This is a genomic window from Streptomyces sp. NPDC037290 (genome assembly GCF_055603245.1).
The window spans coordinates 108,918-151,315 of sequence record NZ_JBVJVZ010000015.1; the positions used below are offsets into that span (position 1 = coordinate 108,918).

General features: G+C 72.3%; 35 protein-coding genes and 3 pseudogenes (1 of these 38 only partly in view). 26 read left to right on the forward strand and 12 right to left on the reverse strand.

Going from position 1 to position 42,398, the window contains the following annotated elements; all coding sequences use genetic code 11:
- Positions 1-110, forward strand: partial view of an RNA polymerase sigma factor gene (locus tag ACZ7HQ_RS35050; protein ID WP_470998951.1) — the end only. It extends 1,123 nt beyond the left edge of the window; 110 of the gene's 1,233 nt are visible here — the last part of the coding sequence; its start codon lies beyond the left edge, outside the window; its stop codon occupies positions 108-110.
- Here ACZ7HQ_RS35050 and ACZ7HQ_RS35055 read toward each other — a convergent pair.
- On the reverse strand, positions 107-1,270 hold the full coding sequence (locus ACZ7HQ_RS35055) for a THUMP-like domain-containing protein (protein WP_470998887.1): 1,164 nt from the start codon (positions 1,268-1,270) through the stop codon (positions 107-109). The two genes, ACZ7HQ_RS35050 and ACZ7HQ_RS35055, sit on opposite strands and share 4 nt — an antisense overlap.
- 90 nt (positions 1,271-1,360) lie before the next feature.
- Between ACZ7HQ_RS35055 and ACZ7HQ_RS35060 the strand changes: the two genes are divergently transcribed.
- The 3 genes from ACZ7HQ_RS35060 to ACZ7HQ_RS35070 all read left to right on the forward strand — a co-directional run bounded on the left by ACZ7HQ_RS35060 (position 1,361) and on the right by ACZ7HQ_RS35070 (position 3,739).
- The gene (locus ACZ7HQ_RS35060; protein ID WP_470998889.1) at positions 1,361-2,272 is read left to right on the forward strand and encodes a polysaccharide deacetylase family protein; all 912 of its coding nucleotides are present in this window, start codon (positions 1,361-1,363) and stop codon (positions 2,270-2,272) included.
- Positions 2,273-2,352: 80 nt separating this feature from the next.
- The gene (locus tag ACZ7HQ_RS35065) at positions 2,353-3,210 is read left to right on the forward strand and encodes a polysaccharide deacetylase family protein (RefSeq protein ID WP_470998891.1); all 858 of its coding nucleotides are present in this window, start codon (positions 2,353-2,355) and stop codon (positions 3,208-3,210) included.
- A 163-nt stretch (positions 3,211-3,373) separates the two neighbouring features.
- The gene (locus ACZ7HQ_RS35070; protein ID WP_470998953.1) at positions 3,374-3,739 is read left to right on the forward strand and encodes an ATP-binding cassette domain-containing protein; all 366 of its coding nucleotides are present in this window, start codon (positions 3,374-3,376) and stop codon (positions 3,737-3,739) included.
- Here the strand turns inward: ACZ7HQ_RS35070 and ACZ7HQ_RS35075 are convergent.
- The gene (locus tag ACZ7HQ_RS35075) at positions 3,637-3,897 is read right to left on the reverse strand and encodes a hypothetical protein (RefSeq protein WP_470998957.1); all 261 of its coding nucleotides are present in this window, start codon (positions 3,895-3,897) and stop codon (positions 3,637-3,639) included. The genes ACZ7HQ_RS35070 and ACZ7HQ_RS35075 overlap by 103 nt on opposite strands.
- A gap of 26 nt (positions 3,898-3,923) precedes the next feature.
- On the opposite strand from ACZ7HQ_RS35075, the gene ACZ7HQ_RS35080 reads away from it, so the two are divergent.
- The 3 genes from ACZ7HQ_RS35080 to groL all read left to right on the forward strand — a co-directional run bounded on the left by ACZ7HQ_RS35080 (position 3,924) and on the right by groL (position 6,449).
- Entirely contained in the window at positions 3,924-4,193 is a 270-nt protein-coding gene (locus ACZ7HQ_RS35080) for a hypothetical protein (RefSeq protein WP_470998893.1), read from the forward strand.
- Between the two features lie 197 nt (positions 4,194-4,390).
- On the forward strand, positions 4,391-4,699 hold the full coding sequence (groES, locus tag ACZ7HQ_RS35085) for a co-chaperone GroES (RefSeq protein WP_020132158.1): 309 nt from the start codon (positions 4,391-4,393) through the stop codon (positions 4,697-4,699).
- A gap of 124 nt (positions 4,700-4,823) precedes the next feature.
- Positions 4,824-6,449 carry a chaperonin GroEL gene (gene groL / locus ACZ7HQ_RS35090; RefSeq protein ID WP_470998895.1) on the forward strand — a complete coding sequence of 542 codons (1,626 nt, stop codon included), beginning with the start codon at positions 4,824-4,826 and terminating at the stop codon, positions 6,447-6,449.
- Between the two features lie 62 nt (positions 6,450-6,511).
- Here the strand turns inward: groL and ACZ7HQ_RS35095 are convergent, their stop codons facing one another.
- The 3 genes from ACZ7HQ_RS35095 to ACZ7HQ_RS35105 form a co-directional block, all read right to left on the reverse strand.
- The gene (locus tag ACZ7HQ_RS35095) at positions 6,512-7,219 is read right to left on the reverse strand and encodes an ester cyclase (protein WP_470998897.1); all 708 of its coding nucleotides are present in this window, start codon (positions 7,217-7,219) and stop codon (positions 6,512-6,514) included.
- 76 nt (positions 7,220-7,295) lie between these two features.
- The gene (locus ACZ7HQ_RS35100) at positions 7,296-8,069 is read right to left on the reverse strand and encodes an SDR family NAD(P)-dependent oxidoreductase (protein ID WP_470998899.1); all 774 of its coding nucleotides are present in this window, start codon (positions 8,067-8,069) and stop codon (positions 7,296-7,298) included.
- 74 nt (positions 8,070-8,143) lie between these two features.
- The gene (locus ACZ7HQ_RS35105; protein ID WP_470998901.1) at positions 8,144-8,812 is read right to left on the reverse strand and encodes an MOSC domain-containing protein; all 669 of its coding nucleotides are present in this window, start codon (positions 8,810-8,812) and stop codon (positions 8,144-8,146) included.
- An 80-nt stretch (positions 8,813-8,892) separates the two neighbouring features.
- On the opposite strand from ACZ7HQ_RS35105, the gene ACZ7HQ_RS35110 reads away from it, so the two are divergent.
- Positions 8,893-9,792 carry a LysR family transcriptional regulator gene (locus ACZ7HQ_RS35110; protein ID WP_470998903.1) on the forward strand — a complete coding sequence of 300 codons (900 nt, stop codon included), beginning with the start codon at positions 8,893-8,895 and terminating at the stop codon, positions 9,790-9,792.
- A 149-nt stretch (positions 9,793-9,941) separates the two neighbouring features.
- Here ACZ7HQ_RS35110 and ACZ7HQ_RS35115 read toward each other — a convergent pair whose 3' ends face one another.
- Positions 9,942-10,271, reverse strand: coding sequence for a WhiB family transcriptional regulator (locus tag ACZ7HQ_RS35115; protein ID WP_351210476.1), 330 nt, complete (start codon positions 10,269-10,271; stop codon positions 9,942-9,944).
- Positions 10,272-10,651: 380 nt separating this feature from the next.
- Between ACZ7HQ_RS35115 and ACZ7HQ_RS35120 the strand changes: the two genes are divergently transcribed.
- The 4 genes from ACZ7HQ_RS35120 to ACZ7HQ_RS35135 all read left to right on the forward strand — a co-directional run bounded on the left by ACZ7HQ_RS35120 (position 10,652) and on the right by ACZ7HQ_RS35135 (position 15,647).
- Complete coding sequence (locus ACZ7HQ_RS35120) at positions 10,652-11,263, forward strand: response regulator transcription factor (protein WP_003948568.1); 612 nt, start codon at positions 10,652-10,654, stop codon at positions 11,261-11,263.
- Positions 11,264-12,143: 880 nt separating this feature from the next.
- Entirely contained in the window at positions 12,144-12,731 is a 588-nt protein-coding gene (locus tag ACZ7HQ_RS35125) for a sigma-70 family RNA polymerase sigma factor (RefSeq protein ID WP_066995815.1), read from the forward strand.
- Positions 12,732-12,893: 162 nt separating this feature from the next.
- Positions 12,894-14,399 carry an IMP dehydrogenase gene (gene guaB, locus ACZ7HQ_RS35130; RefSeq protein WP_470998905.1) on the forward strand — a complete coding sequence of 502 codons (1,506 nt, stop codon included), beginning with the start codon at positions 12,894-12,896 and terminating at the stop codon, positions 14,397-14,399.
- Between the two features lie 123 nt (positions 14,400-14,522).
- Positions 14,523-15,647, forward strand: coding sequence for a GuaB3 family IMP dehydrogenase-related protein (locus ACZ7HQ_RS35135; protein WP_470998907.1), 1,125 nt, complete (start codon positions 14,523-14,525; stop codon positions 15,645-15,647).
- Between the two features lie 91 nt (positions 15,648-15,738).
- Here ACZ7HQ_RS35135 and ACZ7HQ_RS35140 read toward each other — a convergent pair whose 3' ends face one another.
- Positions 15,739-16,293: a hypothetical protein gene (locus ACZ7HQ_RS35140; protein WP_470998909.1), complete on the reverse strand. Its 555-nt coding sequence runs from the start codon at positions 16,291-16,293 to the stop codon at positions 15,739-15,741.
- Positions 16,294-16,431: 138 nt separating this feature from the next.
- Complete coding sequence (locus ACZ7HQ_RS35145; RefSeq protein WP_470998911.1) at positions 16,432-17,640, reverse strand: nucleotide sugar dehydrogenase; 1,209 nt, start codon at positions 17,638-17,640, stop codon at positions 16,432-16,434.
- A 279-nt stretch (positions 17,641-17,919) separates the two neighbouring features.
- On the opposite strand from ACZ7HQ_RS35145, the gene ACZ7HQ_RS35150 reads away from it, so the two are divergent.
- The 6 genes and pseudogenes from ACZ7HQ_RS35150 (at position 17,920) to ACZ7HQ_RS35175 (ending at position 30,160) form a co-directional block, all read left to right on the forward strand.
- The gene (locus tag ACZ7HQ_RS35150) at positions 17,920-19,629 is read left to right on the forward strand and encodes a glycerol-3-phosphate dehydrogenase/oxidase (protein ID WP_470998913.1); all 1,710 of its coding nucleotides are present in this window, start codon (positions 17,920-17,922) and stop codon (positions 19,627-19,629) included.
- A 208-nt stretch (positions 19,630-19,837) separates the two neighbouring features.
- The gene (locus ACZ7HQ_RS35155) at positions 19,838-21,916 is read left to right on the forward strand and encodes a serine/threonine-protein kinase (RefSeq protein WP_470998915.1); all 2,079 of its coding nucleotides are present in this window, start codon (positions 19,838-19,840) and stop codon (positions 21,914-21,916) included.
- 163 nt (positions 21,917-22,079) lie between these two features.
- Positions 22,080-24,803, forward strand: a complete 2,724-nt coding sequence (locus ACZ7HQ_RS35160; protein ID WP_470998917.1) for a protein kinase — start codon at positions 22,080-22,082, stop codon at positions 24,801-24,803.
- A gap of 127 nt (positions 24,804-24,930) precedes the next feature.
- Complete coding sequence (locus ACZ7HQ_RS35165; RefSeq protein WP_470998919.1) at positions 24,931-26,637, forward strand: serine/threonine-protein kinase; 1,707 nt, start codon at positions 24,931-24,933, stop codon at positions 26,635-26,637.
- A 108-nt stretch (positions 26,638-26,745) separates the two neighbouring features.
- Entirely contained in the window at positions 26,746-28,500 is a 1,755-nt protein-coding gene (locus tag ACZ7HQ_RS35170) for a serine/threonine-protein kinase (RefSeq protein WP_470998921.1), read from the forward strand.
- Between the two features lie 81 nt (positions 28,501-28,581).
- Positions 28,582-30,160, forward strand: a pseudogene (locus ACZ7HQ_RS35175) (serine/threonine-protein kinase).
- A gap of 15 nt (positions 30,161-30,175) precedes the next feature.
- Here ACZ7HQ_RS35175 and ACZ7HQ_RS35180 read toward each other — a convergent pair.
- A pseudogene (locus ACZ7HQ_RS35180) lies at positions 30,176-30,256 on the reverse strand (helix-turn-helix domain-containing protein); the annotation flags it as partial.
- Here ACZ7HQ_RS35180 and ACZ7HQ_RS35185 point away from each other — a divergent pair.
- From ACZ7HQ_RS35185 to ACZ7HQ_RS35200, 4 genes and pseudogenes are all read left to right on the forward strand, one after another.
- Positions 30,242-30,529 (forward strand): annotated as a pseudogene (locus tag ACZ7HQ_RS35185) (MBL fold metallo-hydrolase); the annotation flags it as partial. The pseudogenes ACZ7HQ_RS35180 and ACZ7HQ_RS35185 sit on opposite strands and share 15 nt — an antisense overlap.
- Positions 30,530-30,573: 44 nt before the next feature.
- Positions 30,574-31,449 carry a serine/threonine-protein kinase gene (locus ACZ7HQ_RS35190; protein ID WP_470998923.1) on the forward strand — a complete coding sequence of 292 codons (876 nt, stop codon included), beginning with the start codon at positions 30,574-30,576 and terminating at the stop codon, positions 31,447-31,449.
- 136 nt (positions 31,450-31,585) lie between these two features.
- Positions 31,586-33,199, forward strand: a complete 1,614-nt coding sequence (locus tag ACZ7HQ_RS35195; protein WP_470998925.1) for a succinic semialdehyde dehydrogenase — start codon at positions 31,586-31,588, stop codon at positions 33,197-33,199.
- 72 nt (positions 33,200-33,271) lie between these two features.
- Positions 33,272-35,050, forward strand: a complete 1,779-nt coding sequence (locus ACZ7HQ_RS35200; RefSeq protein WP_470998927.1) for a GMC family oxidoreductase N-terminal domain-containing protein — start codon at positions 33,272-33,274, stop codon at positions 35,048-35,050.
- 609 nt (positions 35,051-35,659) lie between these two features.
- On the opposite strand, the gene ACZ7HQ_RS35205 is transcribed toward ACZ7HQ_RS35200, so the two are convergent.
- Positions 35,660-35,935, reverse strand: coding sequence for a chorismate mutase (locus ACZ7HQ_RS35205; protein WP_470998929.1), 276 nt, complete (start codon positions 35,933-35,935; stop codon positions 35,660-35,662).
- 285 nt (positions 35,936-36,220) lie between these two features.
- Here ACZ7HQ_RS35205 and guaA point away from each other — a divergent pair, with 285 nt between their 5' ends.
- A complete protein-coding gene (gene guaA / locus ACZ7HQ_RS35210; protein WP_470998931.1) occupies positions 36,221-37,801 on the forward strand; it encodes a glutamine-hydrolyzing GMP synthase in 1,581 nt (526 codons plus the stop codon).
- Between the two features lie 18 nt (positions 37,802-37,819).
- Here guaA and ACZ7HQ_RS35215 read toward each other — a convergent pair whose 3' ends face one another.
- Positions 37,820-38,284, reverse strand: a complete 465-nt coding sequence (locus ACZ7HQ_RS35215) for a pyridoxamine 5'-phosphate oxidase family protein (RefSeq protein WP_470998955.1) — start codon at positions 38,282-38,284, stop codon at positions 37,820-37,822.
- A 149-nt stretch (positions 38,285-38,433) separates the two neighbouring features.
- Here ACZ7HQ_RS35215 and ACZ7HQ_RS35220 point away from each other — a divergent pair, with 149 nt between their 5' ends.
- Positions 38,434-39,228 (forward strand): class II aldolase/adducin family protein, encoded by a 795-nt coding sequence (locus ACZ7HQ_RS35220; protein ID WP_470998933.1) that lies wholly within the window; start codon positions 38,434-38,436, stop codon positions 39,226-39,228.
- Here ACZ7HQ_RS35220 and ACZ7HQ_RS35225 read toward each other — a convergent pair.
- Positions 39,221-40,108: a DUF4429 domain-containing protein gene (locus ACZ7HQ_RS35225; protein WP_470998935.1), complete on the reverse strand. Its 888-nt coding sequence runs from the start codon at positions 40,106-40,108 to the stop codon at positions 39,221-39,223. The genes ACZ7HQ_RS35220 and ACZ7HQ_RS35225 overlap by 8 nt on opposite strands.
- A 192-nt stretch (positions 40,109-40,300) precedes the next feature.
- Here ACZ7HQ_RS35225 and ACZ7HQ_RS35230 point away from each other — a divergent pair, with 192 nt between their 5' ends.
- Together ACZ7HQ_RS35230 and ACZ7HQ_RS35235 are read left to right on the forward strand one after the other, a co-directional pair.
- The gene (locus ACZ7HQ_RS35230; protein WP_470998937.1) at positions 40,301-41,581 is read left to right on the forward strand and encodes a hypothetical protein; all 1,281 of its coding nucleotides are present in this window, start codon (positions 40,301-40,303) and stop codon (positions 41,579-41,581) included.
- Between the two features lie 195 nt (positions 41,582-41,776).
- Entirely contained in the window at positions 41,777-42,307 is a 531-nt protein-coding gene (locus ACZ7HQ_RS35235) for a DoxX family protein (protein ID WP_470998939.1), read from the forward strand.
- Positions 42,308-42,398: the final 91 nt, after the last annotated feature.

Here is a 42,398-nt window from a genome sequence, read left to right on the forward strand (position 1 = left end):
TCGGGCGTGCGGCTGAGGCCCGCGCGGAGTTCGAGCGGGCGGCCGGCCTGGCGCGCAACGCGAGGGAACGGGCACTGCTGCTGCGCCGGGCCGACGAGGTGCACTCCTAGGCGGGACGGCCCACGAGCATCGTGGGCGCCCCGGCGACCCGGGTGAGGAAGACCGTCGCCGCGTTCGGGCCCTGCGGCTTGACCTTCTTGCGCAGCTCCTCCGGCTCGACGGCCGAGCCGCGCTTCTTCACGGTCAGCGTGCCGACCTCGCGTTCGCGCAGCAGGGCCTTCAACTTCTTGACGTTGAAGGGAAGTTGGTCGGTGATCTCGTAGGCGGAGGCGTACGGTGTGGGCCGCTGCTCGTCGGCGGTGACGTAGGCGATCGTCGGGTCGATCAGCCCGCCGTCCAGGTGCTCGGCCACCTCCGCGACCAGATGGGCGCGGATCACGGCGCCGTCCGGCTCGTACAGGTACCGGCCCACCGGGCGCACCCCGGGATCGGGCAGGCCCCGGCCGAGCAGTGTGCGCGGGCCGGGCAGCAGGGTGGCGCGCACCGCGCCCGGCGCGCCCGTCCCGAACCACAGCACCGCCTCCTTCACATCGCCGCCGTCGGAGATCCACTCCGCCTCGGCCTCGGCGGGGACGGCCTCGTGGGGGATGCCCGGGGCGATCTTCAGCGCGGCCGTACCGGCGGCCGAGGCGGCTGACACCGCCCAGGACAGCGGCGGCGAGTACGCCTCCGGGTCGAAGATCCTGCCGCGTCCGCCCCGGCGGGCGGGATCGACGAAGACCGCGTCGTACCCGGCGGTGTCCACCTCGGTGACGTCCGCCTCGCGCACCTCGATCAGCTCGCCCAGCCCCAGTGCCCCGGCGTTGGCCCGCGCCACGGCGGCCGTCACCGGATCCCGGTCCACGGCGAGCACCCGGATCCCCGCCCGGGCGAGCGCGATCGCGTCCCCGCCGATCCCGCAGCACAGGTCGGCCACGGACGTCACACCGAGGCGTACGAGTCGCTCGGCGCGGTAGGCGGCGACGCTCGCCCGCGTCGACTGCTCGACCCCGTTCGGCGTGAAGAACATCCGTCCCGCGTCCGCCGCCCCGAACTTCACCGCCGCCCGCTGCCGCAGCCGGGCCTGGCCGAGCGCGGCCGACACCAGCTCGGCGGGGTGGTCGCGGCGCAGCCGGGTGGCGACGGCGAGTTCGTCCGCCGGGGCGGTGTCGCGGACCTCGTCGAGGAGGGCACGGCCTTCGGGGGTGAGGAGCAGAGCGAGGTCGTTCACCGGGTCATTGTGGGCCAGTCGGTGGATCGTTCGCCTCCGGCGGCGGTGTCGGCCCGGGATCCGGGGCCTGGCCTGGGAGGATCCGACGCCATGCGAGTAATCGTACAAAACGATAAAAATCAGACTTGGGTCGGGCGGCCGGTCCTCGCCCGCGGAGCCGCCGCGCTGGTCTGCGCCGCCCTGCTCGCCGGCTGCACCGGCCCCGAGGCCACCCGCCCCGCACCCGGCCGGGGCGCCCCCGCCCAGGCCCTGAGCCCCCAGGCCCGCCAGGCCGCCGAACACGCCCGCCTGGTCGCCGCCGCCCGGCGCTGGGGCCTGGACGAGGTCCCGCTGACGCCGCCACCCCCGCCGGCGAAGAAGCCGCACATCACCGCCCGGGCCGGCTTCGAGGTGGACCACCAGGAGGACTGGTGGCTGCCACCGGTCTTCACCACGATCCCCACCCAGCAGAAGATCGTCTTCCTCACGATCGACGACGGTTCGGAGAAGGACCCGGACTTCCTGCGGATGATGCGGGACCTGAAGATCCCGTACACCGCCTTTCTCAGCGACTACCTGGTCAAGGACGACTACGGGTACTTCCGCAGGATGCAGTCCGACGGCCACACCCTCAACAACCACACCCTGCACCACCCCTACCTGCCGGCCCTGTCCTACGAGGAGCAGCGGGACGAGATCTGCGGCATGCAGGACATCATGGAGAAGCAGTTCGGCAAGCGCCCGACCGTCTTCCGGCCGCCCTACGGCGACTACAACCAGGACACCCTGCGCGCCGCCAAGACCTGCGGCATCCGCTACGCGCCGATCTGGAACGAGGAGGTCTTCGTCGACCACTGGGAGTACCGCGAGGACGACCAGAAGATGCGCCGCGGCGACATCGTCCTCACCCACTTCCGCGGCCGCTCCGACTGGAACGGCACGATGGTCGACGACATGCGCCGCTTCCTGAACAAGGTCACCCGCGAGGGCTACGCCGTGGCCCGCCTGGAGGACTACCTGTGAGGTACGGGGGCAACGGCGGGGCCCTCCGGACGGCGCGCAGGGGGGCGGGGGGTGCGGGGGCGGGCGCCGCCGGCTCGCGGATGGGGCAGGCAGGGGGCCCAGGGGCACGTCCCGGGTGGCGCCTCGGACGGCGGGCGGGCGCGCTGCTCGTCTCGGCTCTCCTCCTCGCCGGCTGTGCCCAGTCCGTCGACCCCATCGAACGCCTCGGGAAGAAGGCCGCCGAGGGCGTGCACCCGCCCGGCCCCGCCCCCGACCGCGGCTACCGCCGCTGGGGCCTCACCGAGGCCCTCGCCCGCCCGCCGCACCCCGCCGCCCACGCGCTCGCCCTCACCCCGCACACCGCGGGCCACGCCCTGCCCCGCGTCGTCGACCACGTGCCCACCCACGACCGGGTCGTCTTCCTCACCTACGACGACGGCGCCGACAAGGACCCCCGTTTCGTCGACATGGTGCGCGACCTCCGGCTGCCCGTCAGCATGTTCCTCACCGACAGCGCCGCCGGCCCCGGCTACGGCCACTTCGCCCGCCTGCACCGGCTGGGCGCCGGCATCGAGAACCACACCCTCGACCACCGCGCGCTGTCCGGACTGCCGTACGCCGGCCAGCGCACGGAGATCTGCGGCCAGCAGGACAGGCTCAGCTCCCGGCTCGGCCTGCGCCCCCGCCTCTTCCGCCCGCCGTACGGCTCGTACGACACCACCACCCTGCGCGCGGCCTCCGACTGCGGCATCTCCGCACTCGTCCTGTGGCGCGCCGCCATGACCCCGACCGACCTCGTCTACACCCACGGCGCTCACCACCTGCGCCCCGGCGACATCGTCCTGATCGGACCGGACGAGACAACGGGGCCGGACCTGCGCGAACGCACCACGCGGGCCCTGCGCCGGGTCCAGCAGAGAGGGCTGACGGTGGGGAGCCTCGAGGACTACCTGAACTGAACGCAAATATCGAATTTTGGCATCGGCGCGTCGGCCGGCCCATTTCCAGGTAATTCCGATCGCATTTCCTGGAGGGTTCCCTTGCGTGAACGATCTCGACCGCACGGCCATATGTGCGCGGGGAATGGCGAAGCGGTTCGGTGACAGCGGCGCTGTGGACGGCATGGATCTCGATGTCGGAGCGGGTGAGTTCTTCGGCGTCCTCGGTCCCAACGGTGCCGGAAAGTCGACGACGATGCGTATGCTGAGCTGTAAAAACGGGTCCAGGGGACGGTCGGGGAAAACGTCAGTACCTATGCCAGGTGCTTCCGCATGCCGCGCCCCGGGCCCGGAAAAGGCGATGGAAATGCTCGCCTCGGTCCAGCTCGACGACCGTGCCGACAGCCGGGTCGAAACACTGTCCGGCGAGATGCAGCGCAGGCGGCCTCACGGCGACTCCACCAGGGTCCGGCCGGGCAGGTGCAGTAAGGCTTCCTCCAGGGATGCCCGGCGAATCAGCGAGCGCTCAAGCAGAACGGCACCACCCTGATCCTCACCACGCACTACATGGACGAGGCGGAGCAGCTCTGTGACGCGCAGCTCCAGCACCTCGGTGACGCCGGCGTGTTCCTTGAGCAGCGCCTGCGCAGAACACTCGGCGACGATGCGGCCGCGGTCCATCACCACCAGCTGGTGCTGCAACGCCATCTGCGCCTGCACCGCAGGCTGCGAGCATGGGCCTGAGCGTCGGCGGGCTGGTGCGGTACGTCGACGGCCATCTGCGTGCCAAGGGGCTCGGGGCACCTGCTCACGTCCGACGGCGCGGAGCCGCTCCCGCCGCCGGGCACCATGAGCGCGGCGCCCTGCACTCGGCCATCTGCCTCGGCGTCCTCGACGAACCGGAGCGTCTGGCCGCCGACCGCTTCCAGGACCGGTGCACCTGGCCGGGAAGGCAACTGGCGGCACCGGCCGGCTCTCCGACTGCCACCGGCGCGCGTCGCTGATCCTGGCCGACGCGCCACACGGCATTGGCACTCCGCTTGACCGAGTGCTAATCACAGTCATAGTCTCGGCTCTGGCACTCCCCCCTGGAGAGTGCCAACTACGCGACGGGCAGGTCCGGCACCCGCGACGACGGATCGACCTGGTCGCCACCTCAGACAGTTAACCCCGTGAGATCTCCGAAGGGGGAGGTCGGATCGTGACGACCACCAGCTCCAAGGTTGCCATCAAGCCGCTCGAGGACCGCATCGTGGTCCAGCCGCTCGACGCCGAGCAGACCACCGCCTCTGGCCTGGTCATTCCGGACACCGCGAAGGAGAAGCCCCAGGAGGGCGCCGTCCTCGCCGTGGGTCCGGGCCGCTTCGAGAACGGCGAGCGCCTTCCGCTCGACGTCAAGGTCGGCGATGTCGTCCTGTACAGCAAGTACGGCGGCACCGAGGTGAAGTACAACGGCGAGGAGTACCTCGTCCTCTCGGCCCGCGACGTGCTCGCGATCATCGAGAAGTAATCCCACCTCGAGCAATTCTTTGCTTGTGAGCTGCGCCCCTGGCCCCCGCGACCGATAACGAAGCCGGGCGCCCGGGGCGCAGTTGTCTTTACTCCCACAGATTTCCGAGAGGGCTTCCGCTGTCATGGCGAAGATTCTGAAGTTCGACGAGGACGCCCGTCGCGCCCTTGAGCGCGGCGTCAACAAGCTGGCCGACACGGTGAAGGTGACGATCGGTCCCCGCGGCCGCAACGTCGTCATCGACAAGAAGTTCGGTGCCCCCACCATCACCAATGACGGTGTCACGATCGCCCGCGAGGTCGAGATCGAGGACCCGTACGAGAACCTCGGCGCGCAGCTGGTGAAGGAGGTGGCGACCAAGACCAACGACATCGCGGGTGACGGCACCACCACCGCCACCGTGCTCGCCCAGGCGCTGGTGCGCGAGGGCCTGAAGAACGTCGCCGCCGGCGCCTCCCCGGCCGCCCTGAAGAAGGGCATCGACGCCGCGGTCAAGGCCGTCTCCGACGACCTGCTCGCCTCGGCCCGCCCGATCGACGAGAAGTCCGACATCGCCGCCGTCGCCGCGCTGTCCGCCCAGGACCAGCAGGTCGGCGAGCTCATCGCCGAGGCGATGGACAAGGTCGGCAAGGACGGTGTCATCACCGTCGAGGAGTCCAACACCTTCGGTCTGGAGCTGGACTTCACCGAGGGCATGGCCTTCGACAAGGGCTACCTGTCGCCGTACTTCGTGACGGACCAGGAGCGCATGGAGGCCGTCCTCGACGACCCGTACATCCTCATCAACCAGGGCAAGATCAGCTCCATCCAGGACCTGCTGCCGCTGCTGGAGAAGGTCATCCAGGCCGGCGCCTCCAAGCCGCTGCTGATCATCGCCGAGGACGTCGAGGGCGAGGCCCTGTCGACCCTGGTCGTCAACAAGATCCGCGGCACCTTCAACGCCGTCGCGGTGAAGGCCCCCGGCTTCGGCGACCGCCGCAAGGCGATGCTGCAGGACATGGCGATCCTCACCGGTGCCACCGTCATCTCCGAGGAGGTCGGCCTCAAGCTCGACCAGGTCGGCCTGGACGTGCTCGGCTCCGCCCGCCGCGTGACCGTCACCAAGGACGACACCACGATCGTCGAGGGTGCCGGCAAGCAGGAGGACCTGACAGGCCGCGTCGCGCAGATCAAGGCCGAGATCGAGAACACCGACTCCGACTGGGACCGCGAGAAGCTCCAGGAGCGCCTCGCGAAGCTGGCCGGCGGCGTGTGCGTGATCAAGGTCGGCGCCGCCACCGAGGTGGAGCTGAAGGAGAAGAAGCACCGTCTGGAGGACGCCATCTCCGCGACCCGCGCCGCGGTCGAGGAGGGCATCGTCTCCGGTGGTGGCTCCGCCCTGGTCCACTCCTCCAAGGTCCTCGAGGGCAACCTCGACAAGACCGGCGACGAGGCCACCGGTGTCGCGGTCGTCCGCAACGCCGTGGTCGAGCCGCTGCGCTGGATCGGCGAGAACGCCGGCCAGGAGGGCTACGTCATCGTCTCCAAGGTCAAGGACCTGGAGAAGGGGCAGGGCTACAACGCCGCCACCGGCGAGTACGGCGACCTGGTCAAGGCCGGCGTCATCGACCCGGTGAAGGTGACCCGCTCCGCCCTGGAGAACGCCGCCTCCATCGCCTCCCTGCTGCTCACGACCGAGACCCTGGTCGTCGAGAAGAAGGAAGAGGAGGAGCCGGCCGCCGCTGGTCACAGCCACGGCCACGCCCACTGAGCGACACGCTCCTGAGTGAAGGCCCGGCACCCCGTGGGGTGCCGGGCCTTCGCCCTGTCCGGCTACTGCTCCAACTCGTCCAGCGCGCCGAGCTGTTGCATCAGCCCCAGCTGGTCGTGCTGCCACCAGGTCTCGGCGATCTTGCCGTCGTCACGGAACCGGAACAGCGTCATCCCGGTCATGGTGACCTGCCGGCCGGTGGCCGGGATGCCCAGGAAGTCGCCCGTGTGCCTGGCGTTCCACGTCCACCGCGCGCAGGCCTGCCCGCCCTGCGTGAGCACGTCCTCGACCGTGAACGCGAAGTCGAAGCCTCCGCGCCACATCCGGTACTCGGCGCGGGCGTTGTCCAGCCCGAAGGTGTCCTGGGGGTTCACCGGATCGTGGCTGTGGATGTCCTCGTCCAGCAGGTCGTTGAGCGGCGGCAACTCGCCCGGGGTGGCCAGCGCCGCGAAGAACCGCCGTACGGTGTCCTCGGCCAGCCGCTCGTCGCGCACGACGTCCAGATCGGTGAACGTCGGCATCTCGTCGCACAGGGCGACCATCTCGCGGAAGATCTTGTCGGTCTCCGGCAGGTTCGAGTTCCGCATCGCCTCCTCGTACGACGGGAACTCCACCACTTCGACGATGTGCGAGGCGTCCGAGCGGTCCTTGCCGACCAGCGCGTGCGTCGCCGTCCGCTTCCCCTTGGTCTGCGTGACCCAGTCGTCCAGGAGCCGGTTCATCTCGTCGAACCGGTTCGTCCTGCACTCGATGAGCTGTACGAAGGTCATGACGCCGCCTCCCGGCCCCCCTGGCCCGGTTCCGTCATGCTCATTTTCGCACCGGGACGGCAGCGCCACCCGTCCGCTACCGGGGGCCGTACCTCCGACCGGTCCGGGAGGAGATCCCGCCCATCAGCCCGCGCGGTGTGACCTTCACCAGACCCATCAGCGCCTTGTAGCGCGGGTCGGGGATCGACAGCGACTTGCCGCGGGCCAGGTCGGCCAGGGCCGCCGCGACCAGCTTGTCGGCGTCCAGCCACATCCAGCCCGGGATGTTGTCCGTGCCCATCCCGGCCCGCTGGTGGAACTCGGTGCGCACGAAGCCGGGGCACAGGGCCATCAGACGCACGCCGCTGCCGGCCAGGTCCTTGGCCGCGCCCTGCGTGAACTGCACGACCCACGCCTTGGAGGCGCCGTAGGTGCCCCGCGGCACGAAGGCGGCCACGGAGGCGACGTTGACGATCCCGCCCCGCCCCCGCTCGCGCATCGCCTCGGCCGCCGCCGACGTCAGGCGCAGCACCGCCTCGCAGTGCACCTTGAGCATCCTCAGCTCGTCGGCCATGGGCACTTCGAGATAGCGGCCCTTGTTGCCGAAGCCGGCGTTGTTGACCAGCAGGTCGACCGGGTTCTTGCGGTCGGCGAGACGGTCGGCCACCGACTCGATGCCCTTGTCCTCGGCGAGGTCGGCGGTCAGCACCTCCACCTCGATGCCGTGCCGGTCGTGCAGTTCGGTCGCCTGTTCGCGCAGCCGTCCGGTGTCCCGGGCCACCAGGACGAGGTCGTGCCCGTCAGCCGCCAGCCGCCGCGCGAACGCGGCGCCGATCCCCGCGGTCGATCCCGTAATCAGAGCCGTTGTCATGGCCCAAGCGTAGTGACCCGGAGCGAGCGCGTCCGCCGGGCACGAGGCCGGAGCGGCGGCCGGCCGACGGCCCCTCAGCCCTGCCGCAGCGCCACGAACCTGCGTGCCGCGGCCAGTGTCTCCGGGTGCAGCGCCTCGCCCGCCGCGAGCACGCGCGGCAGCAGTTCCCGCTCGGTGGTGACCGCGCGGAACTCCATCGTGACCGTCACCCCGTGGTCCGGCCGGCGCACGATCTCGATGGGATCGCCCGCCCGTATCTCGCCCGGTTCGATCACCCGGAGGTAGGCACCCGTTGCGCCCTTCCGTGTGAACCGCTTGACCCAGCCGCGCTCGCCCAGGTGGCCCTGGAACGTGCGGCACGGGATCCGGCCCGAGGTCACCTCCAGGACCAGCCCGGCACCGATCCGCCAGCGCTCGCCGATCAGCGCCCCGGAGACGTCCAGGCCGTCCGTCGTCAGGTTCTCCCCGAAGGACCCGTTGACCAGCGACCGGCCGAGCTCGCGCTCCCAGGCGTCGAGGTCCTCGCGCGCGAAGGCGTACACCGCCTGGTCGTCCCCGCCGTGATGGCGCAGATCGCACACCGCGTCCCCGGCCAGCCCGCTCCCGCCGACCCCCTTGGGCCCGGGCGCCGTCACCCGCACCGGCCCGTCGGCCGGCTTCTTGTCGATGCCCGTCACCCCGTCCGGCTGATCCGTGTACGGCACCGGCTGCGGGCGGCCCAGATTGACCGTGAGAACCCTCATGCACGCACGGTACGGGACCCCACCTCAAAGCGTCGAGCGAATATCGTGCGCCGCCCCCAAGTAGGCCTTATGCTCGAAGGGTGATCGAGGCCCGTCATCTCCGCGTCCTGCGCGCTGTCGCCACCACCGGTTCCTTCTCGGCGGCGGGGCGCGAACTGGGCTGTACCCAGCCCGCCGTCAGCCAGCAGATGAAGGCCCTGGAGACCTCGGTCGGCACCCCGCTGCTGGTCCGCAACGGCCGTGAGATGCGGCTGACCCAGGCCGGTGAGGCCCTGGTCAGGCACGCCTCCGGCATCCTCGCGGGGCTCACGGCGGCCGAGGAGGAGGTCGCCGCCATCGCCGGCCTGCGCGCCGGCCGGGTCCGGCTGGTCTCGTTCCCGAGCGGCACGTCCACCCTGGTCCCCACCGCCCTCGCCGCCCTGCGCGCCGCCCACCCCGGCACCCGGGTCTCGCTGGAGGAGGCCGAGCCCCCGAAGTCCGCCGAGCTGCTGCGCGAGGGCGACTGCGACCTCGCCCTGGCCTTCCGTTACGAGGGCGCCGCGGTCGTCGAGGAGTGGGACGACCTGGTCGTACGGCCCCTGCTGACCGACCGCCTGGTCGCCCTGGTGCCGGAACGGCACCGCCTGGCACGCGCGGAGTCCGTCGCCATCGGCGAGCTGGCCCAGGAGCCCTGGATCGCGGGCTGCCCGCGCTGCCGCGGCCAGCTGGTCGAGGTCTGCGAGGGGGCGGGTTTCACCCCGCGCATCGACTTCGCCACGGACGACTACCCGGCGGTGGTCGGCCTGGTCGGCGCGGGCCTGGGCGTGGCCGTACTGCCCCAGCTGGCGGTGGAGTCCGTGCGGCCGAGGGGAGTGCGCACCGTACGGCTGGAACCGGCGGTGCGGCGCGAGATCGTCGCCCTCACCCTGCCCGACCTGGCCCAGGTGCCGGCCGTGGCGGCGACGCTCGACCAACTGGCCCGGGCCGCAGGGCGCGGCTAGGGAGAGCTGGGGACGGCAGGGGCGGCAGGGGCGGCCACGAAATAGGCGGGGGCGGCTGGGGGCGGCCACGAAATAAAGGGCACGCGCGGGGCGTGCCCTGGTGGAAGGGAAGAGCGCACCGGGGAGGACCCGGGTGCAGAAACGTTCCTTCAGTGGTTCGGGGCCGTGTCCGCGCCTGCGGCCGAGGCCGTCACCAGGCGGTTGCGCGCGCGCCCCATCAACTCCTCACGCTCGTCCTCGGTCAGGCCGCCCCATACGCCGTACGGCTCGCGTACCGCCAGCGCGTGAGCCGCGCACTCCGCGCGGACAGGGCACCTCATGCAGACCTCCTTGGCCGAGTTCTCGCGAGCGCTCCGAGCCGCCCCGCGCTCGCCCTCGGGGTGGAAGAAGAGCGAGCTGTCCACGCCGCGGCAGGCAGCCAGCAGCTGCCAGTCCCATAGGTCCGCGTTCGGTCCGGGAAGGCGGGAGAAATCTGCCATTACGTGACCCCTTGTAGCCGTTCTGAGCGGATACGGTGCCAACGACCGTACATCTCCGGTCTAAGGAGATGAAAATATGACTCATTGCGAATCTAGCCTCGGACACCACGAAACGGGAAGAAAAGCGGCCAAATGGGGCATAGTTGTGATGAAAAGTTGAGGGTCTGTTGTCCATGTCTGCTCTGTGTCGGGCCCCTCACGTAGAGTGCCGAAGACGGCACGCAGCCCCGTAACTCTTTCGAGTGACCGTCGTTGAGAGTGCGGAGGCGGTTGAAAAAACAAGCGCTCGGGCAGGCGTCCGAGACGGTCGACCGCACAGGTGACGATTCCGTACCAGCCTGGAGGCTCAAGGTGACGCGCATCAGCTGCGGAGGGCGGTCATGACATCCGTCCTCGTCTGCGACGACTCCCCGCTTGCCCGAGAAGCGCTCCGTCGCGCGGTCGCGACCGTGCCCGGCGTCGAGCGCGTGACGACGGCGGCCAACGGCGAGGAAGTCCTCCGCCGCTGGGGCGCCGACCGCTCCGACCTCATCCTGATGGATGTGCGCATGCCCGGACTGGGCGGCGTGGAGACCGTGCGCCGGCTGCTGTCCGCCGACCCCGGGGCACGCATCATCATGCTCACCGTCGCCGAGGACCTGGACGGCGTGGCCCTCGCGGTAGCCGCCGGCGCCCGGGGTTACCTGCACAAGGACGCCTCGCGCGCGGAACTGCGCGCCACCGTGACGCAGGCCCTCGCGGACCCGACCTGGCGACTGGCCCCGCGTCGGCTCCGCTCGGCCGAGATGGGCGCCGCGCCCACGCTCACCGCGCGTGAGATCCAGGTGCTCGAAGGCATGAGCCACGGCCGCTCCAACGCCGAGATCGGCCGCGAGCTGTTCCTCTCCGAGGACACCGTCAAGACGCACGCCCGGCGCCTGTTCAAGAAGCTCGGTGCCTCGGACCGGGCCCACGCCGTGGCGCTCGGCTTCCGCTGGGGACTGGTCCGGTAGGCAGTGCCCAGCCCTGCGGGGCAGGCGGAACCGGCCGCCACCGGGCACCACTCCCGGAGCCGGACGCGTATCCGCCTCCCCTGGCAGCATCCGCGCGCCCTGCCGGCGCCGGAACTCCCTGAGGAAGGCAGCCCGACCCGCGCTCCGGGGCGCCCAAGCCCTACGGCGTCCGCGGGGGCGCCGAGCTGCACGCTGACTTCCGGGTCTGCGGGTCATGCGGCTGCTTCGGCGCGTCCAGGCAGTGGGCCGGGGGGAACCAGGCCACGCCGTGCACCTGGAGCCTGTGCGATGTGCGCTGAGGCGTCTCGCGGCTCCGGTGTCGTATCGGGATGCCCTGGCCCTGCGCGTGCCGGGCACGCGTGCGTGCGTGGTGCGGTGGGGCCTGGCGGCGCCTTCCGCCGGGGAGCCCTTGGCCGTACTGCCGCGCCCCGGCCGCCCGCAGGAACGGACGCGGATGCCGCTGCCCCGCCGGTGGCACCCCCGGGCTCGGCGGGTGGACCCGGTCACACCCGCGGAGTCGTGCCGCGGGCCGCGGGCCGGGCGGGCGGTCGTATCGGGAGCGGAGATCCACTCCGGGAACACCCGTGGTCGGCGCCGCTGGAGGGGCCACGCGGCGCACACCGTCGGGCTGTTCGCGCCCCCGGCGTACGACTCCGTGGAACGCCGCGGCGGGCGTGGCGCAAGGCGGCCCGCCGGACGCGCGCTGCTCGTTTCGGCGCGGATGCCGCATCCTTGAGGTGTGGAGTCTCTCGGGGACGAGTCGGTCGAGGTGAAGGGGAGGGCGCAGGGAATGAGTGCCGGCGCACCTGCTCATAACGCTTCGGTGCACAACCACGAGCACGATGCGACGGACCGGACGGCCGCAAGGCACCATGGACCGATGCGCGACGACGATGCGGGCACGGCCCACGGGGCGATCGGTGCGCTCGTGCATCGTGCCGTCGACGGGGACGAGCAGGCCACGCACGATCTGCTCGCCCATGTCCACCCGCTGGCGCTGCGCTACTGCCGTACCCGGCTGTCCCGGCTGCCCGGCGACGCGCGTCACTTCGTCGAGGACCTCGCCCAGGAGGTCTGCGTCGCCGTGCTGCTCGCGCTGCCCCGCTACCGCGACACCGGCCGCCCCTTCGAGGCGTTCGTCTTCGCCATCGCCTCCCACAAGGTCGCCGACCTGCAGCGTGCCGCCATGCGCCACCCGGGTTCGACGGCGGTGCCCTCCGACGAGATGCCGGAACGCCCCGACGACTCCCTCGGCCCCGAGGAGCGCGCCCTGCTCAGCAGCGACGCCGAGTGGGCCAAGAAGCTGCTGGCCAACCTCCCCGAGAACCAGCGTGAGCTGCTTCTGCTGCGGATCGCCGTGGGCTTGACCGCGGAGGAGACGGGGCAGATGTTGGGAATGTCACCCGGCGCGGTCCGCGTGGCCCAGCACAGGGCGCTGAGCCGCCTTCGGGCGCTCGCCGAGCAGTAACGCCCCCTGGGACGACCCCGGTCGTCCCCTCCTGAACAGGCACGCTTCCGTTTCCGTACGAACATACGAAGCCTGAAGCGACCCCGTACCGTGGAATTTGCTAGCGACGCTTCCCGTTAGCATGGACATCCGCACCGATCAAGGCCATTTGGGGAAGGTGTCATGACTGCAAACGTCGACGGAGTGCCCGGTAAATTCGCGACACTCGGGCTGACCTACGACGACGTGCTGCTGCTGCCGGGCGCATCCGAGGTGCTCCCCAACGCGGTCGACACCTCGTCGCGCATCTCCCGCAACGTCCGGGTGAACATCCCGCTGCTGTCGGCGGCGATGGACAAGGTGACCGAGTCCCGCATGGCGATCGCCATGGCCCGGCTGGGCGGTGTCGGTGTGCTGCACCGCAACCTCTCCGTCGAGGACCAGGTCAACCAGGTCGACCTGGTGAAGCGGTCCGAGTCCGGCATGGTCACCGACCCGATCACGGTGCACCCGGAGGCCACGCTCGCCGAGGCGGACGCACTGTGCGCGAAGTTCCGCATCAGTGGTGTCCCGGTCACCGACCCGGCCGGCAAGCTGCTCGGCATCGTGACCAACCGCGACATGGCCTTCGAGAGCGACCGCAGCCGCCGCGTGCACGAGGTGATGACCCCGATGCCGCTGGTCACCGGCAAGGTCGGCATCTCCGGCCCCGAGGCCATGGAGCTGCTGCGCAAGCACAAGATCGAGAAGCTGCCGCTGGTGGACGACGAAGGCGTCCTCAAGGGCCTGATCACGGTCAAGGACTTCGTCAAGGCCGAGAAGTACCCCAACGCCGCGAAGGACGCCGAGGGCCGTCTGCTCGTCGGCGCCGCGGTCGGTGCCAGCCCCGAGGCGCTGGAGCGCGCCCAGGCGCTCGCCGAGGCCGGTGTGGACTTCCTGGTCGTCGACACCTCGCACGGCCACAACAGCAACGCCCTGAGCTGGATGGCGAAGATCAAGTCGAGCGTGGGCGTCGACGTGGTCGGCGGCAACGTCGCCACGCGCGACGGCGCCCAGGCGCTGATCGACGCCGGTGTGGACGGCATCAAGGTGGGCGTGGGCCCGGGCTCCATCTGCACCACCCGTGTGGTCGCCGGCATCGGTGTCCCCCAGGTCACCGCCATCTACGAGGCGTCCCTCGCGGCCCGTCCCGCCGGTATCCCGCTGATCGGCGACGGCGGCCTGCAGTACTCCGGTGACATCGGCAAGGCGCTGGCCGCAGGCGCCGACACGGTGATGCTGGGCAGCCTCCTCGCCGGCTGCGAGGAGTCCCCGGGCGAGCTGCTCTTCATCAACGGCAAGCAGTTCAAGTCGTACCGCGGCATGGGCTCGCTGGGCGCCATGCAGTCCCGCGGCCAGGGCAGGTCGTACTCGAAGGACCGCTACTTCCAGGCCGAGGTGGCGTCCGACGACAAGCTCGTGCCCGAGGGCGTCGAGGGCCAGGTGCCCTATCGCGGTCCGCTGTCCAACGTGCTGCACCAGCTCGTCGGCGGTCTGCGCCAGACCATGGGCTACGTGGGCGCCGCCACCATCGAGGAGATGGAGTCCAAGGGCCGGTTCGTGCGGATCACCTCGGCGGGTCTGAAGGAGAGCCACCCGCACGACATCCAGATGACGGTCGAGGCGCCGAACTACAGCAGCAAGAAGTAGCGCAGGCGTGATCAGGGCGGCCCCGGAGCCTCTGGGGCCGCCCTTGTCGTACCTGCGGAGGGCTTCTGCCGTACCCGTCGGCGATACTGGAAGACGCTGAACGCATCAGGGAAAGGCCTAGACGTGACTGAGATCGAGATCGGGCGCGGCAAGCGCGGCCGCCGGGCGTACGCCTTCGACGACATCGCCGTCGTCCCCAGCCGCCGTACGCGGGACCCGAAGGAGGTCTCGATCGCCTGGCAGATCGACGCCTACCGCTTCGAGCTGCCCTTCCTGGCCGCCCCCATGGACTCGGTCGTCTCCCCGGCCACCGCGATCCGCATCGGCGAGCTGGGCGGCCTGGGCGTGCTCAACCTCGAGGGCCTGTGGACGCGGCACGAGGACCCGCAGCCGCTGCTGGACGAGATCGCCGGGCTGCCCGCCGAGCAGGCGACCCGCCGCCTCCAGGAGATCTACGCGGCGCCCATCAAGGAGGAGCTGATCGGCGCCCGCATCAAGGAGGTGCGCGACTCCGGTGTGGTCACCGCCGCCGCGCTCTCCCCGCAGCGCACCGCCCAGTTCTCCAAGGCGGTCGTGGACGCGGGCGTGGACATCTTCGTCATCCGCGGTACGACGGTCTCCGCGGAGCACGTCTCGTCCTCGCACGAGCCGCTGAACCTCAAGCAGTTCATCTACGAGCTCGACGTCCCGGTGATCGTCGGCGGCTGCGCCACCTACACCGCCGCGCTGCACCTGATGCGCACCGGCGCGGCCGGCGTCCTGGTCGGCTTCGGCGGCGGCGCCGCCCACACCACGCGCAACGTGCTCGGCATCCAGGTTCCGATGGCGACGGCCGTCGCCGACGTGGCCGCGGCCCGCCGTGACTACATGGACGAGTCCGGCGGCCGGTACGTGCACGTGATCGCGGACGGCGGCGTCGGCTGGTCCGGCGACCTGCCCAAGGCGATCGCCTGCGGCGCCGACGCGGTGATGATGGGCTCCCCGCTGGCCCGTGGCACGGACGCGCCGGGCAAGGGCCACCACTGGGGCATGGAGGCGGTCAACGAGGAGCTGCCCCGCGGCCAGAAGGTCGACCTCGGCACGGTCGGCACGATCGAGGAGATCCTCACCGGCCCGTCCCACACCCCGGACGGCTCGATGAACTTCTTCGGTGCCCTGCGCCGCGCGATGGCCACGACCGGCTACAGCGAGCTGAAGGAGTTCCAGCGGGTCGAGGTGACGGTGGCGGACAGCCAGCACCGCCGCTGACCCGCCCACGGGACCCGGACGACGCGAAGGCCCGCCCACCGATGCGGTGGGCGGGCCCTTCCCGTGCGGGCGGGGCGCTCGCGGCGCAGGCCTACTGGGCGGCCTTCTTGGTGCCGGAGAACGCGGCGAACGCGGCGATGGCGAAGAAGACGAAGGTGAGCGGGTCGGCGTCCTTCTTCCAGGCCTCCTGGACCACGTCGAGGTGGTGGAAGAAGACCTCGGAGAAGCCGGCGTGCACGTAGTCCGCGATGAGCATGGCCTCGCCGACGAGCTGGCCGAGGTAGACCGAGCCGAGCGCGAGGACGGCGCTCAGGACGGGGAGGGCCGGGTTGCGGCCGCCCGCCTTGCCGGCCACGAGACCGACGACGAAGCCGACGCCGACCGCGGCCCAGCCGATCTCGTGCTTGGTGGCGCCGATGATGACGCCGTACACGGCGCCCACGACCAGGGCGGCGCCGAGCGCGGCCAGCAGGCCGAGCACCAGGTTGTTCCGGACCGGCGCGGGCGGGCCCGTCGGCGCGGCGAAGGCGCCCGGCTGCGGCGGGTACGGCGCTCCCGGGGCGGGGGCCGGGGCCTGCTGGGCGTACGGGTTGCCGTCCACCGGACCGGGCTGCGGCGGCTGAGGTGGCGGAGCTGACTGGCTCATGACAGAAATCCCCCCGAGGTGGAGCACGACTGAAGAACGGAGACGGAAGACGCCCGCGCACCTGTGAGCGGCGGGTCCGGGGGAGACTAACAGCCGGGAACGACAACGCCCCCGGCCGTTTTCCGTTCGTGACCAGGGTCAGAGCCGGTGCGCCGCTCCCGTGGGCGTGGCGCCACGCGTGTCCAGCAGCAGCTGGGCCTTCACCGAAAGCCCCTGCAGGTCGTACGTGCGGTGGTGCTGGAGCAGGATCGTCAGGTCGGCGTCGGTGGCGGCCTCGTAGAGCGCGTCGGCGCGCGGGACCGGGCGGTCCAGCACGTTCCAGGCGGCCACGAGGGGATCGTGGAAGCTCACGGAGGCGCCCAGCTCCATCAGCCGGATCGCGATCTCCTGGGCCGGTGTGCCCTGCTGGTCGGCGAGGTCGGGCTTGTAGGTGACGCCGAGCAGCAGCACGCGCGCCCCCCGGGCGGACTTGCCGTGTTCGTTGAGCAGGGTGGCCGCGCGCTGGACGACGTACCGCGGCATCCGGCTGTTGACCTGCTGGGCCAGTTCCACCATCCGCAGGGTGCGGGTGGCGTGGCCGGTGAGGTCCTGCGGGACGCCGTGGCCGCCGACGCCGGGTCCGGGCCGGAAGGTCTGGAAGCCGAACGGCTTGGTCTCCGCGCAGCGGATCACGTCCCACAGGTCGACGCCCAGCTCGTGGCAGAGCACGGCCATCTCGTTGACCAGCGCGATGTTGACGTGCCGGAAATTGGTCTCCAGCAGCTGCACGGTCTCGGCCTCGCGCAGCCCACGCGCGCGTACCACCTTGTCGGTTAGCCGGCCGTAGAAGGCGGCCGCCGACTCGGTGCACGCCGGGGTGAGGCCGCCGATGACCTTGGGCGTGTTGGTCGGGGTGTGGTCACGGTTGCCGGGGTCGACCCGGCTGGGGGAGTAGGCGAGGTGGAAGTCGCGGCCGGCGCGCAGTCCGGAGCCCTCCTCCAGCAGGGGCCGCAGGAACTCCTCCGTGGTTCCGGGCACCACGGGCGACTCCAGGATGACCGTGGTGTGCGGGCGGAGCCGTTCGGCGAGCGTGCGGGCGGCCGCCTCCACCTGGCCGAGGTCGAGCCCGCCGTCGGCGCCGCGCGGGGTCGACGCGCAGATCACCGCCGTGCGCACCCGGCCGAGCTGGGCCGGGTCGGTGCCGGGCCGGAAGCCCGCCGCGTGCATCCGGCGCAGCTCGGCGGGGCTGAGCGAGCCCGCCTCGGGGCCGGTGGCATAGCCGAGGGTGGCGACGCCTGCCGCGACGGCGGCCTGGGCGAGCGGCAAGCCGAAGGGGCCGAGTCCGATGACGGCGAGGTCTGCGGGCATGCGTGGGCCGTCCTTCCCAGTAGCCGAAACGGAACAGGTACGCAACCGCTGCCGACAGGATGAGCGAGTGCTCTGTCAGACTAGGTACATATATGACCGTTATGTCTGATTGTGTCCGTGTGTCTTCCAGGGTTGTGTGCAAGTTGTCCACAGGTTGGGAGTCCGTAGTGGCTGAAGTAGGGCAAGCCGGTCAGAATTTGGGCATGAGGAGGGGATGAACCGGGCTTCGCCCACCGGGTGCGGCCGACGCGAGCGAGCGTGCGACAGCGGGAGGCAGCGGTGAGGACAGCGACTCTGGGGCCGGCGCAGCGCGCCGAGGCACTGGCGGCGATGGCGGAGCGTGAGCTGGACGTCCTGGTGATCGGCGCGGGAGTCGTCGGTGCGGGCACCGCGCTGGACGCCGTCACGCGCGGTCTGTCCACCGGTCTGGTCGAGGCCCGCGACTGGGCGTCCGGGACCTCCAGCCGGTCCAGCAAACTCATCCACGGCGGTCTGCGCTATCTGGAGATGCTCGACTTCGCGCTCGTCCGTGAGGCCCTGAAGGAGCGCGGTCTGCTCCTGGAGCGGCTCGCCCCGCACCTGGTCAAACCGGTGCCGTTCCTCTACCCCCTGCAGCACAAGGGCTGGGAGCGGCTGTACGCGGGCTCGGGCGTCGCGCTCTACGACGCGATGTCCATGGCCCGCGGCCACGGCCGGGGCCTGCCCATGCACCGCCATCTGTCCCACCGTCACGCCCTGCGCGTCGCCCCCTGTCTGAAGAAGGACGCCCTGGTCGGCGCCCTGCAGTACTACGACGCCCAGATGGACGACGCCCGCTTCGTGGCCACCCTGGTGCGCACCGCGGCGTCCTACGGCGCGAAGGCGGCCAACCGCGCGCGCGTGACCGGGTTCCTGCGCGAGGGCGAGCGGGTCGTCGGCGCCCGGGTGCAGGACGTGGAGGGCGGCGGGGAGTACGAGATCCGCGCCAAGCAGATCGTCAACGCGACCGGCGTGTGGACCGACGACACACAGGCCATGGTGGGCGAGCGCGGCCAGTTCCACGTCCGTGCCTCCAAGGGCATCCACCTGGTCGTGCCCAAGGACCGCATCCACTCCTCCACCGGCCTGATCCTGCGCACCGAGAAGTCGGTCCTCTTCGTCATCCCGTGGGGCCGGCACTGGATCGTCGGCACCACCGACACCGACTGGGACCTCGACAAGGCCCACCCGGCCGCGTCCAGCGCCGACATCGACTACCTGCTGGAACACGTCAACTCGGTGCTCGCGGTGCCGCTCGGCCGCGACGACGTGCAGGGCGTGTACGCCGGGCTTCGCCCGCTGCTCGCCGGGGAGTCCGACGCCACCAGCAAGCTGTCCAGGGAGCACACGGTCGCCCATCCGGTGCCCGGCCTCGTGGTCGTGGCGGGCGGCAAGTACACCACCTACCGGGTGATGGCGAAGGACGCGGTCGACGAGGCCGTGCACGGCCTGGACATGCGGGTCGCCGACTGCGTCACGGAGGAGACCCCGCTGCTGGGCGCCGAGGGCTACCACGCGCTGTGGAACGCGCGCGCCCGGATCGCCGCCCGCACCGGACTGCACGTGGCCCGCGTGGAACACCTGCTGAACCGGTACGGCTCCCTGACCGAGGAAGTCCTGGACCTCATCGCCGCCGACCCCGGCCTGGGTGAGCCCCTGGCCGCCGCCGACGACTACCTGCGCGCCGAGGTGGTGTACGCCGCCTCGCACGAGGGCGCCCGGCACCTGGACGACGTCCTCACCCGCCGCACCCGCATCTCCATCGAGACCTTCGACCGGGGTGCCCGCAGCGCCCGTGCGGCCGCCGAGCTGATGGCACCGGTCCTCGGCTGGGACAAGGACCAGATCGAGCGCGAGGTCGAGCACTACGAGAAGCGGGTGGAGGCCGAGCGCGAGTCCCAGCTCCAGCCCGACGACCAGACGGCGGACGCGGCGCGGCTGGGAGCGCCGGACATCGTGCCGCTCAGCTGAGGGAGCGGCGCGGCCGGAGCTCCTGCGGACACCGGTCCGCCCCGTCCGCCGGCAGCCGAACGACCGTCACCCGCGCGGGAAAAACACGCACTTCGCCCGACTTCCGGCATGTTGGCCCCGCCGGAGGGCAGGGGCACCCTGGGCGTTGAGCACTTGTCGAGTGAGAGACAATGGAGGCTCTGTCAGGGCGGGTTGTTTGAGGGGACGCATGTCGGAGGCGGAGCGGGCGGGTACATCTCGTCAGGGGACTCGTCAGGACAAGAGCGAGCGTCGTCTTCTCGCCGGGCGGTACCGGCTGGGAGACGTGCTGGGCCGGGGCGGTATGGGCACGGTCTGGCGCGCCGAGGACGAGACCCTGGGCCGGACGGTCGCCGTCAAGGAGCTGCGGTTCCCGTCGAACATCGACGAGGAGGAGAAGCGGCGCCTGATCACGCGCACCCTGCGCGAGGCCAAGGCGATCGCCCGGATCCGCAACAACAGCGCGGTGACCGTCTACGACGTGGTCGACGAGGACGACCGGCCGTGGATCGTCATGGAGTTGGTGGAGGGCAAGTCCCTCGCCGAGGCCATCCGCGAGGACGGCCTGCTGGAGCCGAAGCGCGCCGCCGAGGTGGGTCTCGCCATCCTCGACGTGCTGCGCTCCGCGCACCGCGAGGGCATCCTGCACCGGGACGTGAAGCCGTCCAACGTGCTCATCGCCGAGGACGGCCGGGTCGTGCTCACCGACTTCGGCATCGCGCAGGTCGAGGGCGACCCGTCCATCACCTCCACCGGCATGCTCGTGGGCGCCCCCTCCTACATCGCCCCGGAGCGCGCCCGCGGCCACAAGCCGGGCCCGGCGGCCGACCTGTGGTCACTGGGCGGCCTGCTGTACGCGGCGGTCGAGGGAGTGCCCCCGTACGACAAGGGGTCGGCGATCGCCACGCTCACCGCGGTGATGACCGAGCCCCTGGGAGAGCCGAAGAACGCGGGCCCGCTGAGGGACGTCATCCACGGCCTGCTCACCAAGGACCCGGCCAAGCGGCTCGACGACGCCGGCGCCCGGGCGCTGCTCAACGCGGTCCTTGAGGCTCCCGAGCCGGAGATCCTGGACGCCACGCGGGTGGTTCCGCTGCCCGCGCAGCCCGGCCCGTCCGAGGAGGAGCGCGGGGGCAAGCGGGGCGAGGAGGCCGCGGAGAAACTGCGCGGGGCGCTGCGGTCGGTCCGCAAGGCGGCCGGGGCGGCCACCGCGGCCGCGTCGGCGCGGACGAAGACCGGCGGCGACACGGTGGCGCCGGGTGAGGGCACCGGCGGAGCGGCGGGCGCGGGCGGTGCCACGGCCGGCGGTGCACGGCCGGCCGTCCCCGGCGGGGCGCGCACGGCGTCCTCCGGCGGAACGCGGCCCGGCTCCTCCGCCGGACGGCAGGGAGGCCCGGCCTCCGGTACCGCCGCTGTGCCGAACTCCAGCACGAACAAGCCGAGTTCGGGCTGGCCCACGGTGCCGCCACCGGACTTCGACCTGCCGCCGCGGCCGGTGCCGAGGGCGCCGCTGACCGACGTGGTGCCCAGGCGCACGCTGGTCATCATCGCCGTGGTGGTCGCCCTCGCCGTGCTCGGCACCGTCCTGGCCTTCGCCCTGAACGGCGACGACGGCAAGGACGGCAAAACCGGGGCCAAGGCGGCGGCGAGCGCGAGCGCGTCCGCCAAGCAGGACAAGGGCGACAGGAGCACGGGCAGCGGGAACCGGGCGGGCACGGCGAGCCCGTCGTCGGCCGGCACCGGTTCCGCGCCGGGCGGCGCGGTCGACGCGAGCGCGTCCACCGGCGACTCCGGCGACGCCGGCTCGAAGTCCGGCTCCAAGGACGGCGGGAGCGCGCCGGTGGTGTCGACCCGAAAGGGCGACCAGGGGTACTCGATCGGGCTCCCCAAGGGGTGGTCGTACCAGTCCACCGGCAGTGCGGGCGACCGGTACACGGGGCCCGACGGGCAGAAGCTGCTCGTCGCCTGGACCACCGCTCCCAAGTCCGACCCGGTGGCGGACTGGCGGAACCAGGAACACGGGATGGTGCGTTCCCAGTACCAGCGCGTCCATATCGAGAAGGTGGACTACCGCGGCTGGAACACCGCCGACTGGGAGTTCACCTACGTCGACGGGGGCACCAAGTACCGCACCATCGACCGCGGTTTCGTGGTCAACGGCCGGCTCGGGTACGGAATGATGTACACCGCGAAGGCCGCGAACTGGGACAGCACGCTGCGCAAGGACACCTGGAAGACCCTCACGGCCTCCTTCGAGCCCAAGTCGTAGGCACCGATCGCTCGTTTGGGGCGTGGGAATCCGTCATCCACTCGGTGCGGGTTGCCTCCGGCGCGTATCGTGAATGGTTGCGGACCGTACGCAGCCGGGAGCGTGTGCGAAACGGGTCGCCAGGCGAACGGATGTGACCAACCGGGCGGCCGGGGGAGGCAAAGTGGACGACTACGCGGGTCGGGTGCTCGCCGACCGCTACCGCCTGCCGCTGCCGCCGTCCGACGAGTACGAACTCACCGAGACCCGCGCCTTCGACACCTACAGTGGCCAGGAAGTGCTCGTCCGGCAGGTGCCGCTGCCGGAGGTCGTCGAGGCCGAGGTGCTCGACGCGGAGGGACTTCCCGAGGGCTTCACCGCGCGTGAGCGCGGGGCCGCGGCCCGGCGGACGGCGGACGCCCGGTCCGCCACGCGGCGGCCCGCCGACCCGGCCGTGCGGCGTGCCGTCGAGGCCGCCCAGGCGGCGGCCCGCATCCCCGACCACCCGCGTCTCGACCAGGTCTTCGACGTGTTCGCCGAGGGCGGGTCGCTGTGGGTCGTCAGCGAGCTGGTGGCCGCGCGCCCGCTGGCCGCGCTGCTCGCCGAGAAGCCGCTGTCGCCGTACCGGGCGGCCGAGGTCGCCGCCGACGTGCTGATGGCGCTGCGGGTGCTGCACGGGCACGGCTGGGTGCACCGCAACATCACCGCCCGCACCGTGCTGGTCTGCGACGACGGCCGCGTGATGCTGACCGGCCTCGCCGTCGGCGCCGCGGAGGAGGCGTTGTGCGGGTACGACCCGGTACCGGCCCCTGACGACGTGACGGCTGAAGCCCCGGGCCCGGGCGGCACGGGGGCGGCGGGCACCGGGCCGGGCGCCCGCTCGGAGAGGACCCCGTTCGCCGGCGGGCAGGGCTCTTTCCCCGGTCCGGCCGGTGGCCCCGGCGGCGGGGCGGCCGGAGCGGGACCGGTGCCTGGCGCCGACGTCGATCCCGAGGCCGCGCGCCGGGCCGCGATCCGGGCGCGGGCGGCCGGAGGGCTGCCGGTGCAGGGGGCGAACGGGGTGTCCGGCGGCACCGGAGCGCCGGGCACGGCGGGGCAACGGCCCCTGGACAGCGACGCCGACGTCCGTGCCGCCCGCGCCGGTGCCATCGCCGCCTACCGTGCGGGCGCCCGCGCCGCCGCCCGGGTACAGGAGGCCCGGCAGAGCGGGCCCCCCGCCCTGCCCGGGGCCCGGCCGCCCACCGAGGACAGCACCGGCGGCCCGGCACGGCCGACGTACCCGGACGGCTCCGGAAGCACGCCGCCGCCCGGACGCATCGCCGACCCCTACGGCGTCCAGGGCGCCCCCTGGTACGGCGCCACGCCGCGCCCCGGCACGGCCGACGGCTCCCCGGACCTGAGCGGCGGTCCGCGGCATCCCAGGCTTCCCGCGGCGGACCAGCCCCCCGCCCACCCGCACGTCCCCGGACAGGCACCCGCACCGGCCCACGGGACCGGCACCACCCCTGCCCGTCACGTCGGCGACCTGCCCTCCCAGGCCACCGGCCCCGGCCGCAGGCCCGGCACCATGCCCTCCCCGTCCACCGGCCCCGCCCATCCGCTCCACCCCCCGCTCCCTTCCGGCCGCCCCCGCTGGGACGACGCCGGGGCGGGTGGCCGGCGGGGGCCCGGCACCGCGCTCGCGGCCGAGCGGGCGCGGCAGGTGCGGATGACCGTCGTGGGCCCGGTGACCGAGCGGTGGGCGCCGGAGCAGGCCGGACCCGTGCACGAGAACTGGCAGCTGGCGGCACCGATCGGGCCGTCGACCGATCTGTGGGCGCTGGGCGCGTTGTTGTTCCGGGCCGTGCAGGGGCACGCGCCGTATCCGGAGGAGTCGACGGCCGAGCTGGTGCAGCTGGTGTGCGCCGAGCCGCCCGCCTTCGCCGAGGAGTGCGGCCCGCTGCGGCCGGTCGTGGAGTCGCTGCTGCGCCAGGACCCCACCGAGCGCCTCGACTTCGAGGAGCTGAACGGCTGGCTGCGCTCGCTGGTGCGCTCCGCGCCGGAGCCGGACGCCGGCACCCATGTCGTACCCGTGCCGCCCGCCGATCCGAGCCGGCTGCCGATCGTCCGGCGCCGCGGCGAGCTGGTGCGGCTGCGGCGGCGGCGCGCCGGACTGCCCGAGGCCCATCCGCACGGGCGGCACAAGCGGGCCCGGGAAGAGGAGCGTTCGCCGCGCAGCCTCGGCCGCACCCTGCTCCTGCTGATCCTGCTCCTGCTGGCCGGCGCGGTCGCCTACGCCCTGCTGTTCATGCCCAGACAGGGGGCGACCGGGGCGGCGGGCAGCGACCGTACCGGCACCGCGGGGGAGGCGAGTCCCGAGCCGTCGCACACCCGGCCGCAGCCGTCCTCGGGGCAGGACGCGCCGCAGAGCAGCGCGCCCGCCACCGAGACCCAGACCGGCGGCGATCCGTCCGTCGCCGACGGTTTCACCCTGCGCAAGGACCCGGACGGCTTCCAGGTGGCCGTCGCCCAGGGCTGGGACCGCACCCCGAAGAACGGCAGCGGCCAGGTGGTCTACGCACACGGGAACTTCGAGCTGATCGTCGTACCCGGACGGGACAGCGCCTCGGAGTACGGCAGTGACCCGATGCGCTACCAACGGGACAAGGAACGCGAACTCCAGCCGTACCGGGACTCCAGCTGGGCCACGGCCACCGGGCTGAGAACCATCACGGTGGGCGGACGGACCATGGCGGAGGGGCAGTTCACCTGGACCGACGGGCAGGGCCGCGACCTGTACGTGCGGAACATGGCGATCCTGCTGGACGGCCGCTACCACCTCGTCCAGGTGCGCGGCCCGGAGGCCGAGCGGGACCAGGTGACGCGGCTGTACGAGCAGGCCACGACGACGTACCGCTACACGCGTTGAGCGCCCTGTACACGGGGGCGGCGGCAACCGTCACAGTGCTGTCACCTTGGGACCCCCCTGGTTCCCAGTTGATGGGCCGGTCCTTAATCTGACCCTGTCAAGAGCATTGCGGGGCAACGTGAATCAGATGCAGGGCCTGCTCATAGCGGGCCGCTACCGGCTCGCCGATTCCATCGGCAGCGGTGGCATGGGCCGGGTGTGGCGTGCCCACGACGAGGTGCTGAACCGGACGGTCGCCGTGAAGGAGTTGACCGCCGCGCTCTACGTCTCCGACAGCGACCGGGCCGTTCTGCTCGCCCGGACCCGGGCCGAGGCCCGCGCCGCCGCGCGCATCAACCACTCCGCGGTCGTCACCGTGCACGACGTCCTCGAACACGACGGCCGTCCCTGGATCGTCATGGAGCTGGTCGAGGGCAACTCGCTGGCCGACGAGGTCAAGGAGCAGGGGCGGGTGGAGCCCAGGGAGGCCGCCCGTATCGGGCTGTGGGTGCTGCGGGCGCTGCGTGCCGCGCACTCCGCCGGTGTGCTGCACCGGGATGTCAAGCCCGGCAACGTACTCCTCGGCCGGGACGGCCGGGTGCTGCTCACCGACTTCGGAATCGCCCAGATCGAGGGCGACTCCACCATCACCCGCACCGGAGAGGTCGTCGGCTCGGTCGACTACCTCGCGCCCGAGCGGGTGCGCGGCCACGACCCGGGCGCGGCCTCGGACCTGTGGGCGCTCGGCGCCACGCTGTACACGGCGGTCGAGGGCCGTTCGCCGTTCCGCCGCACCTCACCGCTGGGCACCATGCAGGCGGTCGTCGAGGAGGAGGCCGACGAGCCGCGCCACGCCGGTGCGCTCGGCCCCGTGATAGCCGCCCTGCTGCACAAGGAACCCGACCGGCGGCCCGGCGCGGAGGAGGCGGAGCAGATGCTCGCCGAGGCGGCCGAGGGCCGCCGCCCGCACACGGCCCAGGCGTTCATCCCGACCCAGGGCTCGGGCGTGCACGCCTACGGGGCGAGCACCTCGGGTCACGGTCCCGGACCATCCGCATCCGGTTACGGTCCCACGGGAACCGCCCCCGGCTACGGCCCCGGAGTGCCGGCGGGCCCGGGCCGTTCCACGACCGGGCCGACGGCCGTGGCGCCCACGCCCCCGGGCCCGGCACCCGTACCGCCCAGGCCCCGCCGTCGGCTGCGCACCCTCGCCCTGGTCATCGCCGTCGCCGCGGTGCTCGGCGGTGGCACGGCGGTGGCCTTCCAGGAGTGGGGCGGCGGCTCGGAGCAGGACACCGGGGCGAGCGGGGGCGCGGGCCCGGCCACGACCTCGCCCTCCGCGAGCGGCAGCGCTTCGCCGGGCGGTGACACAAGCGTGCGCGCCGGCTGGGAGGTCCAGCACGACCCGCTCGGTTTCAGCCTCTCCCTGCCCAAGGGCTGGAAGCGGAAGGTCTACGAGCTCAAGGGCGGCCTCAAACAGATCGACTACAGCCCCGACCACGGCTACCACTTCGTCCGCATCGCCGTCAACGGCTCGCCCGACTACGCCGACGCCTACCACCACCAGCTGGACCTGGAACAGCAGTTGGAGCGACTGGTCGACTACAAGCGTGTGGTCCTGAAGCCGAACATCTACCGCGACCGCAGCGGCTCGGTGTGGGAGTACACCTGGTACGCGCTGAAGAAGGACGAGCCGCACATCCCCGGCCCGCGCCACGCGATCGAGGAGACGTACTTCTCGCGGTCCGGCACCGAGTACGCCATCTACATGTCCACACCGGAACAGGACTGGGCGAAGACCAGCAAGCAGTTCAGGTGGGTGCTGCAGGGCTGGCAGGAGCCGGCCGCCGGCTGACGGGGGCCGACGCGGCCGTTGACACGGCCGAAACCGGCTGGTCGATCGGTCCGGCTTGGCTGATCGGCGCCCCGGAGCGGGCGGGTCCGGTGAGGCATGATGGGGCCCATGGGGACCGAGAGCGCCGACTTCCGGGTGATCGCGGGCCGTTACCGCCTGGAGGCACGCATCGGGCGTGGCGGCATGGGCGTCGTATGGCGGGCCCTCGACCAGGTGCTGGGGCGCCGGGTCGCGGTCAAGGAACTCCTCCCGGACGACTCCCTCTCCGAGGACGACGCGCGGCGCCGCCGGGACCGTACGTTCCGCGAGGCCCGGGCGGTCGGCAGGCTGCGGCATCCGCACATCATCGTCGTGCACGACGTGGTGGATCACGACGAACGCCCTTACCTCGTCATGGAGTTGGTCGACGGGACCTCGCTCGCCGACCTGATCTCCCGGCAGGGCCCGGTCGACGCCGCCGAGGCCGCGCGGATCGGCGTCGCGCTGCTCGGGGCGGTGCGCACCGCGCACGAGGCAGGGGTGCTGCACCGGGACATCAAACCCGCGAACGTCCTGATCGAGAGGGGCACCGGCCGGGTCGTGCTGACCGACTTCGGCATCGCGCAGGTCGCGGGCGCCACCACGCTCACCGAGACCGGGTCCTTCGTCGGCTCGCCCGAGTACACCGCGCCGGAGCGGATGTCGGGGGTGCGCACCGGCCCCGAGTCCGACCTGTGGTCGGTCGGCGCGCTGCTGTGCACGGTGCTCAGCGGCGAGTCGCCGTTCCGGCGCGACTCGCTCGGCGGCATCCTGCACGCCGTCGTCGCCGCCGAGATCAGGCCACCCGACGAGGCCGAGCCGCTGCTGCCGGTCGTACGGGGGCTGCTGGAACGCGACCCCGACCGGCGGCTCGGCGCGGCCGAGGCCGAGCAGATGCTGCGGACCTTCCTGGAGACCGGCCGCACTCCGGAAGCACCGGACACCCCGGGCCCCACCACTCCCGGTCTCGTCCACCGGATCGGCGGGGGCCGCACGCCGAGGTCCGGTGCGGCGGGCGGACGTACGGAGAGGTCCGACACGCCGGGGAACCTCGGGTCCCAGGCCGGTCCGCCCCACCCGCCGACCCGGCCTGACCTGCCACGCGGCGGCCCACCTGAGGTACCGGCCGCCTCCGAACCGGCGGCGCAGCCCCAGCCCCAGGCCCGGCCGTCGTCCACGCGCGGCGTGCTGGTCGCGGCCCTGCTGGTCGCCGCGCTGGCCGGGGCCGGCGTGTCGGCGGCGGCGCTGCTGCTGCACCGGGACGGCGGCGGGGGCGGCGGCACGCCCGGCGGCACGGCGACGTCCCCGGCGACCGGTACCGGTACGCGCCCGACCGCACCCCCCACTCCCACCACCGCCGGCCCGACACCCACCGGCCCCGCCTCGACCGGCCCGCCCACCGCGCCCTCCGGTTACCGCACCGCGCGGGACCCGGCCGGCTTCTCCCTCGCTGTACCGGCGGACTTCACCCGCAGTCCGCAGGGCGAGCGCGTCTTCTACCTCTCGCCCGGCGACACCTTCCGCCTCGGCGTCAAGGCCGCCGATCCCCAACCCGGCGGCCCGCCGGGCGTCATGGAACGGTCGGCCGCCAAGGGCCCGTCCACCAACCCCGGTTACCGCGACGGCCGGGTCACCCGCACCACGCACCACGGACACGCCGCCGCCCTGTGGGAGTTCACCTGGGACGGCTTCAGCGCGGCGGAGGGACCGCGCCACACCTACGACCTGTGCTGGGAGGAGGCCGGGCGGTTGTACGACGTGTGGGTGTCGGCGCCGGTCGGCAAGGTGCGGGAGGCGCGGGAGTACTTCGACGTGGCGGTCGACACCTTCCGGGTGGGCCCCTGACCCCGGCTGCTCGGTCACGGGTGGGTGACCGGTTCGCGTTCCCTGTGGCTGCGGGCGCCGGTGGCGCGATATGGATGGTTCATGAGCAGTGAGGGGGGCGTCGGTCAGGGCACCGACGACACGACGAGTTTTGTTCTGCAACCGCCGCAGCCGCAACCGGACAAGCTGATCGCCGGCCGGTACCGGCTGCTCGGCAAGCTGGGCCATGGCGGGATGGGGACGGTGTGGCGGGCCAAGGACGAGACGATGGACCGTGAGGTCGCCGTCAAGGAACCCCGGATACCGGACCACCTTCCCGAACGGGAACGCGCCAACGCCTTCGAGCGCATGCGCCGCGAGGCCCGCGCCGCGGCCCGCCTCGACCACCCGGCGGTGGTGAACGTCCATGACGTGGCGGTCGTCGGCGGGCGGCCCTGGATCGTGATGGAGCTGGTGCACGGACGCACCCTCGGCGACGTCCTGCGGGAGGGCACGCTGGGCGCGCGCGAGGCGGCCCGGATCGGCCTCCAGGTGCTCGGCGCGCTCGAGGCGGCGCACGCGGCGGGCGTCCTGCACCGGGACGTCAAGCCGGACAACGTCCTGCTCGGCCGGTACGACCGGGTGGTCCTCACGGACTTCGGGATCGCGCAGATCGAGGGCGACACACGGCTCACGGACACCGGCGGCTTCGTCGGCTCGCCCGAGTACATCGCACCGGAGCGGGTGCTGGGGCAGCGGCCCGGCCCGGCGAGCGACCTGTGGTCCCTGGGCGTCCTGCTGTACACGGCCACCGAGGGCGTCTCGCCGTTCCGGCGCAGCAACACCCCGGCCACCCTGCAGTCGGTGCTCAACTCCACCCCGGCCGCGCCCGCCTCCGCCTCCGGTCCGCTGGCCGAGGTCATCGACGGGCTGCTGCGCAAGGACCCCGCGCACCGGCCGCCGGCCGACCGGGTCCGGGCGCTGCTGGAGGACGCGGCGCGGCCCCCGGCGCCCCCGGCACCTCCGGCACCTCCGGTACCGACGCAGCCCGGGCAGACCGTGCCTCTCGCCGTCCCTGCCCGGCGCCTCGGCCGCACGGCGTGGCTGGGCGCGGGCGCGGCACTGGTCGCGGCCGCGGTGACGGCGTACCTCGTCCTCGCCGACCCCTTCGCCGGCCCGCTGCCCGACGGCTGGGCGAGGAAGCCGGAGGCGAAGCTGGGCGCCACCGTCGCCGTGCCCGCGGCCTACCAGGCCGTCAGGCCCGACAAGGACGCCACCGACAAGAACTGGGTGACCTACGAGGACCCGAGCGGCACCGTCTGGGTCGAGTTGCACGTGGCCCGGCGGGCGGACGACTCGCTGCACGAGATCAAGAACAGCGCGCGGTCCCAGATGTACGCCGACGACGAGAAGTTCCGTACCGACGGCGAGTACACCCTGAACATGCCCAAGGGCGCGCGGACGCACCCGGACGACACGGCCACGTACCACGGCAGGCAGGCCGCGAAGAACACCGTCGGCTACACGACCGACGACAGCGACCACCCGCGCCCGCGCGAGATCCAGGTCTTCTACTACCGCACCGGCGCCGGAGACATGTACACGCTCACGATCGGCTACCCGGGCCCGAAGCGACTTCACGGCGCGCGGCCGGGAGGTGGCCGGGGCGGCGATCGCCAACGTGGACATCAGGAAGCCGTGACACGCGAGTGTCGAGGCTCCGGTACCGGCCAGGGGTGATCCCGAACTCCCGGCTGAAGGCGTGCGAGAGGGCGCAGGGGCTGCCGTACCCGGTCACACCCCCGGCTCCTCCGTCCTGCGCGTCGAATCCCGGGGTGAGCGGGCCGTGTTCGTCGGGGACCTGCTGCACAGCCCGGTGCAGATCCTGCACCCCGAGTGCAGCAGCTGCTTCTGCCTCGACCCGCGGGAGGCGGCCGCGACCCGGTCGCGGGTCCTGGAACGTGCGGCGGCCGAACGGGAGTTGGTCGTACCCGTCCACTTCGGCGGTGCCGGCGCGGTGGAGGTGCGGAAGGCCGGACAGGGCTTCACCCTGCACCGTTGGGCCGCCTGACCCCCGCTTCGACAAGGGCATGGTGCGCACGGTACTCATGTGACATGAGTGGAGACGGCGAACACCCGCCCGACGCACGTCTGATCGGCGGCCGCTACCGGCCGGCCGGACGCCTGGGGTCCGGCCCCACCGGGACCGTCTGGCGGGCCCGGGACGAGCAGGGGCAGGGACGCCGGGTGGCCCTCAAGGAGCCGCTGCTGCCCGGTGATCCGGCCGACGACGAGGAGAGCCGCCGTATCGCCCACCGGTTCTACCGGGAGGCCCGTGCCGCCGCCCGGGTGCGCCACCCCTCGGCCGTCACCGTCCATGACGTCGTCACCGAGGGCCATGTCCCCTGGATCGTCATGGAGTTGGTGGAGGGCGAGTCGCTGCGGGAGGTCCTGCGCCGTGGGCCCCTGCCGCCCGCCGAGGCCGCCCGCGTCGGGCTCGCCGTGCTCGGCGCCCTGCGCGCCGCGCACGCCGTCGGCATCGTGCACCGGGACGTCAAACCGGCCAACGTCCTGCTGGAGTCCGGCACCGGACGGGTGGTCGTCACCGACTTCGGCACCGGCGACGGACACCCGGGGGACGCGCCCGCCGGATTCGTCGCCCCCGAGCGCGCCGCGGGCCCCGGCGCCGGGCCGGCCTGCGACCTGTGGTCCCTCGGCGCACTGCTCCACGCCGCCCTGGGGGACACGGTTCCCGGGCCGCTGCGCCCCCTGCTGGAGCGGCTGCGCGCGGACGAGCCCGAGGCGCGCCCCGGCGCCGAAGAGGTCACGGCGGCCCTGCGGGACTACCTCGGGCTCACGCCCGCACCGGACCCGGACCCGGCGCCGGCCGTCGCCCCCGAGCCCTCCCGGCCCGCACCTGCCGGACCCCCTCGCCGCACGCCGCGGACCGCGCTGGGGCTCCTCCTCGCGAAGAAAGCCGGACTCGAATGATCGTTCTGCGTGCGACTCCTTCTCCGCCCTGATCAGCACATTCTCCGCCAGTGATCACTGGCAGTGTGTGAGCACTCGGTGAATCCCCGTTACCGACGGGTACACAAAGGCTCCGCCCCGGCATACCCTGCGCGTCATGACGGACACGCAGGCCCCGGACAGCACCGGCACCAACCCGTACGCGCCCGCCCCCGAAGGCGCCCGCACCGCCGCCGACGTGGTCACCCCGGAACTGGTGGCCCAGCTCACCAAGGGCGTCGTCGGCTCGGGCCGTACCGCCAACCACACCCCGTTCACCGGCGAGAAGCTGGCCGACCTGCCCGAGTCCACCCCCGAGGACGTACAGAAGGCCTTCGAGGCGGCTCGTGCCGCACAGGCCGTGTGGGAGAGGACCCCGGTACGGCAGCGGGCCGCCGTCCTGCTCCGCTTCCACGATCTGGTGCTGCAGCGCCAGGCCGAGGTGCTCGACCTCATCCAGCTGGAGACGGGCAAGGCCCGGCTGCACGCGCACGAGGAGGTGCAGGCCGTCGCCGTCGCGGCCCGCCACTACGGCCGCAAGGCCCCCGTCTACCTGCGGCCCAAGCGGCACACCGGCGCCGTGCCCACGCTCACGAAGGTCACCGAGCTCCGCCACCCGCGCGGGGTCGTGGGCCAGATCGCCCCGTGGAACTACCCCCTGGAACTGTCCGTCGGCGACGCGCTGCCCGCCTTCGTCGCCGGCAACGCGGTGGTGATGAAGCCGGACACCGAGACCTGCCTGACCGCTCTGTGGGCCCGTGACCTGCTCATCGAGGCAGGACTGCCCGCCGACGTCTTCCAGGTGGTGCTCGGCGAGGGCCCGGTCGTCGGCCCCGAGGTCGTCAAGCACGCCGACTACGTCTCCTTCACCGGCTCCACCCGCACCGGCCGTGAGGTGGCCCAGGGCGCCGCCTCCCGGCTGGTCGGCGTCTCCCTCGAACTCGGCGGCAAGAACGCCATGCTGGTGCTGGACGACGCCGACATCGAGAAGGCCGCCGCCGGCGCCGTACGCGCCTGCTTCTCCTCCGCCGGACAGCTCTGCATCTCCATCGAGCGGCTGTACGTCCACGAGTCGATCGCCGACGCCTTCCTGGAACGCTTCGCCGCCCGCACCAGGGCGATGCGGCTCGGCAACTCCCTCGCCTACGGCGCCGACATGGGCTCGCTGGTCGGCGAGCGGCAGCTGAAGACCGTCGAACGGCATGTGGCGGACGCCGTCGCCAAGGGCGCGACGGTGATCGCGGGTGGCACGGCCCGCCCCGACATCGGCCCCTACTTCTTCGAGCCGACCGTCCTCGACGGCGTCGAGGACTCCATGGCCGTGTGCGAGGAGGAGACCTTCGGCCCGGTCGTCTCGGTCTACCGCTTCTCCTCCGACGACGAGGCGGTCGAACGCGCCAACGCCACGCCGTACGGCCTCAACTCCTCGGTCTGGACGACCAGCGCCCGGCGCGGCCGGGAGATCGCCGCCCGGCTGCGCACCGGCACCGTCAACGTCAACGAGGGTTACGCCCCCGCCTACGGCAGCGTCCAGTCCCCGATGGGCGGCATGAAGGACTCCGGCCTCGGCCGTCGCCACGGCTCCGAGGGCATCCTCAAGTACACGGAGGCCCAGACGGTGGCCCAGCAGCGGCTGTTGCCGATGGCGCCGTCGCTGGGCATGACCGACGAGAAGTACGCGGCGTTCATGACCACGAGTCTGCGGCTGATGAAGGCATTCCGGTTCAGGTAATTCCCTAGGGGCGCGGGGAACTGCGCGACCAACCACACACGGCCCGCACGCGACACTCAACGAGGAGACCCCGTGCCCCAGGACGCTTACGACTACGACGTCCTCGTCATCGGCTCCGGCTTCGGCGGATCGGTATCCGCCCTCCGCCTGACAGAAAAGGGCTACAAAGTCGGCGTGCTGGAGGCGGGACGCCGTTTCACCCGCGAGTCCCTGCCGAAGAACTCCTGGGACCTGAAGAACTACCTCTGGGCCCCCAGGCTCGGCATGTACGGCATCCAGCGCATCCACCTGCTGGGGAACGTGATGGTGCTGGCCGGCGCGGGCGTCGGCGGCGGTTCGCTCAACTACGCCAACACCCTCTACGTACCGCCGAAGGCCTTCTTCGACGACCCCCAGTGGCGGGACATCACCGACTGGCAGGAGGAGCTCAAGCCGTACTACGACCAGGCCCAGCGCATGCTCGGCGTACGGCTCAACCCGACGATGACCCCCTCCGACGTGCATCTGAAGGCCGCGGCCCGGCGGATGGGCGTCGGTGACACCTTCCACCTCGCCCCGGTCGGCGTGTTCTTCGGCGACGGCAAGGACGCCGACGGGAAGGCGCGGGCCAGGCCCGGCGAGCAGGTGGACGACCCGTACTTCGGCGGCGCCGGCCCGTCCCGCAACGCCTGCACGGAGTGCGGCGAGTGCATGACCGGCTGCCGGCACGGCGCGAAGAACACCCTGAACGAGAACTACCTCCACCTCGCCGAGAAGGCGGGCGCGGTGGTCCACCCCATGACGACGGTCATGTCCGTCACGGACGACTCACGGGGCGGGTACGCGGTGGCGACCCTGCCGACGGACCAGCGGAAGAAGGGCCGGGGCCGGACCTTCACCGCGCGCCGGGTCGTCCTCGCGGCCGGTACGTACGGCACGCAGACCCTGCTGCACCGGATGAGCGCGGGCGGCCAGCTGCCGTACCTGTCGAAGCGGCTGGGCGACCTGACCCGGACCAACTCCGAGGCACTGGTCGGTGCGCAGACCGACAACCGCCGCTACCGCAGGGCGACCGGTGAGCCGAAGGCCGACTTCACGCGGGGCGTCGCGATCACCTCCTCGATCCACCCGGACGAGAACACCCACATCGAGCCGGTCCGCTACGGCAAGGGCTCCAACGCGATGGGCGGCCTGTCGATCCTCCAGGTGCCGTACGCCGAGGGCTCCTCCCGGGCGCTGGCCTGGCTGGCGAACGCGGCCCGGCACCCGCTGCTGGTCCTGCGCTCCCTCTCCAACCGGCGCTGGTCCGAGCGGACCATCATCGGCCTGGTCATGCAGTCGCTGGACAACTCCCTGACGACGTACCTGAAACCGGACGGGGTCGGCAAGGGCCTGCTGACCGCCCGGCAGGGCCACGGCGCCCCGAATCCCAAGCAGATCAGGGCCGCCACCGAGGCCGCTTCCGCGCTCGCCACCGAGATCAACGGCTTCGCGGGCAGCAACGTCGGCGAGCTGATGGGCACCCCGCTCACCGCGCACTTCCTCGGCGGCTGCCCCATCGGCGACTCGCCCGAGACCGGGGTGATCGACCCGTACCACCGTGTCTACGGCCACCCCGGCATCTCGGTCGTGGACGGCGCCGCGGTCTCGGCGAACCTGGGCGTGAACCCGTCGCTGACGATCACCGCACAGGCCGAGCGTGCGATGTCCTTCTGGCCGAACAAGGGCGAGGAGGACGCGCGGCCGGCGCCGGGAGCGGCGTACGAGCGGCTGAAGCCGGTGGAACCGCGCACCCCGGCGGTACCGGCGGAGGCCTTCGGCGCGCTGCGCCTGCCGTTCCTGGGGATGCCGGCGGTACCCCCGAAGAACTAGCCCGGCGGACGCACGAGGCCGACGGGACACGCGAAGCCGACGGGACGCAGGAAGGGGGACCTGCATCCCCCTCCGAAGGCAGGTCCCTCTTGCTGCTTCTTTGATTCGGCAGGTTTGATCGGCGAAGGCCGCGAAGGGTTGCTTCGCGCGCGCCGAATATTCGTGTGGCGTGGGTCACAGGCATGGTGGGGGGCGGCGGGCACACCGAAGGGCCCCGCGGGACGGAGAGGCCGCGGGGCCCTTCTTCGGTCAGCACCGACGTCAGGGCAGCGTCGGTGCCTGGGTGCGGCGCCGGGGGGTTGCGCCGCTGGTTCTGGTGTATGTGGGCAGTTTTTCCGCCGGCCGGCCCCGGGCGTCCCCGGAGCCGGCCGTTCTCTTGGGTGACCGGACTGCTGTCCCCTGCCGTCCGGTCACTTCCCTGGAGCGGGGTCCCACGGCGCACGGCACGACCCGTACGCCTCACCGCTCCAGCGAGCCACGCGTGGTTCTGTCGGGCCCGCCCCTGGCTGGCACGGACACCCCGCTCAACGAAGCGGTACGGGCGCCGGTCACGCGCCGTACGGGTGAGACGGCGCTCGAACTCAGATACGGCCGCTCAGATACGGCCGCTCAGACACGGCCCCGGCACAGCTCCAGCAGGGTCATGGCGAGGCCGGTGCCGGGCTTGCCGAGGGCCTCGCGGTAGCGGCCGAGGATCTCCATCTCGCGGGAGAGGTTCACCCGGCGCCCGCCGGAGGCGATGCGGGTCTGCTGGACGACGGCGGAGACGGCCATCCGCTCCTGGATGAGACCGATGATCCGGTCGTCGAGCACATCGATGCGCGCCCGGGCGTCGGCGATGGTCACGTCCGGAGCAGCGGTCTCCCGCGGGGTCGTGGTGGTCATGTCGGGGCTCCTGGTGAAGGTGGCGGGGACGCCCCGGAACGGCAGGACCCGGAAAACGACAGGCGCCCCGGGCCTTGTCGGCCCGGGGCGCCTGGGAAGTCGCTTGGCGTTGGCTCAAGCAGCACGACCATGGCAGCCGGCGGGCCGGATGCCATAGGTAAAGAAGCGGGTCGTCTGCGTGAGCATGGGGCCAGTATGCCACGGCGAAGTCCAGGGGAAGCCCTTCGCGCCCACACCGTTAGACTCGGTAGCACAGACCCCCGCCCGACCACCAGAAGGCACCCCGTGTCATCAGCGACTTCGCCTGCCGCCACCCCCGACACCGTCCTGGTCGTCGACTTCGGCGCGCAGTACGCCCAGCTCATCGCCCGTCGCGTCCGCGAGGCGCGGGTCTACAGCGAGATCGTGCCGAGCACCACGCCGGTGAAGGAGATGCTCGCCAAGAACCCCGCGGCGATCATCCTCTCCGGCGGCCCCTCCTCGGTGTACGAGACGGGCGCCCCCACCCTCGACCGCGAGCTCTTCGAGGCCGGCGTCCCCGTCTTCGGCATGTGCTACGGCTTCCAGCTGATGGCACAGGCCCTCGGCGGCACCGTCGACAACACCGGCGCCCGCGAGTACGGCCGTACCGACCTGCACGTCTCCAAGAACTCCTCCACCCTGTTCGAGGGCACCCCGGCCGAGCAGCACGTGTGGATGTCGCACGGCGACGCGTGTTCCGCCGCCCCCGAGGGCTTCGCCGTGACCGCGTCCACGGACGTCGTCCCGGTCGCCGCGTTCGAGAACGACGAGAAGAAGCTCTACGGCGTCCAGTACCACCCCGAGGTCATGCACTCCACGCACGGCCAGCAGGTGCTGGAGCACTTCCTGTACCGCGGCGCGGGCCTGAAGCCGGACTGGACGACGGGCAACGTGATCGAGGAGCAGGTCGCCGCGATCCGCGAGCAGGTCGGCGACAAGCGGGCCATCTGCGGTCTGTCCGGCGGCGTGGACTCCGCGGTCGCCGCCGCCCTCGTCGCACGGGCCATCGGTGACCAGCTGACGTGCGTGTACGTCGACCACGGCCTGATGCGCAAGGGTGAGACCGAGCAGGTCGAGAAGGACTTCGTGGCCGCGACCGGCGTCAAGCTGGTCGTCGTGGACGCCGAGGAGCGTTTCCTGACCGCGCTCAAGGGCGTCTCGGACCCTGAGGAGAAGCGCAAGATCATCGGCCGCGAGTTCATCCGTGTCTTCGAGCAGGCGCAGGCCGACATCATCGCCGACGAGGGCCCGGCCGTGGAGTTCCTGGTCCAGGGCACCCTGTACCCGGACGTGGTCGAGTCCGGCGGCGGCACCGGCACCGCGAACATCAAGTCGCACCACAACGTGGGCGGCCTGCCCGAGGACCTCGAGTTCAAGCTGATCGAGCCGCTGCGCAAGCTGTTCAAGGACGAGGTCCGCATGGTCGGCCAGGAGCTGGGCCTGCCGGAGGAGATCGTCCAGCGCCAGCCGTTCCCGGGTCCCGGCCTCGGCATCCGTATCGTCGGCGAGGTCACCAAGGAGCGTCTGGACCTGCTCCGCGACGCCGACGCCATCGCCCGCGAGGAGCTGACCGCGGCCGGCCTGGACCGCGACATCTGGCAGTGCCCCGTGGTCCTGCTCGCCGACGTGCGCAGCGTGGGCGTCCAGGGCGACGGCCGCACCTACGGCCACCCGATCGTGCTGCGCCCGGTGTCCTCCGAGGACGCCATGACCGCCGACTGGTCCCGGCTGCCGTACGACGTCCTCGCCCGCATCTCGACCCGGATCACCAACGAGGTCCGGGACGTCAACCGCGTCGTCCTCGACGTCACCTCGAAGCCGCCGGGCACCATCGAGTGGGAGTAGTCCCGCTGTTCCTGACGGTCATGTCCGCTTGAGAGTGCGCACCGGCTCTCCGGGCTTCCAGACCTGGACGACCAGATACCTGTCGTCCTCGACGTAGGTCCGCACGACCTCCGTCAGCTCGGTGCGGAAGAGGTGGAACGGCTGCGGCGGTTCCACCTCTTTCACGTACCAGGCCTTCCGCGCGTCCCCGGCCTCGCACGCCCGCCCGGCGATCCGTACGTCCCCGCCGGCCGTGTCCGTGCCGTCCCCGGGGTTGGCCTGGAGCACGAAGCGCGGATCGCGGCGCAGATCGAGCGCCTTGCGGGAGCCGTCCATCATGCCGAGCCACAGCTCGCCCGCGCGGAAGTCGGCCTCAAGGCCGGAGGTGCGGGGCGAGCCGTCCTTGCGGAGGGTGGCGAGGACGTGATGGCGGAAGGCACCGAAGCGCCCCTCGACCAGCTTCGCCAGCTCGGGTTCGGCGGAGGCGAACCCCGCCCAGTTCATGCGTGTCATGCGCGCCAGTCTCCCCGGCAAACCGGACAACCTCTGTCCTGTATCCGTCGCGTACGTCATCTTTACAAAACAGCCCTGCCTTTTTGCGCTGACCGGCGGTAACTTCCGGCGCGTACAGCAATCCGCCCGCTGGAGGACCTATGCACGGGCCCACCCCGCCCCTGCCGCTGCCCACCGACCAGCTGCAGTTCGCCATGCCGCCGATGCACGAGTCGGTGGAGGACGAACGCCGGCACCGCAAGGAGCGGCTCGCCGGAGCCCTGCGGATCTTCGGACGGGCCGGGTTCGAGGACGGGGTCTCCGGGCACATCACCGCCCGCGACCCGGAGTTCTCCGACTGCTTCTGGGTCAACCCGTTCGGGATGCCGTTCAAGCACGTCACCGTCAGCGATCTCGTCCTCGCCAACCAGGACGGGCAGGTCGTCGAGGGCCGCTACCACGTCAACCAGGCCGCGTTCACCGTGCACGCCCAGGTCCACGCCGCCCGCCCGGACGTCGTCGCCGTCGCGCACTGCCACTCCGTGCACGGCCGCGCCCTCGCCGCGCTCGGCGAGCTGATCGACCCGATCACCCAGGAGAGCTGTGCCTTCTACGAGGACGTGGCGCTCTACGACGCGTACACCGGCGTCACCGTCGACGTCGAGGAAGGCCGCCGGATCGCCGGTGCCCTCGGCTCCCGCAAGGCGCTCGTGATGCGCAACCACGGGCTGCTCACCGTCGGCGACTCGGTGGACGCGGCGGCCTGGTGGTTCATGTCGATGGAGCGGTCCTGCCAGGTGCAGCTGATGGCGAAGGCGGCCGGCCGCCCGGTCCTCATCGACCACAAACTGGCCGTCGCCACCCGCGAACAGCTCGGCGGCGACCTGGTGGCCTGGATCAACTACCAGCCCCTGTGGCAGGACATCAGCCGCACCGAACCGGACCTGCTCAGCTGAAGCCCCTGAGCACGGCTGCCTTCGTCCGCGCGAACTCCTCGTCCGTGAGCACGCCCTCCCGGTGCAGTTCGCCCAGCTCCCGCAGCCGGCGCAGCAGGACGTCATGGTGACCGGCCTGCCCGGGCACCGCCGTCCGCTGCCCGTCCCGGCCGTCGTGGGCCGTGCCCGTACGGGTGGAGGGATGCGGCAGCCGGGCGGTGACGGCCGTCGCGACCAGCGCGGTCAGCAGATCGCGCCGCACGCTGCCCCACAGGTCCAGGGTGTAGGGATCCCGCTCGGGCGGCAGCTTGGAGAACACCGTCTCCGGGGTCACGAACCGCAGAAAACCGTCCTCGTAACCGGAGTTGGGCAGCCACTCCACCTGCACCAGGTCGCCGAGCGCGATGATCCGCGGGCCGGTCGCGCGTTTGACCCGGTCGGAGGTGTCGGCCCAGTCGATGCGCACCTGCGTGCCGTCGAAGGAGACCGTGCCGTCGGAGGACCGCACCGACACCGGCACCGGCGGGCCCGGCAGCAGATAGCCGGCCGTGGGCTCCCTGGGGACCCGGTCGAGGAGCACGGCGTGCCGGATCTCCTCGGCGACGTACTCCGCGACCCCACCGCGGTCCGCGTCCACCGTCAGCCGGTAGGGATCGGCCGCTTCCGGCAGCCGCCCGCCGGTCGCCTGGAGCAGCGGGTCGGCGCCCTCGCGCAGCCGCATCCGCAGCCGGCCACGCCCCCGCTCGGGTTCGTAGACGACGTCCGAGACCGCCTCCAGGGGCACGGAGATCTCCCCGTACGTCTGCCGGAACAGCGGCACGCAGCGGTGCAGTCCGGGGGTGATCCGGATCGTGCTGCCGTCGAAGGCCCAGGTCCCGTCCCGCTGGATGATCTCGGCCATACGGAAATTCTCGCAGCCGGGTCAACACAGCGGCCCGTACTTCACCCGCCGTGACCCCCCGCCCGATGGCCCCGGGCGGCCCGCCGTAGGGCACAATTCGCTGTCGACGCAGGGGAGTTGCGCGGCGGCGATCCGTTCCGACCAGGGACCGCCGGCCGTGCCGGAAGGTCGTGGGGAAGGCGGGCGCCGGGCGTGGCGGTGCAGGAGGCGAGACAGGGCACGGATGCCGTCGGGATACACGAGGGCGGCTGCGCCTGCGGGGACTGCCCGCACGGCGCCCGGGAGGGACACCGGCGGGCCGTCGCCGCGTTCCTGCGGCTGCGTGACGAGTACGCGGCCGGGCAGGGCCTGCCGGCCGCCGTGGCGCACTCCGCCTCGGCGTCCCGCCAGTGGGTCTCCGAGGAACTGACCGAGCGGGCGGAGGCCGTCGCCGACCGCGGCCGCGCCGAGGGCACGGCCTGGCTCGCCCGGCTGTGGCGGCGCACGGTGTGCGCGGTGTGGGGCGCGGTCCTCGCGCTGCTGCTCGGCGAGGCGCTCACCGCGGTCGGCGCGGGCTGGACCGGCGCCCGCACCGCGGCCCTGGCCGCCGCGCTCGTCGTCGCCGGCACGCTCAGCGCGGCCTCCTGGCTGCACCGGGCGCGCGGCGGGGCGCTCGCCCCGGTGATCGGTGAGGACAACCGGATGTCCACCTCGCGGACCGTCGCCGCCGGCTGGGTGCTCCTCGTCGGCTACGCCGTCCTGCTGCTGGCCGCCCGGCTGGCCGCCGCCTCCGACCACGCCGAACGCGACGCGCTGATCTCGGGCCTCGACCTCGCGCGCGGCGCCGGCGTGGTGACCGTCCTCGCCGTGGTGTGCGGCATCGCCGTCCTGGTCCGCCGGGTGGTGAGCCTGCGCATTCTGGCGCAGCGCCTGCAGAAGGTACCGGCGCACCGGCCGCGCGCCGCCGACCTGCTCACCGACGACTCCGGCCGGGGCGCCTTCGCCGACATCCAGTACGTCGCCATCAGCGCCGTCGCCCTGCTGTTCGCCGCCGTACGGCTGGCCCGCCGCCCCGACCAACTGCCCGACCTGCCCTGGGGGCTGGGCGTGGTGGTGCTGGTCTCGGCCGCGACCTACCTGGCCGGCAAGTACGCGGAGGGCGGCCGACCGGTCGTCCTCTCCGTGGTCCGCGCCCGCGAACCCGGTGACCTGGACGGGCCGATCCGCACCGGCGACGACATCGAGATCCGCGGTGCCGGCTTCGTCCCGCCGGGCGCACAGACCGCCGAGCGCCTCTCCCGCATGGTCGTCCGCATCGGCGCGGTCGACGTCCACGTACCGCTGGTCCCCGTCACCGGCGGCTTTCGCAACCCCACCGACAGCGTCCTGACCGTGCCCGTGCCGGCCGACGTCGAACCCGGTGCGGTGGAGGTGCAGGTGGTCACCGCGGCCGGGGTCGCGACCAACCGGTGCATCGTCCAGGTGACCGAGTGAACGGCGCCGGCGACCGGACGGCGGCGAGGCGATGACGGGAACGTCCCGCCGGTGATACCGGCCGATCCCGTTCGGCCTCGGGGCACGAGGCGCCGAAATCCGGAAAAACATCCGCGAGGGGATTGAACCGCTCCCCCTCGTCATACGTATGGTCAAGTGAGGGGCGTTACGGCGGGCGAGAGGCGGCTGGCGACGATGACCCACGGCATCCGGACGGACACGCACACCACCAGGCTGAACGGCCAGCGCGGCTGGCGTGCCTCCGCCACCCAGTACGCGCTTCTGCCCCTCCGGGTCTTCCTCGGCGTCACCTTCATCTACGCCGGCCTGGACAAGCTCACCGACAGCGCCTTCCTGAAGTCCGGCGGCTCCGGGTCCATCGGCGACACCATGCGTGCCGCCCGCGACTCCGCCGCCATCCCGGCCCTGGTCGACCTGGCCCTGAAGGCCCCGGTCGGCTTCGGCTTCGCCATGGCCCTCGGTGAACTGGCCGTAGGCATCGGCACCCTGATCGGTCTGCTCGGCCGGCTGGCCGCGCTGGGCGGCGCACTGATCTCGCTCAGCCTGTGGCTCACGGTGAGCTGGGCGACCACCCCCTACTACTACGGCAACGACCTCGCCTACCTGATGGCCTGGATCCCCCTGGTCCTCGCCGGCGCCCCCTACCTGTCCGTCGACTCGGCCTGGCGAGCGCGGCGCCGACAGTCATTGGGCGGCTACCACTAGGGCGCGTATCGAGTCGTGATCAATCAGCGGGTTTCACTGTCTCGGCGGGGCACCGACGCCGACCCTCCAGCCGTGCCAGAGGACCCGCTGA

Excerpts from the sequence above, each read along its gene's own strand:
- ACZ7HQ_RS35060 (WP_470998889.1), top strand. The coding sequence starts at position 1,361 with ATGCGAGTAATCGTACAAAACGATAAAAATCAGACTTGGGTCGGGCGG.
- ACZ7HQ_RS35080 (WP_470998893.1), top strand. The coding sequence starts at position 3,924 with ATGGGCCTGAGCGTCGGCGGGCTGGTGCGGTACGTCGACGGCCATCTG.
- ACZ7HQ_RS35065 (WP_470998891.1), top strand. The coding sequence starts at position 2,353 with ATGGGGCAGGCAGGGGGCCCAGGGGCACGTCCCGGGTGGCGCCTCGGA.
- ACZ7HQ_RS35165 (WP_470998919.1), top strand. The coding sequence starts at position 24,931 with ATGCAGGGCCTGCTCATAGCGGGCCGCTACCGGCTCGCCGATTCCATC.
- ACZ7HQ_RS35105 (WP_470998901.1), bottom strand. The coding sequence starts at position 8,812 with ATGAGGGTTCTCACGGTCAATCTGGGCCGCCCGCAGCCGGTGCCGTAC.
- ACZ7HQ_RS35170 (WP_470998921.1), top strand. The coding sequence starts at position 26,746 with ATGGGGACCGAGAGCGCCGACTTCCGGGTGATCGCGGGCCGTTACCGC.
- ACZ7HQ_RS35205 (WP_470998929.1), bottom strand. The coding sequence starts at position 35,935 with ATGACCACCACGACCCCGCGGGAGACCGCTGCTCCGGACGTGACCATC.
- ACZ7HQ_RS35225 (WP_470998935.1), bottom strand. The coding sequence starts at position 40,108 with ATGGCCGAGATCATCCAGCGGGACGGGACCTGGGCCTTCGACGGCAGC.
- ACZ7HQ_RS35100 (WP_470998899.1), bottom strand. The coding sequence starts at position 8,069 with ATGACAACGGCTCTGATTACGGGATCGACCGCGGGGATCGGCGCCGCG.
- guaB (WP_470998905.1), top strand. The coding sequence starts at position 12,894 with ATGACTGCAAACGTCGACGGAGTGCCCGGTAAATTCGCGACACTCGGG.
- ACZ7HQ_RS35120 (WP_003948568.1), top strand. The coding sequence starts at position 10,652 with ATGACATCCGTCCTCGTCTGCGACGACTCCCCGCTTGCCCGAGAAGCG.
- ACZ7HQ_RS35095 (WP_470998897.1), bottom strand. The coding sequence starts at position 7,219 with ATGACCTTCGTACAGCTCATCGAGTGCAGGACGAACCGGTTCGACGAG.
- groL (WP_470998895.1), top strand. The coding sequence starts at position 4,824 with ATGGCGAAGATTCTGAAGTTCGACGAGGACGCCCGTCGCGCCCTTGAG.
- ACZ7HQ_RS35195 (WP_470998925.1), top strand. The coding sequence starts at position 31,586 with ATGACGGACACGCAGGCCCCGGACAGCACCGGCACCAACCCGTACGCG.
- ACZ7HQ_RS35140 (WP_470998909.1), bottom strand. The coding sequence starts at position 16,293 with ATGAGCCAGTCAGCTCCGCCACCTCAGCCGCCGCAGCCCGGTCCGGTG.
- ACZ7HQ_RS35075 (WP_470998957.1), bottom strand. The coding sequence starts at position 3,897 with ATGGCGTTGCAGCACCAGCTGGTGGTGATGGACCGCGGCCGCATCGTC.
- ACZ7HQ_RS35115 (WP_351210476.1), bottom strand. The coding sequence starts at position 10,271 with ATGGCAGATTTCTCCCGCCTTCCCGGACCGAACGCGGACCTATGGGAC.
- ACZ7HQ_RS35070 (WP_470998953.1), top strand. The coding sequence starts at position 3,374 with ATGGATCTCGATGTCGGAGCGGGTGAGTTCTTCGGCGTCCTCGGTCCC.
- ACZ7HQ_RS35155 (WP_470998915.1), top strand. The coding sequence starts at position 19,838 with ATGTCGGAGGCGGAGCGGGCGGGTACATCTCGTCAGGGGACTCGTCAG.
- ACZ7HQ_RS35125 (WP_066995815.1), top strand. The coding sequence starts at position 12,144 with ATGCGCGACGACGATGCGGGCACGGCCCACGGGGCGATCGGTGCGCTC.
- ACZ7HQ_RS35220 (WP_470998933.1), top strand. The coding sequence starts at position 38,434 with ATGCACGGGCCCACCCCGCCCCTGCCGCTGCCCACCGACCAGCTGCAG.
- ACZ7HQ_RS35235 (WP_470998939.1), top strand. The coding sequence starts at position 41,777 with ATGACCCACGGCATCCGGACGGACACGCACACCACCAGGCTGAACGGC.
- ACZ7HQ_RS35215 (WP_470998955.1), bottom strand. The coding sequence starts at position 38,284 with ATGAACTGGGCGGGGTTCGCCTCCGCCGAACCCGAGCTGGCGAAGCTG.
- ACZ7HQ_RS35190 (WP_470998923.1), top strand. The coding sequence starts at position 30,574 with ATGAGTGGAGACGGCGAACACCCGCCCGACGCACGTCTGATCGGCGGC.
- ACZ7HQ_RS35145 (WP_470998911.1), bottom strand. The coding sequence starts at position 17,640 with ATGCCCGCAGACCTCGCCGTCATCGGACTCGGCCCCTTCGGCTTGCCG.